61 protein-coding genes and 2 tRNA genes (1 of these 63 running past the window's edge) are annotated in these 54218 nt (G+C 67.5%); 23 read left to right on the top strand and 40 right to left on the bottom strand.

Features of this window, described 5'->3' with window-relative positions; translation table 11 throughout:
• On the bottom strand, nt 1-630 hold the 5' portion of the coding sequence (locus CHB69_RS18165; protein ID WP_245836944.1) for a ComEC/Rec2 family competence protein. The gene continues 1476 nt to the left of window position 1, outside the view; 630 of the gene's 2106 nt are visible here — the first part of the coding sequence; the start codon lies at nt 628-630; the stop codon falls past the left edge of the window.
• 112 nt (nt 631-742) lie between these two features.
• On the opposite strand from CHB69_RS18165, the gene gltX reads away from it, so the two are divergent.
• Nucleotides 743-2197, top strand: coding sequence for a glutamate--tRNA ligase (gene gltX / locus CHB69_RS18160; RefSeq protein ID WP_089217326.1), 1455 nt, complete (start codon nt 743-745; stop codon nt 2195-2197).
• 37 nt (nt 2198-2234) lie between these two features.
• Nucleotides 2235-3521: a citrate synthase gene (locus CHB69_RS18155; protein ID WP_089217325.1), complete on the top strand. Its 1287-nt coding sequence runs from the start codon at nt 2235-2237 to the stop codon at nt 3519-3521.
• A 58-nt stretch (nt 3522-3579) separates the two neighbouring features.
• On the opposite strand, the gene CHB69_RS18150 is transcribed toward CHB69_RS18155, so the two are convergent.
• Entirely contained in the window at nt 3580-4449 is an 870-nt protein-coding gene (locus tag CHB69_RS18150; protein ID WP_089217324.1) for a sigma-70 family RNA polymerase sigma factor, read from the bottom strand.
• Nucleotides 4449-4907 (bottom strand): carboxymuconolactone decarboxylase family protein, encoded by a 459-nt coding sequence (locus tag CHB69_RS18145; protein WP_089217341.1) that lies wholly within the window; start codon nt 4905-4907, stop codon nt 4449-4451. Before CHB69_RS18145 ends, CHB69_RS18150 begins: the two co-directional genes overlap by 1 nt.
• Before the next feature lie 136 nt (nt 4908-5043).
• On the opposite strand from CHB69_RS18145, the gene CHB69_RS18140 reads away from it, so the two are divergent.
• The gene (locus tag CHB69_RS18140) at nt 5044-5424 is read left to right on the top strand and encodes a DoxX family protein (protein WP_089217323.1); all 381 of its coding nucleotides are present in this window, start codon (nt 5044-5046) and stop codon (nt 5422-5424) included.
• A gap of 151 nt (nt 5425-5575) precedes the next feature.
• On the opposite strand, the gene CHB69_RS18135 is transcribed toward CHB69_RS18140, so the two are convergent.
• The 9 genes from CHB69_RS18135 to CHB69_RS18095 all read right to left on the bottom strand — a co-directional run bounded on the left by CHB69_RS18135 (nt 5576) and on the right by CHB69_RS18095 (nt 12244).
• Nucleotides 5576-6568, bottom strand: a complete 993-nt coding sequence (locus tag CHB69_RS18135; RefSeq protein WP_245836946.1) for a PhoH family protein — start codon at nt 6566-6568, stop codon at nt 5576-5578.
• 151 nt (nt 6569-6719) lie between these two features.
• Nucleotides 6720-8057, bottom strand: coding sequence for a tRNA (N6-isopentenyl adenosine(37)-C2)-methylthiotransferase MiaB (miaB, locus tag CHB69_RS18130; protein WP_089217321.1), 1338 nt, complete (start codon nt 8055-8057; stop codon nt 6720-6722).
• 7 nt (nt 8058-8064) lie between these two features.
• Entirely contained in the window at nt 8065-8862 is a 798-nt protein-coding gene (locus CHB69_RS18125; protein ID WP_245836942.1) for a lysophospholipid acyltransferase family protein, read from the bottom strand.
• On the bottom strand, nt 8831-9256 hold the full coding sequence (locus tag CHB69_RS18120) for a Fur family transcriptional regulator (protein ID WP_089217320.1): 426 nt from the start codon (nt 9254-9256) through the stop codon (nt 8831-8833). The genes CHB69_RS18125 and CHB69_RS18120 overlap by 32 nt, the downstream gene beginning before the upstream one ends.
• A 122-nt stretch (nt 9257-9378) precedes the next feature.
• Nucleotides 9379-9813, bottom strand: coding sequence for a Ros/MucR family transcriptional regulator (locus tag CHB69_RS18115; protein ID WP_089217319.1), 435 nt, complete (start codon nt 9811-9813; stop codon nt 9379-9381).
• 128 nt (nt 9814-9941) lie between these two features.
• On the bottom strand, nt 9942-10403 hold the full coding sequence (locus CHB69_RS18110) for a GNAT family N-acetyltransferase (protein ID WP_245836940.1): 462 nt from the start codon (nt 10401-10403) through the stop codon (nt 9942-9944).
• Nucleotides 10400-11017, bottom strand: coding sequence for a tRNA (adenosine(37)-N6)-threonylcarbamoyltransferase complex dimerization subunit type 1 TsaB (tsaB, locus tag CHB69_RS18105; protein WP_089217318.1), 618 nt, complete (start codon nt 11015-11017; stop codon nt 10400-10402). Before tsaB ends, CHB69_RS18110 begins: the two co-directional genes overlap by 4 nt.
• Nucleotides 11018-11035: 18 nt before the next feature.
• On the bottom strand, nt 11036-11629 hold the full coding sequence (locus tag CHB69_RS18100) for a malonic semialdehyde reductase (RefSeq protein WP_089217317.1): 594 nt from the start codon (nt 11627-11629) through the stop codon (nt 11036-11038).
• A gap of 39 nt (nt 11630-11668) precedes the next feature.
• Nucleotides 11669-12244: a NifU family protein gene (locus tag CHB69_RS18095; RefSeq protein ID WP_089217316.1), complete on the bottom strand. Its 576-nt coding sequence runs from the start codon at nt 12242-12244 to the stop codon at nt 11669-11671.
• Nucleotides 12245-12307: 63 nt separating this feature from the next.
• Between CHB69_RS18095 and CHB69_RS18090 the strand changes: the two genes are divergently transcribed.
• On the top strand, nt 12308-13180 hold the full coding sequence (locus CHB69_RS18090) for a hypothetical protein (RefSeq protein ID WP_089217315.1): 873 nt from the start codon (nt 12308-12310) through the stop codon (nt 13178-13180).
• A 22-nt stretch (nt 13181-13202) separates the two neighbouring features.
• Nucleotides 13203-13278: transfer RNA gene (locus tag CHB69_RS18085), tRNA-Thr, on the top strand.
• 27 nt (nt 13279-13305) lie between these two features.
• Here CHB69_RS18085 and hemN read toward each other — a convergent pair.
• From hemN to ccoN, 10 genes are all read right to left on the bottom strand, one after another.
• On the bottom strand, nt 13306-14610 hold the full coding sequence (gene hemN / locus CHB69_RS18080) for an oxygen-independent coproporphyrinogen III oxidase (protein ID WP_089217314.1): 1305 nt from the start codon (nt 14608-14610) through the stop codon (nt 13306-13308).
• Between the two features lie 61 nt (nt 14611-14671).
• Entirely contained in the window at nt 14672-14908 is a 237-nt protein-coding gene (locus tag CHB69_RS18075) for a hypothetical protein (protein WP_089217313.1), read from the bottom strand.
• Entirely contained in the window at nt 14905-15060 is a 156-nt protein-coding gene (gene ccoS / locus CHB69_RS18070) for a cbb3-type cytochrome oxidase assembly protein CcoS (protein ID WP_089217312.1), read from the bottom strand. The genes CHB69_RS18075 and ccoS overlap by 4 nt, the downstream gene beginning before the upstream one ends.
• Entirely contained in the window at nt 15057-17180 is a 2124-nt protein-coding gene (locus tag CHB69_RS18065) for a heavy metal translocating P-type ATPase (RefSeq protein WP_089217311.1), read from the bottom strand. Before CHB69_RS18065 ends, ccoS begins: the two co-directional genes overlap by 4 nt.
• Nucleotides 17177-17644, bottom strand: a complete 468-nt coding sequence (locus tag CHB69_RS18060) for a FixH family protein (protein ID WP_089217310.1) — start codon at nt 17642-17644, stop codon at nt 17177-17179. Before CHB69_RS18060 ends, CHB69_RS18065 begins: the two co-directional genes overlap by 4 nt.
• On the bottom strand, nt 17641-19098 hold the full coding sequence (gene ccoG, locus CHB69_RS18055; protein ID WP_089217309.1) for a cytochrome c oxidase accessory protein CcoG: 1458 nt from the start codon (nt 19096-19098) through the stop codon (nt 17641-17643). Before ccoG ends, CHB69_RS18060 begins: the two co-directional genes overlap by 4 nt.
• Nucleotides 19085-20014, bottom strand: a complete 930-nt coding sequence (ccoP, locus tag CHB69_RS18050) for a cytochrome-c oxidase, cbb3-type subunit III (RefSeq protein ID WP_089217308.1) — start codon at nt 20012-20014, stop codon at nt 19085-19087. Before ccoP ends, ccoG begins: the two co-directional genes overlap by 14 nt.
• The gene (locus tag CHB69_RS18045; RefSeq protein ID WP_089217307.1) at nt 20007-20165 is read right to left on the bottom strand and encodes a cbb3-type cytochrome oxidase subunit 3; all 159 of its coding nucleotides are present in this window, start codon (nt 20163-20165) and stop codon (nt 20007-20009) included. The genes ccoP and CHB69_RS18045 overlap by 8 nt, the downstream gene beginning before the upstream one ends.
• Nucleotides 20162-20938, bottom strand: coding sequence for a cytochrome-c oxidase, cbb3-type subunit II (gene ccoO / locus CHB69_RS18040; protein ID WP_089217306.1), 777 nt, complete (start codon nt 20936-20938; stop codon nt 20162-20164). Before ccoO ends, CHB69_RS18045 begins: the two co-directional genes overlap by 4 nt.
• 14 nt (nt 20939-20952) lie before the next feature.
• Complete coding sequence (gene ccoN / locus CHB69_RS18035; RefSeq protein ID WP_089217305.1) at nt 20953-22611, bottom strand: cytochrome-c oxidase, cbb3-type subunit I; 1659 nt, start codon at nt 22609-22611, stop codon at nt 20953-20955.
• 169 nt (nt 22612-22780) lie between these two features.
• On the opposite strand from ccoN, the gene CHB69_RS18030 reads away from it, so the two are divergent.
• Nucleotides 22781-23452, top strand: coding sequence for an OmpW/AlkL family protein (locus CHB69_RS18030; RefSeq protein ID WP_089217304.1), 672 nt, complete (start codon nt 22781-22783; stop codon nt 23450-23452).
• 271 nt (nt 23453-23723) lie between these two features.
• Here the strand turns inward: CHB69_RS18030 and CHB69_RS18025 are convergent, their stop codons facing one another.
• On the bottom strand, nt 23724-24185 hold the full coding sequence (locus tag CHB69_RS18025; RefSeq protein WP_089217303.1) for an MgtC/SapB family protein: 462 nt from the start codon (nt 24183-24185) through the stop codon (nt 23724-23726).
• 114 nt (nt 24186-24299) lie between these two features.
• On the opposite strand from CHB69_RS18025, the gene ruvA reads away from it, so the two are divergent.
• The 11 genes from ruvA (at nt 24300) to pal (ending at nt 31461) form a co-directional block, all read left to right on the top strand.
• The gene (gene ruvA, locus CHB69_RS18020; RefSeq protein WP_089217302.1) at nt 24300-24899 is read left to right on the top strand and encodes a Holliday junction branch migration protein RuvA; all 600 of its coding nucleotides are present in this window, start codon (nt 24300-24302) and stop codon (nt 24897-24899) included.
• Nucleotides 24896-25300, top strand: coding sequence for a GFA family protein (locus tag CHB69_RS18015; RefSeq protein ID WP_089217301.1), 405 nt, complete (start codon nt 24896-24898; stop codon nt 25298-25300). Before ruvA ends, CHB69_RS18015 begins: the two co-directional genes overlap by 4 nt.
• A 73-nt stretch (nt 25301-25373) precedes the next feature.
• The gene (locus CHB69_RS18010) at nt 25374-25583 is read left to right on the top strand and encodes a type II toxin-antitoxin system HicB family antitoxin (RefSeq protein ID WP_089217300.1); all 210 of its coding nucleotides are present in this window, start codon (nt 25374-25376) and stop codon (nt 25581-25583) included.
• Complete coding sequence (locus tag CHB69_RS18005; protein WP_089217299.1) at nt 25583-25801, top strand: type II toxin-antitoxin system HicA family toxin; 219 nt, start codon at nt 25583-25585, stop codon at nt 25799-25801. The genes CHB69_RS18010 and CHB69_RS18005 overlap by 1 nt, the downstream gene beginning before the upstream one ends.
• A 77-nt stretch (nt 25802-25878) precedes the next feature.
• Nucleotides 25879-26901: a Holliday junction branch migration DNA helicase RuvB gene (ruvB, locus tag CHB69_RS18000; protein WP_089217298.1), complete on the top strand. Its 1023-nt coding sequence runs from the start codon at nt 25879-25881 to the stop codon at nt 26899-26901.
• Between the two features lie 101 nt (nt 26902-27002).
• A complete protein-coding gene (locus CHB69_RS17995) occupies nt 27003-27482 on the top strand; it encodes a YbgC/FadM family acyl-CoA thioesterase (RefSeq protein WP_089217338.1) in 480 nt (159 codons plus the stop codon).
• Complete coding sequence (gene tolQ, locus CHB69_RS17990; RefSeq protein WP_089217297.1) at nt 27476-28174, top strand: protein TolQ; 699 nt, start codon at nt 27476-27478, stop codon at nt 28172-28174. Before CHB69_RS17995 ends, tolQ begins: the two co-directional genes overlap by 7 nt.
• Nucleotides 28174-28638, top strand: coding sequence for an ExbD/TolR family protein (locus tag CHB69_RS17985; protein WP_089217296.1), 465 nt, complete (start codon nt 28174-28176; stop codon nt 28636-28638). Before tolQ ends, CHB69_RS17985 begins: the two co-directional genes overlap by 1 nt.
• A gap of 36 nt (nt 28639-28674) precedes the next feature.
• On the top strand, nt 28675-29469 hold the full coding sequence (locus CHB69_RS17980; protein ID WP_245836938.1) for a hypothetical protein: 795 nt from the start codon (nt 28675-28677) through the stop codon (nt 29467-29469).
• Between the two features lie 5 nt (nt 29470-29474).
• Complete coding sequence (tolB, locus tag CHB69_RS17975; protein WP_089217295.1) at nt 29475-30845, top strand: Tol-Pal system beta propeller repeat protein TolB; 1371 nt, start codon at nt 29475-29477, stop codon at nt 30843-30845.
• A 103-nt stretch (nt 30846-30948) separates the two neighbouring features.
• Nucleotides 30949-31461: a peptidoglycan-associated lipoprotein Pal gene (gene pal / locus CHB69_RS17970; RefSeq protein ID WP_089217294.1), complete on the top strand. Its 513-nt coding sequence runs from the start codon at nt 30949-30951 to the stop codon at nt 31459-31461.
• Between the two features lie 115 nt (nt 31462-31576).
• Here the strand turns inward: pal and CHB69_RS17965 are convergent, their stop codons facing one another.
• From CHB69_RS17965 to CHB69_RS17890, 15 genes are all read right to left on the bottom strand, one after another.
• The gene (locus CHB69_RS17965; RefSeq protein WP_170935633.1) at nt 31577-32356 is read right to left on the bottom strand and encodes a prepilin peptidase; all 780 of its coding nucleotides are present in this window, start codon (nt 32354-32356) and stop codon (nt 31577-31579) included.
• Nucleotide 32357: 1 nt separating this feature from the next.
• Complete coding sequence (gspN, locus tag CHB69_RS17960) at nt 32358-33077, bottom strand: type II secretion system protein N (protein WP_089217293.1); 720 nt, start codon at nt 33075-33077, stop codon at nt 32358-32360.
• A complete protein-coding gene (gene gspM / locus CHB69_RS17955) occupies nt 33074-33553 on the bottom strand; it encodes a type II secretion system protein GspM (protein ID WP_089217292.1) in 480 nt (159 codons plus the stop codon). The genes gspN and gspM overlap by 4 nt, the downstream gene beginning before the upstream one ends.
• Nucleotides 33550-34683, bottom strand: a complete 1134-nt coding sequence (gspL, locus tag CHB69_RS17950; RefSeq protein ID WP_245836936.1) for a type II secretion system protein GspL — start codon at nt 34681-34683, stop codon at nt 33550-33552. The genes gspM and gspL overlap by 4 nt, the downstream gene beginning before the upstream one ends.
• Before the next feature lie 283 nt (nt 34684-34966).
• Entirely contained in the window at nt 34967-35974 is a 1008-nt protein-coding gene (gspK, locus tag CHB69_RS17940) for a type II secretion system minor pseudopilin GspK (protein ID WP_245836934.1), read from the bottom strand.
• The gene (locus tag CHB69_RS17935) at nt 35971-36612 is read right to left on the bottom strand and encodes a GspJ family type II secretion system protein (RefSeq protein WP_089217290.1); all 642 of its coding nucleotides are present in this window, start codon (nt 36610-36612) and stop codon (nt 35971-35973) included. The genes gspK and CHB69_RS17935 overlap by 4 nt, the downstream gene beginning before the upstream one ends.
• The gene (gene gspI / locus CHB69_RS17930) at nt 36609-36989 is read right to left on the bottom strand and encodes a type II secretion system minor pseudopilin GspI (protein WP_281252667.1); all 381 of its coding nucleotides are present in this window, start codon (nt 36987-36989) and stop codon (nt 36609-36611) included. The genes CHB69_RS17935 and gspI overlap by 4 nt, the downstream gene beginning before the upstream one ends.
• A gap of 142 nt (nt 36990-37131) precedes the next feature.
• The gene (locus tag CHB69_RS17925; RefSeq protein ID WP_245836933.1) at nt 37132-37611 is read right to left on the bottom strand and encodes a GspH/FimT family pseudopilin; all 480 of its coding nucleotides are present in this window, start codon (nt 37609-37611) and stop codon (nt 37132-37134) included.
• The gene (gene gspG / locus CHB69_RS17920; protein ID WP_089217333.1) at nt 37598-38089 is read right to left on the bottom strand and encodes a type II secretion system major pseudopilin GspG; all 492 of its coding nucleotides are present in this window, start codon (nt 38087-38089) and stop codon (nt 37598-37600) included. The genes CHB69_RS17925 and gspG overlap by 14 nt, the downstream gene beginning before the upstream one ends.
• Nucleotides 38090-38093: 4 nt before the next feature.
• A complete protein-coding gene (gspF, locus tag CHB69_RS17915; protein ID WP_089217288.1) occupies nt 38094-39311 on the bottom strand; it encodes a type II secretion system inner membrane protein GspF in 1218 nt (405 codons plus the stop codon).
• A complete protein-coding gene (gene gspE / locus CHB69_RS17910) occupies nt 39304-40806 on the bottom strand; it encodes a type II secretion system ATPase GspE (RefSeq protein ID WP_089217287.1) in 1503 nt (500 codons plus the stop codon). Before gspE ends, gspF begins: the two co-directional genes overlap by 8 nt.
• A complete protein-coding gene (gene gspD, locus CHB69_RS17905) occupies nt 40803-42965 on the bottom strand; it encodes a type II secretion system secretin GspD (protein WP_089217286.1) in 2163 nt (720 codons plus the stop codon). The genes gspE and gspD overlap by 4 nt, the downstream gene beginning before the upstream one ends.
• A gap of 6 nt (nt 42966-42971) precedes the next feature.
• On the bottom strand, nt 42972-43844 hold the full coding sequence (locus CHB69_RS17900; protein ID WP_089217285.1) for a type II secretion system protein N: 873 nt from the start codon (nt 43842-43844) through the stop codon (nt 42972-42974).
• 314 nt (nt 43845-44158) lie between these two features.
• Nucleotides 44159-46846 (bottom strand): TonB-dependent receptor domain-containing protein, encoded by a 2688-nt coding sequence (locus CHB69_RS17895; protein WP_089217284.1) that lies wholly within the window; start codon nt 46844-46846, stop codon nt 44159-44161.
• An 85-nt stretch (nt 46847-46931) separates the two neighbouring features.
• Nucleotides 46932-48512 (bottom strand): hypothetical protein, encoded by a 1581-nt coding sequence (locus CHB69_RS17890; RefSeq protein ID WP_089217283.1) that lies wholly within the window; start codon nt 48510-48512, stop codon nt 46932-46934.
• Nucleotides 48513-48820: 308 nt separating this feature from the next.
• On the opposite strand from CHB69_RS17890, the gene CHB69_RS17885 reads away from it, so the two are divergent.
• The 4 genes from CHB69_RS17885 to CHB69_RS17870 all read left to right on the top strand — a co-directional run bounded on the left by CHB69_RS17885 (nt 48821) and on the right by CHB69_RS17870 (nt 51791).
• Nucleotides 48821-48907, top strand: a tRNA-Leu gene (locus tag CHB69_RS17885).
• Between the two features lie 167 nt (nt 48908-49074).
• Nucleotides 49075-49635 (top strand): peroxiredoxin, encoded by a 561-nt coding sequence (locus tag CHB69_RS17880; protein ID WP_089217332.1) that lies wholly within the window; start codon nt 49075-49077, stop codon nt 49633-49635.
• A gap of 112 nt (nt 49636-49747) precedes the next feature.
• The gene (locus CHB69_RS17875) at nt 49748-50227 is read left to right on the top strand and encodes a peroxiredoxin (protein ID WP_089217331.1); all 480 of its coding nucleotides are present in this window, start codon (nt 49748-49750) and stop codon (nt 50225-50227) included.
• A gap of 82 nt (nt 50228-50309) precedes the next feature.
• Complete coding sequence (locus tag CHB69_RS17870) at nt 50310-51791, top strand: AMP nucleosidase (protein WP_089217282.1); 1482 nt, start codon at nt 50310-50312, stop codon at nt 51789-51791.
• Between the two features lie 25 nt (nt 51792-51816).
• Here CHB69_RS17870 and CHB69_RS17865 read toward each other — a convergent pair whose 3' ends face one another.
• On the bottom strand, nt 51817-52623 hold the full coding sequence (locus CHB69_RS17865; protein ID WP_089217281.1) for an SDR family NAD(P)-dependent oxidoreductase: 807 nt from the start codon (nt 52621-52623) through the stop codon (nt 51817-51819).
• 71 nt (nt 52624-52694) lie between these two features.
• Between CHB69_RS17865 and CHB69_RS17860 the strand changes: the two genes are divergently transcribed.
• Nucleotides 52695-53132, top strand: a complete 438-nt coding sequence (locus CHB69_RS17860) for a winged helix-turn-helix transcriptional regulator (protein ID WP_089217280.1) — start codon at nt 52695-52697, stop codon at nt 53130-53132.
• Nucleotides 53133-53156: 24 nt separating this feature from the next.
• Here CHB69_RS17860 and CHB69_RS17855 read toward each other — a convergent pair whose 3' ends face one another.
• Entirely contained in the window at nt 53157-53642 is a 486-nt protein-coding gene (locus CHB69_RS17855) for an SRPBCC family protein (protein WP_089217279.1), read from the bottom strand.
• 48 nt (nt 53643-53690) lie between these two features.
• Between CHB69_RS17855 and CHB69_RS17850 the strand changes: the two genes are divergently transcribed.
• The gene (locus tag CHB69_RS17850) at nt 53691-54044 is read left to right on the top strand and encodes an ArsR/SmtB family transcription factor (protein ID WP_089217278.1); all 354 of its coding nucleotides are present in this window, start codon (nt 53691-53693) and stop codon (nt 54042-54044) included.
• Nucleotides 54045-54218: the final 174 nt, after the last annotated feature.

Raw genomic sequence — 54218 nt, 5'->3', positions numbered from 1 at the left:
GCGCAGCGGCGGCCGCCCTTCCCCGGCGCCCGGCGCGCGGGCGATCTCGCCAAGCGCCGTGCCGACCGCGCCGATCCGGTCGAACCAGGCGCGCTGCGCGAAATCATAGCCGCCGGGCAGGCCTGCGGTCGGCGGCGGCATCAGCCGTGCGCGCAGCCCGATCGCCTCTCCGGGGACGATCCCCCGGCCCTGTTCGCCGCGCAAGGTCACGCGCAGTCGCGGCGGCAGGTCGCGGCGGCCCGCGGGGCGCAGCACCAGCCGCACCTGCCCGCGCGCGGGCAGCGGTTCGACGCTTTCGACGACCGCCGAAAATTGCGTCGTCACCGGCCAGGCGAGCACTGGCGCCGCGACCCACGCCGCGCGCGCCCAGATCAACAGCAATCCCGCCGCCATCGCCGCGCAACCGATCACGACGACGCGCCCGAAGCGCCGCTGCCAGCCGATCAGCCATCCGGTGAGCGTGCCGCCGCCGAGCAGCAAGAGCAGCCCGATCCAGTCGATCTCGCGCGGCAAGGCGAACCAGCTCGCAATCCCCGCACCGAGCGCGACGGGCAGCCACAGCGCGATCCGTTCGCGGTCGGCGTCGAGCCGCGCCTCGACCCAATCGGCGATCCGCCGCGGCGCCCGCATCGGCGCCCCGGCAATGGGCGTTTGAAGCGGCCATGTTGCCATGCTAGGGGCACCCCCGATCCCTGCGGCGCCGGCTCTCGCGGCGCGGGCAACCTGATTGAAAGAGTCGCCAGTGGCAACCCAAAACCCCACCGATCCGGTCGAAGCGACCGGCGCCGATGTCGTAACGCGCTTTGCGCCTTCGCCGACCGGTTTCCTTCATATCGGCGGCGCGCGCACCGCGCTGTTCAACTGGCTGTTCGCCCGCCATCACGGCGGCAAATTCCTGCTGCGCATCGAGGACACAGACCGCGCGCGCTCGACCGAGGCGGCGATCGAGGCGATCCTCGACGGGATGCGCTGGCTCGAACTCGATTGGGACGGTGATGCCGTCTATCAGTTCGCGCGCGCCGACCGCCACGCCGAGGTCGCGCAGGAACTGCTTGCAAAGGGCGAGGCCTATCGCTGCTATCTGACGCAGGACGAGCTCGCCGCGATGCGCGCCGAGGCGCAGGAAAAGCGCATGCCCTTCCGCGTCCGCAGCCCGTGGCGCGACCGCGACGACGGCGACCCCGCGCTCCCCCACGTCATCCGCCTGCGCGCGCCGCAGGACGGCGCGACGACGATCGACGACCGGGTGCAGGGCGAAGTCACGGTTCAGAACGCCGAGCTCGACGATTTCATCCTGCTGCGCTCGGACGGCACGCCGACCTATATGCTGAGTGTCGTCGTCGACGACAACGACATGGGCGTGACGCATGTGATCCGCGGCGACGACCATCTGAACAATGCCTTTCGCCAGCTCGCACTGCTCCGCGCGATGGGGTGGCGCGAACCCGTCTATGCGCATGTCCCGCTGATCCACGGCGCCGACGGGGCGAAGCTGTCGAAGCGTCACGGCGCGCTCGGCGTCGATGCCTATCGCGACGAAATGGGCTATCTGCCCGAGGCGGTGAACAATTATCTCCTGCGCCTTGGCTGGGGGCATGGCGATGCCGAGATCATCAGCCGCGAGCAGGCCGTCCAATGGTTCGACCTCGCGCACGTCGGCCGCTCACCGTCGCGTTTCGACTTCAAGAAGCTCGAGAATCTGAACGGCCATTATCTGCGCGAGGCCGACAACGACCGGCTCGCCGCGCTCGCCGCACCGCGCGTCGAAACGCTCATCGGCCGTGCGCTTACTGGCGACGAGCACGCGCTGCTGGCGCAGGCGATGGAATCGCTGAAGCCGCGCGCCAGGACGCTGATCGAAATCGCCGAGGGTGCGACCTTCCTCTTCGCGCCGCTCCCGCTGGCGATGGACGAGAAGGCGGCGAAACTGCTCGCCGATGCGCCCGAGGGGCTGCTGGCCGCTGCGGCCGACAGGCTGCGCGCGCTGGACGACTGGTCGGCCGAGGCAATCGAGGCCGCGGTGCGCGAAACCGCCGAATCGGCTGAACTCGGCCTCGGCAAGCTCGCGCAGCCGCTGCGCGCCGCGCTCACCGGTCGCGCGGTTTCGCCGGGGATTTTCGACGTGCTCCTGCTTCTCGGCCGCGACGCGAGCCTGGCGCGACTTGACGCAGCGCACAATTATCCGGCAGGGGCGTAGCCACATCGCCTTCGGCCTCTAGCACAGGGAACAAACCATGACCGACAAGACCGCCACCATCACCCTGGGGGACAAGAGCGTCGAGAGCCCGATTCTGTCGGGAACCGTAGGGCCCGACGTCGTCGACATCCGCAAATTCTATGGTCAGACCGGGGCCTTCACTTACGATCCCGGCTTCACCTCGACCGCGAGTTGCGAGTCGAAACTGACCTATATCGACGGCGACGAAGGCGTGCTGCTCCACCGCGGCTATGCGATCGGCGAGCTTGCCGAACATTCGAGCTTCATGGAAGTCGCCTATCTGCTGCTCAACGGCGAACTGCCGAGCGCCGACGAGCTCAAGACCTTCGACAATACGATCACCCGTCACACGATGCTGCACGAACAGCTCGCGACTTTCTATCGCGGATTCCGCCGCGACGCGCACCCGATGGCGATCATGTGCGGCGTCGTCGGCGCGCTGTCGGCCTTCTATCACGACTCGACCGACATTCAGGACCCGCACCAGCGGATGATCGCGAGCCACCGGCTGATCGCGAAAATGCCGACGATCGCGGCGATGGCGTATAAATATTCGATCGGCCAGCCCTTCATCTATCCGAACAACGAGCTGAGCTACACGGGCAATTTCCTGCGCATGACCTTTGGCGTGCCGGCCGAGGAATATGAAATCGTCCCCGCGGTCGAACGCGCGCTCGACCGCATCTTCATTCTCCACGCCGACCATGAGCAGAACGCCTCGACCTCGACCGTGCGCCTTGCCGGCTCGTCGGGCGCGAACCCCTTCGCGTGCATCGCGGCGGGCATCGCCTGTCTGTGGGGTCCGGCGCACGGCGGCGCGAACGAAGCGGCGCTCAACATGCTGCGCGAGATCGGCCGTCCCGAGCGCATCCCCGAATATATCGCGCGCGCGAAGGACAAGGACGACCCGTTCCGCCTGATGGGTTTCGGCCACCGCGTCTACAAGAATTACGACCCGCGCGCGACCGTGATGCAAAAGACGGTGCGCGAGGTGTTCGCGGCGCTGAAGGTCAGCGACCCGGTATTCGACGTCGCGCTCCAGCTCGAGGAAATGGCGCTCAGCGACGATTATTTCGCCGAAAAGAAGCTGTTCCCGAACGTCGATTTCTATTCGGGCGTGATCCTGTCGGCGATCGGTTTCCCGACGACGATGTTCACCGCGCTTTTCGCTCTCGCCCGCACCGTTGGCTGGGTCGCGCAGTGGAACGAGATGATTTCCGACCCCGCGCAGAAAATCGGCCGCCCGCGCCAGCTTTACACCGGCCCGGCGCAGCGCCCCTATGTGCCGGTCGACAAGCGCTGAACCGCAGCACCATAACCATGGTCGAAGGAAGGGGTCGCACGCGGCCCCTTTTTTTTGTTCAATGCAAATGGACGAGCTTGTCGGGATTGCGCACGACATAGATGCCAACGATGCGACCGTCCTCGATCTCGAGCGCGGTCGTCTGCACCTCGCCATCGGACTCGCGCGTAACGAAGCCCGGCAGGCCGTTGATCATGCCGGTGTGGAGCAAGGTCGAGCCATATTTGCCGAACAGCACCGCAAGGCTGCGGTGGACCTTCATCACCGTGTCGAAGCCGAGCACCGGAACGACCGCCGCGGGGCGCTTGCCGCCGCCGTCGGACCACATGCCGACGTCGGCGGCAAGGAGCGCGCCGAGTGCCGCCATGTCGCCGCTGCGCGAGGCGGCGAAGAAGGCCTCGGCGATTTCGAGTCCGCGCGCCTTTTCGAGCTTGTAGCGCGGGCGCGCCTCGCGGACGTGGGTGCGGGCGCGCGCGGCGAGCTGGCGCGCTGCGGCGGCGTCGCGGCCGATCGTCGCCGCGACCTCGTCGAAACCGACGCCGAAAACGTCGTGGAGCAGGAAAGCCGCGCGCTCCAAGGGGGAGAGCCGTTCGAGCGCGAGCATCAGCGGCAGCGTCACGTCATCCGCGGGCTCGTCCTCGACGAGCGGTTCGGGAAGCCACGGGCCGACATAGGTCTCGCGCCGCGCCCGCGCCGATTTCAGCTGGTCGAGGCAGAGCCGCGTCACGGTGCGGCGCAGCCACGCCTCGGGCACCGCGACCGCGTCGCGATCGGCGCCGAGCCAGCGGATGAAGGCGTCCTGCACGACATCTTCGGCATCGGCGACCGACCCCAGCATACGATAGGCGACGCGGACGAGCAGCGGACGCAGCGGGTCGAAACGCACCGCCGCGTCCGCCGCGTCACGGGTGCCTCGCGCCTCCTCCATCAGGCAGCCTTGGCCGGGGCGCCGCCTTCGTACCAGAGGCCGAAGCCGACCGCGATGCGGTTCCAGCCGTTGATGATGTTGATCATCAGCGTCAGTTTCATCTGCTCCTCCGGCGTGAATTCAGCCTCGATCGCCTCCTTGGCAGCCTTGTGTGTGTGCCCCTGCGACAGCCCCGTCAAGGCGTCGGTCCAGGCGAGCGCGGCACGTTCGCGCGGCGTGTAGCAGGGCGCCTCGTGCCACGCGGCGAGCAGGTAGATGCGCTGTTCGCTCTCACCGGCGGCGCGTGCTTCGGCGGTGTGCATATTGATGCAATTGGCGCAGCCGTTGACGATCGACGCGCGAATCTTGACGAGTTCGATCAGGCTCTTCTCGAGGCTGTCCTGCACCGCGAGCGAAGTCGCCATCCACTGCTTCATCAGCTGCGGCGCGGCGGCGAAGGGGTCGGTTACCTGGGTCATGTCCATGCTCCTTGGTTTGGGTTGCACCGATATGACGAGGCGGGATGCGCCGCTGTGACATGAGCCGCGAAAAAAATTCGCGCCGAGGGAGAAATCGGGTAGTTTGCGCCACCGACAGTAAAGGAAGGGGCGTGCCATGAAGTTTCTCGATGGTTTCACCGAACAGGCCTATGCGTTGCTGCGTATCGTTTCGGGCCTGTTGTTCCTCGCGCATGGCGTGCAGAAATTCCTGAACTTTCCGACCGATTTTCCGATGCCGCTCAATCCGATGCTCTATGCGGCGGGCACGATCGAGCTGGTCGCGGGCGCGCTTATCGTCCTCGGCCTGTTCACGCGCCCCGCTGCCTTTATCGCGAGCGGCATGGCGGCGGTCGGCTATTGGGTCGTCCACGGCAGCCAGAGCCCCTATCCGATCGTCAACGGCGGCGAGACGATCGTCCTCTACTGCTTCCTCTTCCTGTTCATCGCGACGCGCGGCGCGGGAATCTGGAGCGTCGACGGCGCGCGCAAGCCATAGAAGGCCGGCAAGTTTAGAAAGGCCGGTAGCGACCGATGGACGACGATCGGCATTTCATAACCTTGTCATTCCCGCGAAAGCGGGAGTGACAAAGAGAGAGGGACGGCCGCTTCCCACCCCAAAGCCGACATTCCCATAAATGCCGCCGCCTCTACGCCCCCGGCCCCTCATAGGCTTCGACGATCCGCCCGACGACCGGATGGCGAACGACGTCGGCGCTGGTGAAGCGGCTGACGCTGATCCCCTCCACCCCCTCGAGCCGCGCGACCGCGTCGGCAAGACCCGAGGTTGCGGGCGCGGGCAGATCGACCTGCTTGGGGTCGCCGCAGATGACCATGCGGCTGTTCATGCCGAAGCGGGTCAGAAACATCTTCATCTGCGGAATCGTCGTATTCTGCGCTTCGTCGAGGATGATGAAGGCATCGGCGAGCGTGCGGCCGCGCATGAAGGCCAAAGGCGCAATCTCGATCTCGCCGCTCGCGATGCGGCGCTCGACCTGCTCGGCGGGCAGGCAGTCGTGCAGCGCGTCGTAAAGCGGACGCAGATAGGGATCGACCTTTTCCTTCATGTCGCCGGGAAGGAAGCCCAGCTTCTCCCCCGCCTCGACCGCGGGGCGCGACAGGATCAGGCGCTGGACGCTGCCGGTGATCAGCTGCGCGACTGCCTGCGCGACCGCGAGATAGGTCTTGCCGGTGCCCGCGGGGCCGAGCGCGAAGATCACATCGTCGCGCGCGATCGCCTGCATATAGGGGATCTGTGACGGCGCGCGGGGGACGATCGTCTTCTTGCGCGTGCGGATCATCACCGGCGGCGCCTCGGTCGCCTCGTGGCGGATGATGCCGTCGAGCGTCGGCTGCGCCGACATCGCGATCACCGCATCGACGAGCCCCGCGTCGACCTCTTCGCCGCGCTCGATGCGGGCATAAAGGTCGGTGAGCACATCGCGGGCGCGCGCCGCCGCCTCGGCCTCGCCCTCGATCTGCACGCGGTTGCCGCGCGCCGAGATATAGACGCCGAGGCGGTTTTCGATCGCGACAAGATTGCGGTCGAATTCGCCGAAGAGGATGCCGAGAAGCTGTGTCCTTTCAAATTCGGCCGTCAGTCGAACGCGGTCGCCGGGTTCGGCGGGGGCAGCGGCGGTCATCGGGCGTTTGGACACGTGGGCAGGGCTCCTCAGCTGGCAATATATTCTGTGTACTCCCGCGAAGGCGGGAGTCCATCACTGATGCTCTCGAAATTCGGCGGACGGAGATGGGTCCCCGCCTTCGCGGGGACACACGAACCCCGAACCGGCATCAGGCGACCGTCTCCAGCACCGGCTCGGCGCCGAGGCTGTTCGGACCCGCCGAGATGATGCGCACATCGACCATATCGCCGATGGCGAATCCCGGCGCAGTGACGTGGACCGACTGGAGCCACGGCGACTTGCCGATCAGCTGGCCGTCGTGCTTGCCTGTGCGTTCGAGCAGCAGGCGCGTCGTGCGGCCGACGGTCGCCTCGTTGAACGCTTGCTGCTGTTCGTTGAGCAGCGCCTGGAGCCGCTGGAGGCGGTCGTTCATCACCGCTTCGCTGACCTGACCTTCCATCGCCGCGGCGGGGGTGCCGGGGCGGCGCGAATATTTGAAGCTGTAGGCCATCGCGTAGTTGGTCGCGCGGACGATATCGAGCGTCGCCTGAAAATCCTCCTCGGTTTCGCCCGGAAAGCCGACGATGAAATCGCCCGAGATCGCGATGTCGGGGCGCGCGGCGCGGACGCGCTCGATGACCTTCAGATAGGATTCGACGCTGTGGCTGCGGTTCATCGCCGCAAGGATGCGGTCGCTGCCCGCCTGCACCGGCAGGTGGAGGAAGGGCATCAGCTTCGCGACCTCGCCATGTGCGGCGATCAGCCCGTCGGTCATGTCATTGGGGTGGCTGGTCGTATAGCGGATGCGTTCGAGCCCATCCTCCTTCGCGAGTTCGCGGATCAGCCCGTCGAGCCCGATCGCCCGCCCCTTGTCGTCCTCGCCGTCCCACGCGTTGACATTCTGCCCGAGCAGCGTGATTTCGCGCACCCCGCCTTCGACGAGCGCGCGCGCTTCGGCGATCAGGTCGGCGAAGGGCCGGCTGATTTCGGCGCCCCGCGTATAGGGGACGACGCAATAGGTGCAGAATTTGTCGCAGCCTTCCTGCACGGTCAGAAAGGCGGTCGGGCGCTGGCCGCCGGCGCGCTTCGGCAGCGCGCCGAACTTGCTCTCCGCCGGCATGTCGAGATCGACCGCTTTCTCGCCGCGCCCGGCGCGCGCGATCAGCTCGGGCAGGCGGTGATAGGCCTGCGGCCCGACAACGACGTCGACGCTCGGCGCGCGGCGCGCAATCTCGGCGCCCTCGGCCTGCGCGACGCAGCCCGCGACGGCGATCGTCGGGCGGGTGCCGTCGTCGCGCTTCAGCCGGCCGATGTCCGAATAGACTTTCTCGGCCGCCTTTTCGCGGATGTGGCAGGTGTTGAGCACGACGAGATCGGCATCGGCGCCGTCGGCGGCGGGCACATAGCCCTCGGCGCCGAGCATCTCGGCCATACGCTCGCCGTCATAGACGTTCATCTGGCAGCCGAAAGATTTGACGCGATAGGTCTTGGGGGAGTCGGATTTCATCGCGCCGCTATAGGCGATGCGCGTGACGGGCGGAAGGGCGGTCCGCCACAGCCTGCGTTGCGGCGATCGCGCGGCGCGCCGCTTCGCTGATCGCCTTGCGGTCGTGCGTCGCTTCATAGGGCAGCGGATCGAGATAGTGGATGGTCAGCCAGATCGGACGTTTGCGCGCGATCAGCCGCTTGAAATTGTCGAGCCCCGATTCGGGGTCCTGCCAGGAAATGTCGGTCGCATCCTCGCCATAGTCGAGGAACACCGGCTGGACGCGCACCCCGGGCGGCGGCGGCGTCACCGCGGCGAAGAGCGAGGCGCGGAACGGCAGCAGCCCGTCGCCCGGCCCCGTCGTGCCTTCGGGAAACAGCGTCACCGGCTGACCGCGCTTCAGCGCGCCGCGCAGGCTGTTCGCCTGATTATGAATGTCGCGCCGCGCCTCGCGCTCGACATAGACGGTGTTGTTCTGGTCGGCGAGCCAGCCGACGAGCGGCACTGTCTCGATATCGGCGCGCGACACGAAGGCCGACCGCGCCGCGCCGCCGAGCGCCAATATATCGAGCCAGCTCAGATGATTGGCGGCGAACAGCACATTGCGCTTCAGCCTTTTGCCCGTCGTGCGGATGCGCAGGCCCGCGATCCAGCCGGCGGCGTTGAGGAACGCCATCACCATCGGCGAGGGGCGCCCGGCGGCGCGGTAGCAGAGGTGCGGAACGATCAGGAAGAGCAGCGCCAGCACCATCGCGGTGAGGCGCAGGACCGAACGCCAGGTGACCGGAGCGCGATCAGTCGCGCTTGCGATCGAGGGAGACACCATAAAGTTCCATGCGGTGGTCGACGAGCCGGTATCCGAGCCGCTCGGCGATCACCTTTTGCAGCGCTTCGAGTTCGGGATCGACGAATTCGACGACCTTGCCCGTCTCGACGTCGATCAGATGGTCGTGATGCGCCTCGGGTGCCGCCTCATAGCGCGAGCGGCCGTCGCCGAAATCGTGGCGGTCGAGAATCCCCGCCTCTTCGAACAGGCGTACGGTGCGGTAAACGGTGGCGATCGAAATGCCGCTGTCGATCGCCGAGGCGCGTTCATAGAGCGTCTCGACGTCGGGATGATCCTCGGAATCGGAGATCACGCGCGCGATGATCCGGCGCTGTTCGGTGATCCGCAGACCCTTTTCGTGGCACAGGGCTTCAAGGTCGATCGTTCCGGACATGCGGGCCTTTCCTGCTGATGCGCAGTCGTGTCGTTTATGACACCTGTATAAGGTCGCTCAGCGCATAGAACAAGGGCGGCACCCGCTGCGCCGTCCCCGTTCCAAATCGTTGAAAGCCGGTCCTATACGACCTTCTTGCGCTTGCGTCCGCCACCGCGACCCTTGGTACCGAGGCCGATTTCCTTGGCCAGCGCGCGGCGCTTTTCGGCATAGTTGGGCGCGACCATCGGATAGTCGGCGGGCAGCCCCCATTTGGCGCGATAATCGTCGGGGGTCATCCCGTAGTGCGTCATCAGGTGGCGGCGGAGCATCTTCAGCTTCTTGCCGTCTTCCAGACAGACGATGTGATCGGGCTTTACCGACGCGCGGATCGAGACCGCCGGCACCGGCTTTTCTTCCTCAACCGGCTGATTGCCCAGTCCCGACAAGGCGCTGTGGACATTATTGATCAGCATGGCGAGATCGGAAATCGCGACGCTGTTGTTGCTGACATGCGCGGCGACGATATCTGCCGTCAAAGTGACGAGCATTTCATTGGTATCAGATTGTTCCGACATTTCGGAGATTCCTTATTGGGCGACCCAGAGAACACAGACAGGAAATAGTGATGTCATTTCTTGCCCGTGATACATTCATGCCATTATGGCACCAGTTTCGCAATGGAGGATTGGCGCGGTTCGGGCGTTCACGCGCGCCGCATCGTAATCGCATCGCGAACGACACCGTCGCGGCCGCGATAATATTGCCGCCGGCGTCCGCACTCCGCGAAACCTGCGGTTTCATACAGATGAACTGCCTCGTTATCGGCACGCATTTCGAGAAAATATTCATTTACGCCCTTATTGGCGGCCCAACGCATCCAGTCGTCGAGCAGGCGGCGGCCGACCCCGCGACCGCGCCACGCGGGATCGACCGCGAGCAGCAGCAGTTCGCTCTCCGGCCCCGCGATCCGCGCCGCCGAAAAGCCGCACGGCACCTCGCCGTCCCACGCCAGACACACGCGCGCCGTAGACAGCGCGAACAGGGTCGCAAGCTGCGCGGTGCTCCACGCTTCGCCATAGGCGGGATCGAAGGCCGCCTCCATCACCCGCATCACCGCGCCGGTGTCGGCGATGCGCGCGTCGGAAAGGCGGATTTCGCCGCTCATCGCGCCGCCATCGGTCTGGCGTCGGGAGCGCGCCCGTAAATCGGGCTGGGATCGTCGAACAGCGTGCTATCGGGCAGCGCCGCAAAGCTGCGCGCATCGGGAAGCAGGGGCAGCGCCCGTCCCGCGCCGCGACGCGCGACAAAGGCCTCGGCGCGGTTGCCGATCACGAGCGGATCGGCCGCCGCAACCGCCGCGTCGGGAAGCAGCGAGCGCACCGCGCCGCGCGGGGCCAGGTCGGCAGCAAAAGGCTGGACGAACCATTGCCCGTGCCCGCCCTCCATCGCGACGAGCGCACCGCCCGCCTCGCGGATCGCATCGGCCGCCCCCGCCGCGACGAGCGCGAGGGTCGAAAAGCCGCGGACCGGCACGCCCCAGCCGAGCGCGAGCGCACGCGCCGCCGCGACCCCGATGCGCACCCCGGCAAAGCTGCCCGGGCCGCAGCCGACCGCGAGTCCGTCGGCGCGCCCGCCATCCGCCAGCTCGGCGATCAGCGGCACCAGCCGCTCGGCATGGCCGCGGCCGATGACTTCGTGGCGATGGTCGGCGAGCAGCCCGTCGTCGAACAGCGCCACCGAACAGGCCTCGCTTGCCGAATCGACGACCAGGGTTCGCATCGGTGCCCGCCCGCGGCCTCAGTCGATGCGATTGAAGCGCGCGAAATCGGGACGCGGGCTGCGCTCGAAGATGCTCGCGGGGTCGCCATGGCCGAGCGTCGAGATGAAATTGCTCTTCACATTCGGCGTGTCGGCAAAGAAGGCGGCGTCGACCGCGGCATTGTCGAAGCCCGACATCGGCCCGGTGTCGAGCCCGAGCGCACGCGCCGCCAGGATGAAATAGGCACCCTGCAGGCTCGAATTGCGAAAGGCGGTGACCTCGGCGAGCGGCGCATTGCCCGCGAACCAGCTGCGTGCATCGGTGTGCGGGAAAAATTCGGGCAGATGCTCGAAAAACTCATGATCCATCGCGATGATCGCGGTGACCGGGGCTTTCAGTATCTTCTCGCCGTTCGCGGGCATGGCGAGCGCGGCGAGCTTTGCCTTCGCTTCGTCCGAGACGCACCAGACGATCCGCGCCGGCAGGCTGTTCGCGCTCGTCGGGCCGAACTTCATCAGGTCCCAGATCGCGCACAGCTGCGCCTCGCTCACCGGCTTGTCGAGATAGCCATTATAGGTGCGCGCGGTGCGAAACAGCTGGTCGAGGGCGCCATCGGGCAGCGGCTCGCTCATCGGGCAATCTCCTGTTGCTGGGATGGAAATCCGCGGCGATCAGACGGCGTGAACCGCGGTCACCTCGGGAACATAATGTTTGAGCAGCGCCTCGATGCCATTCTTCAGCGTCGCCGTCGAGGACGGACAGCCGGCGCACGCACCCTGCATCTTCAGATAGACATTGCCCTTGTCGAAACCGCGATAGACGATGTCGCCGCCGTCGTTGGCGACCGCAGGGCGGACGCGCGTTTCGATCAGTTCCTTGATCTGGTCGACGATGTCGGCGTCGGCGGGATCGTCGGCGAAACCGCCCTCCTCCTCGGCCGGAACCGCGAAGCCGGCGCGCGCGGGGTGAAAGAGCGGCATATCGGCGAGAAAATGATCCATCACGATGCCGAGCACGTCGGGCTTCACATCGGCCCATTCGGCACCCGGCGCGATCGTCACCGAGACGAAGTCGCGGCCGAAGAAAACGCCGGTGACGTCGCCGAGCGAAAAGAGCGCGGTCGCAAGCGGCGAAGCCTCGGCCTCTTCGGGGCTCGCAAAGTCGCGCGTCCCCGCTTCCATCACCGGCCGGCCGGGCAGGAATTTGAGCGTCGCCGGGTTGGGCGTCGATTCGGTTTCGATCAGCATGGGCTGCATGTGGGGCGCCAGGCGACTTTGTGCAAGGCACCGCACATGCGCTAAGGCGATGCGATGCGCCGCTTCACCCATTTCGCCGCCCTCGACTGGTCGGGCGCTCGCGGCGAGCGGCAGCGCGGGATCGCGCTTGCGGTGGCGAGCGGGGCGGCCGCGCCGGCGCTCGTCCGGCCGGGACATGTCTGGTCGCGCGCCGAAATCGCCGCCTGGCTCGAGGAGATCGCAGCATCGCGCGCCGACATGCTGATCGGCTTCGACTTTTCCGCCGCCTTCGCCTTTGCCGACCGCGGCGCCTATTTCCCCTTATGGTCCGAAAGTCCCCCGGACATCCGTGCGCTTTGGGCGCTCGTCGAGCGGCTCGCGGGCGGCGATCCGCACCTCGAATCCGGCGCTTTCCTGGCCCACCGCGAGGCGCGCCGCCATTTCCGTCACGCGGCGGGCGATGTCGGCGACCTGTTCGAACCCGGCGCCGGGCGATTGCGGTGCGTCGAGTGGCATCAGCGCGCGACGCGGCAGGCCGCGAGCGTCAGCAATTTCAACCTCGTCGGCGCGGCGCAGGTCGGCAAGGCAAGCCTGTCGGGGATGCGCCTGCTCCATCGGCTCGGCGGCCGTATCCCGCTCTGGCCGCTCGATCCGGTGCCCGCGCGCGGCCCGCTGCTCGTCGAAATCTACACCAGTCTCGCCGCGCGCGCCGCCGGCGTGCCCCACGGACGCAGCAAGATTCACGACGGCGGCGCGCTCGACGCCGCGCTGGCGCAGCTCGGATCGCAGCCGGTCGGAATGAAGGGGCCGGTAAGCGACCATGCGAGCGATGCGCTGCTGGCCGCGGCGTGGCTGCGCGCGATCGCGGGCGAGGCGGCGATATGGACCCCTGCGCCCCTCACGCAGGCGATTGCCGACACCGAAGGCTGGACCTTCGGCATCATTTGACGCAAAGGGCCACAAGCGCCACGCCGGCTTAGCTCAGTTGGTAGAGCAACCGCCTTGTAAGCGGTAGGTCGTCGGTTCGAGTCCGACAGCCGGCACCAGCTTCCCGCACGGCCCCTGCCCGCCGCTCAAAGCGACGCGATGGGGCCCCGGACCGCGTCGAACTGCGCGGCGACATGCCGGCTATAGGGCAGGCCCGCCTCGCGGACCACCAGCTCGTCTCCCTCCCATTCGACGATGCCGCGCCGTTCGAAATCGCGAAAGGTGGCGCGAATGTCCGCGGGCTCGGCATCGTCGAACCGGGATCGGCCGCGGCACAGGATGTCGCGGATGTGCCGCCCGCGACGCTGCTGCGCCGGATCGACCCGAACGCCGCGCACGGCGGCCAATTGCCCTTCACCGACGAGGTCCCGATAAAGGCCCGAGCGCTTTTCGTTCTGGACGATCAGGTCGGGAAAGCCGCTGATCGCGCTGGCGCCGAAGCCGATGAGCACTGCGGCATCGTCTTCGGTAAAACCCTGAAAGTTGCGATTCACCCTGCCCTCGCGCGCGGCGATGGCGAGCGGATCGCCCGGCCGTGCGAAATGATCGAAGCCGACCGCGGTATAGCCCGCGGCGGTCAGGCGGCCGTGGCCGTGCGCGGCCTGGCGGAAGCGCTGCTCGTGGCCGGGCAGGCAGCGCGCGTCGATGCGGCGCTGGCGCGGGATCATCGCGGGCAGATGGGCATAGCCGAACAGCGCGACGCGGCTCGGCGCGAGACGGATCGTTTCGTCGAGCGTCGCGTCGAGATCGGCGAGCGTCTGTCCCGGAAGTCCGTACATCAGGTCGAAATTGATCGCCTCGATCCCGCGCAGCCGCAGCGCCGCCACCGCCGCCTCGATCTCGGCGAGCGGCTGGATGCGCCCGATCGCCGCCTGAATCTGAGGCGAAAAGGTCTGCACCCCCATGCTGACGCGCGTCACCTTTGCCGCGGCGAGCACGAGCGCCCATTCGGCGGTGAAGCCGCGCGGGTCGATCTCGATCGAAATATCGGCGTCGCCGACGTCGAAGATGGTGGTGAGGCGGTCGAGAAGGCGCACGAAATCGACCGGCGCGATCGCGTTGGGGCTGCCGCCGCCAAAGGCGATGCGCCGCACGCGCGCGCGGCCGCCGAGCCGCCTCGCGACGACCGGAATCTCGGCGCGAAGCGCGGTCAGATAGTCGGCGAGCCGTTGCCTGCGTCCCGCCGCGCCGGTGTTGCAGCCGCAATACCAGCAGATCTGTTCGCAATAGGGGATATGGACATAGAGCGACACCGGCGTCGCGGGCGCGACGCGGTCGAGCGCGGCGGCATAGTCGTCCGCACCGACATCCTCGGCGAATTCGAGGGCGGTCGGATAGCTCGTATAGCGCGGCACGGGCCGGGCGAGCAGGTCGGGATGATAGCTCCACATGGCATCGGACTAGGCGTGCCGCCCCGCCGCTGCATTGACCGGGATCAAGGTCCGGAGCGCGTCAGCAGCAACCGCCGCGCTTGCCGTCCTTTGCCTTGGTCCGCCGGTCAGTCACCGCATGGCACGCCTTGGCGCATTGATCGCCCTTGCCGCCCGGCGCCGCCGGATCGCCCGGAACGACGAGCAGATGCGCCCCGCCGCCGCAGGCGGGGAGCAACAGCAGCTGCGCGTCGGCGGTGAACGGCGCGATGGCGAGACCCGTCGCGGCGCCGAGCGAGGCGAAAGCGCGGCCGATCATGGCGCGGCGTCCCGTTCCTCGTCGACGAAAATGCGCAGCGCGGCGCCGTCGAGATCGTCGAACTGGCCGCTGCGCAGCGACCAGAAGAAGGCCGCGAGGCCGAGCAGTCCGAGACCGAGCGCGATCGGAATCAGGAACAGCAGGCCGTTCACGCCAAGCCTCGTTTCAATCGCATCGCATTGCCGACGACGATCAGCGACGATCCCGACATGGCGAGCGCGGCGATCAGCGGCGTGACGAGGCCGAACAGCGCGAGCGGCACCGCGACGATATTGTAACCGATGGCGAGCGCGAAATTCTGGCGCACGATCGCCTGCGTGCGCCGCGCCATCCGCAGCGTCTGCACCACCGGCATCAACCGGTCGCCGAGGAAGATGCAATCGGCGGCATTCTTGCCCGCGTCGCTCGCCGACCCCGGTGCCATCGAGGCATGTCCGGCCGCGAGAGCCGGTCCGTCGTTGAGCCCATCGCCGATCATCAACACCTTGTACCCCGCCGCGGTCTGGCGCGCAATTGCGGCGAGCTTGTCCTGCGGGCTCATTCCCGTCTGCGCGAGCACGCCGAGTTCGCGCGCGACGGGCGCCACCGCTTCGCCGCGGTCGCCCGACAGGATGGTCGGCTCGATCCCGTCGCTCCGCAGCGCCGCGATCGCCTGACGCGCGTCGGGGCGCAGTTCGTCGGCGAAGCGCAACAGCGCCAGCGGGTCGTCATCGACCGCGAGTTCGCTCGCAAGCGCATCACCCGCCAGCGGACGCTGCGGACGGCCGAGTGTGACGCTGTGGCCATGCCATCGGGCCTCGACGCCGAAACCCGGCGTTTCGCCGACGATCTCGACCGTTTCGGCATGGACCCCGCGCGCGACGAGGCGCCGCGTGAGTACCTCGCTGAGCGGATGGCGGCTCGCCTGCGCGAGCGCGAGCAGCAGCGGGCCGTAGACGGGGTCGATCGCATCGAGATTGACCGCCGCCGGCCGGCCGAGCGTCAGCGTGCCGGTCTTGTCGATCATCGCGCGGTCGACCTCGGCAAGCCGTTCGAGCGCCGAACCGTCCTTGACGAGCACGCCCAGGCGCATCAGCGCCCCCGCCGCGACGATCTGCGCCGCCGGCACCGCGAGGCCGAGCGCGCACGGGCAGGTGACTATCAGCACCGCGACCGCGATCAGCATGCTCTGGTGCCAGCCCGCTCCCGCCACCATCCAGCCCGCGAAGGCGGCGAGCGCGAGCCCGTGGACCGCCGGGGCATAGAGCCGCGCGGCGCGGTCGGCGATACGGACGTAACGCGACTTGCCCTGCGCCGCCTCGCCCATGAGCCGCGCGATATCGGCGATCGCGGTGCCGGCGCCGGCGGCGGTGACGCGCACACGGATCGGCGCCTCCATATTGAGCGTGCCTGCGTGGACGGGATCGCCGACATGCACCGCCTGCGGCGCGCTTTCGCCGGTGAGGAGCGACAGGTCGATCTGGCTGTCGCCGGCGGTGACGAGCCCGTCGGCGGCGAGGCGCTCGCCCGCGGCGACGAGCATTACCATGCCCGGGGCGAGCGCCGTCGCATCGACCCAGCGCGGCGCGGCATCGCGCTCGATCACCATCGCGCCGGTTCCCATGTTGCGCAGCAGCGCGGTGACGCCGCCGCGCGCGCGGTCGCGCATCACGCTGTCGAGCCAGCGCCCGCAGAGGAGGAAGAAGAGCAGCATGACCGCGCCGTCGAAATAGGCGTGGCGCCCGTGCGTCGCGGTCTCGTACAGGCTGAGGCCGGTTGCGAGCAGCACGCCGATGCTGATCGGCACGTCCATATTTGTATGCCGGTGCCGCAGCGCGCGCGCCGCCGAGCGGAAGAAGGGCCGCCCCGCATAGGCGATCGCCGGCAGCGCGATCGCCGCCGACAGCCAGTGGAACAGGTCGCGCGTCACCCCCGCCGCGCCCGACCAGACCGCCACCGACAGCAGCATGATGTTCATCATCGCGAAGCCCGCGACCGCGACGGCGCGCAGCAGGTCGCGGCTCGTCGCCGCCTCTGGGTCGACCTCACCCGCCGCGTCGCCGATCGGATACGCCTCGAAGCCGAGCAGCGAGAAGGCGCCGATCAGGTCGGGCATCGCTGCGTCGGGCGTGTGCGTCAGGTGGACACGCTTTTCGGTGAAGTTGACGCGCGCGGCGGCGATCCTCTTGTCGCGCACGAGCCCCTGTTCGAGCTTGGCGATGCAACTCGCGCAGCGGATGTCGGGAACCGCGAAATCGCGCTCGATCAGCGGCGTGGCGGCGGCGGCCGTCATTGCAGGTCGGCCCGGTAGCGCGCTTCGTCGCCGCCGCGACGGACCGAGAGGTCGAGCCGCCAGCGCCCCGCCGGAACGCGCTCGCGCGATATAAGGACCCCGCCCGCGGCCGGAACGAAATGCACCGCCGTCGGTGGCGTGCGGCCAAGCGGATGGCTGAGCGTCGCGGTCACCGCCACCCCCGCGAGCGGGCGCCCCTCCTCGCCGATCGTCAGCTGCACCCGCCGGTCGGCGCCGAGCACGATCGTCGGGCTCCAACCGAGCCCGTCCTGCGCCGCGGCGCGCTGGAGCCATTCGTTATAGTGCTGGCTCGCGACATAGCTGTTCTCGACCACCGCACCGCCGAAGGTCGACAGCGCGAAGCGCGCCATGACGAAATTCACCGTCACCACCACCGCAAAGAAGGCGACGAGAATCGTCGTCATATGCCAGCCGGTGAAGGCTTTGTGCGCGCGCTCGGTCATTGTCCTGTCTCCGGCCGGTCGAACTGGATGGTTTCGCTGTCGCCGCGCGGGTCGCCGTCGAGGCCCCACGCCATGAGGGTGAAGTCCTGCCGTGCCGGACCGGCACCCGGCGCCGCGACGAACAGCCGGGCGCGCGTGACGCTGTCGGCGGGCAGCGTCATTTGGATGCGCTGCCCGGCGTTTTCGCGCGCGCCGTCCTCGCTCCACAGCTTCGCGTCGCTGAGCCCCGTCATCGCGACTTCGACCCGGCGTGGGCGCGTTTCCATGTTGCGCAGCTTCAAAGTATAGCTGTTGCGGATATGCCCGTCGGAAAGCTGGACATAGAGCGGGCTGCGATCGTGCTGGACGGCGAGGTCGAGCCTTGTGCGCTGGCCGAGCGAAAACAGCATCGCGGCGCCGATCGCGCACCAGATCGAGAAGTAGACGATCGTGCGCGGGCGCAGCAGCGTCTGGCGCACCGGCCGCGCCGCACCGCCCGCCTTCTCCGTCGCCGCATCGTCGAGCGTGCAATAGTCGATCAGCCCGCGCGGGCGGCCGACCTGCGCCATCACCCCGTCGCACGCGTCGATGCACAAGGCACAAGTGATACAGCCGATCTGCGGCCCTTCGCGAATGTCGATGCCGGTCGGACACACCGCGACGCACTGGTTGCAGTCGATGCAGTCGCCGAACGCGCCGGGATGGGCCTGCGCCTTCTTGACGCTGCCGCGTGGTTCGCCGCGCCATTCCTTATAGGTCACCAGCAGCGATTTTTCGTCCATCATCGCGGTCTGGATACGCGGCCAGGGGCACATATAGATGCACACCTGTTCGCGCATGAAACCGCCAAGGACGAAGGTCGTCGCGGTGAGCGCCGCGACCGTGCCATAGGCGACGGGCGCCGCCTGCCCGGTCCAGAAATCCTGCGTCAGCGTCGGCGCATCGGCGAAATAGAGAATCCACGCGCCACCGGTCCAGAAGGCGATCGCCAGATAGACCGCATATTTGAGCCCGCGCTTCGCGATCTTTTCCGCCGTCCACGGACCGTTCGCGAGGCGGATCTGCGCGTTGCGATCGCCGTCGATCAGCCGGTCGACATGCTGGAACAGGTCGGTCCACACCGTCTGCGGACAGGCATAGCCGCACCAGGCGCGCCCGACGGCGCTGGTGACGAGGAACAGCCCGATCCCGGCCATGATCAGCAGGCCCGCCACATAGTAAAATTCGTGCGGCCAGATCTCGATCTGGAACATGTAGAAGCGCCGGTGCGCGAGATCGACGAGCACCGCCTGATCGGGCGCGTATGCGCCGCGGTCCCAGCGCAGCCACGGCGTGACGTAATAGATCGCGAGCGTGACCGCCATCACCAGCCATTTGAAGCGGCGAAAGCGGCCGTCGACCTTCTTGGGATAAACGCCCTTGCGCGCTTCATAGAGCGAAGCGGGGCCGCCGGTCAGGTCTTCAGGGCTGGCCATCGGCTCCCTGCCCTTGCGCGGCGGCAACCGTCGCCGGTGCCCTTTCGCCGCCGCCGAGCGAATAGACATAGGCGGCGAGCATCTTGATCGTGACGGGATCGAGCCGCTCGCCCCAGCGCGGCATCACGCCGTTGCGCGGGTTGGCGACGGTCGCGGCGATGCTCGCGCGGTCGCCGCCATAGAGCCAGATCGCATCGGTCAGCTTCGGCGCGCCGACCTGCCGCCCGCCCTCGCCGTTCGCGCCGTGGCAGACGGCGCAATTCGCCTCGAACAGCGTCGCCCCGCGCGCCGAGGAGGCGCTCGGCTTTTCCTGCCCGCTGATCACGCGCACATGGCTGACCACATCGGCGATCTGGCGCGCGTCGAGAATGGCGTCACGGCCGAAGGCGGGCATCAGGCTGGTGCGCGTCGCCGGATGCTCGGGGTTCCGGATGCCGTGGGTGATCGTATAGTCGATTCGATCGAGATCGCCGCCCCACAGCCAGTCGTCGTCGGTCAGGCTGGGGTAGAGTGTCTGCACTCCCGCGCCGCCCGACCCGTGACACTGGACGCAATGGACGCGAAACGCCGCCCCGCCGCCCTGCACCGCCGCCTGCATCAGCTCGGGCCGCGCGGGGAGTTCGGCGATCGGCGACGCGGCGATCGCGTTCACCACGGGCGCGCGGCGCGTCGCATCGGCGGCAAGCTCCTGTTCGAGCTGGCCGCGGCTCGACCAGCCGATTACGCCCCTGGTCGCGCTGTTCACCATCGGCCACGCCGGATAGAGGACGACATAAACCGCCGCCCACGCGATGGTCAGATAGAAGGTCCACAGCCACCAGCGCGGCATCGGCGTGTCGAGTTCCTCGATGCCGTCCCATTCGTGACCGACGGTGCGCGTGCCCGTCGCTTCGTCGATACGCTGCTGCTCAGCCATGCTCGTCGTCCTTGAAGATCATCGTTGCGGCTTCGCGGTTGCGATCGCGCGCGCCGCGGCGGAACGGCCAGGCGACCAGGCCGAGGAACAGCAGCGCCATGCACAGAAGGCCCCAGCTGTCGGCAAAATGGCGAAGCTCGTTGTAGGTCATTGCGCCGCTCCCGCAGGGGCGGGCTCGACATGCGCCTGTTCCTGCGGCGCCGCCTTGTCGACGTCGACGAGGGTGCCGAGCATCTGGAGATAGGCGATCAGCGCATCCATTTCGGTCACGCGATAGGGGTCACCGTCGAAATCGCGCACCTGCACCTTCGGATAGCGCGTCGCGAGGTCGCCGGCGCCGGCATCGGGATCGGCCTGCGCGCGGATGTCGTCGTTCGCCTTGGCGATGTCGTCCTGCGTATAGGGAACCCCGACGCGATAGAGCGCGGTCAGATCGTTCGCCATGTCGCCGGGCTCGAGCTCGCGCTCCGACAGGAACGCGTAAGGCGGCATGATCGATTCGGGCACGACGCTGCGCGGGTCGATCAGGTGCGCGCGGTGCCATTCGTCCGAATAGCGTCCGCCGACGCGCGCGAGGTCGGGCCCCGTGCGCTTCGACCCCCATTGGAAGGGGTGGTCGTACATGCTCTCGGCGGCGAGGCTGTAGTGGCCATAGCGCTCGACCTCGTCGCGGAACGGACGGATCATCTGGCTGTGGCAGGTATAGCAGCCTTCGCGCATATAGATGTTGCGCCCCGCCAGCTCGAGCGGGGTGTAGGGCCGCATTCCGTCGACCTTCTCGATCGTGTTGTCGATCCAGAACAGCGGCGCGATCTCGACGATGCCGCCGATCGCGACCGCCACGAGCGCGAACAGGCCGAGCAGCGAGACATTGCGTTCGAGCTTCCTGTGGCTGAAGCGCGGTTCGGCAGGTTGGGTGGCCATCGACTGGGCGCTCCTCATTCGGCGGGAACGGGCGCGAGCGGGCGATCCGCCGCGGCGTTGTAAGGGGTTTCGGTCATCGGCTTTTCGGCGCGGACCTTGCCCGCGAGCGTCGCCCAGACGTTGACCAGCATGATCACGAAGCCCGCAAGGTAGAGCGCGCCGCCGGCCGCGCGGATCAGATACATCGGGTGCATCGCCGCGACGCTTTCGGCAAAGCTGTAGACGAGGTAGCCGTCGGCGCCATATTCGCGCCACATCAGCCCCTGCATGATCCCCGCCACCCACATCGAGGCGGCGTAGAAAACGATGCCGACGGTCGCGAGCCAGAAGTGCCAGTTGACCATGCGCAGGCTGTAAAGACGCGGACGGCCCCACAGGCGCGGCACGAGATAATAGAGGCTGGCGAAGGTGATCATGCCGTTCCAGCCGAGCGCGCCCGAATGGACATGGCCGATCGTCCAGTCGGTGTAATGCGACATCGAATTGACCCATTTGATCGACATCATCGGGCCTTCGAAGGTGCTCATCCCGTAGAAGGCGAGCGCCATCACCATCATGCGGATGATCGGGTCGGTGCGGATCTTGTCCCACGCGCCGTTGAGCGTCATCAGGCCGTTGATCATGCCGCCCCAGCTCGGCATCCACAGCATTACCGAGAACACCATGCCGAGCGTCTGCGCCCAGTCGGGAAGCGCGGTGTAGTGAAGATGATGCGGCCCCGCCCAGATGTAGAGGAAGATCAGCGACCAGAAATGGATGATCGACAGGCGATAGCTGTAGACGGGGCGTTCGGCCTGCTTGGGCACGAAATAATACATCATCGCGAGGAAGCCCGCGGTCAGGAAGAAACCGACCGCATTATGGCCGTACCACCACTGCGTCAGCGCGTCCTGCACGCCCGCAAAGGCGGCATAGCTTTTCGATCCGAAGAGGCTCGCGGGCATCGACAGATTGTTGACGATGTGGAGCATCGCGATGGTGATGATGAAGCTCAAATAGAACCAGTTCGCGACATAGATATGCGGCTCGCGGCGCTTGACGATCGTGCCGACGAACACCGCGAGATAGGCGACCCAGACGATCGTCAGCCACAGGTCGACATACCATTCGGGCTCGGCATATTCGCGCGCCTCGGTGACGCCCATCAGATAGCCGGTCGCCGCGAGGACGATGAAGAGCTGGTATCCCCAGAATACGAAGCGCGCGAGCGCCGGAAAGGCGAGCCGCGCGCGGCAGGTGCGCTGGACGACGTAAAAGCTCGTCGCGATCAGCGCATTGCCGCCGAAGGCGAAGATCACCGCCGAGGTATGGAGCGGCCTCAGGCGCCCGAAGGTCGTATATTCGAGATTGAGGTTGAGCGCGGGAAAGGCAAGCTGGAGCGCGATATAGAGCCCCGCCGCCATCCCCGCGGTTCCCCAGAACAGCGTCGCAATCGCCCCCCAGCGGATCGGGTCGTCGTCATAGACGCCCTCGTCACCGGGCATCTTCAATATCCCGCGCGCGATCGCGTCGAAATCGGCGCGCGACACCGTCGCCCACAGCGCGATCAGGCAGGCGGCAGCGACAATCCCCATATGGACGGCAAAGGGCGCGTCGGCCGCGGCCGCGGCCATGACGAGCGCGAGCAGCGCCAGCGCCATCCATCCCCCCGCCTTCGAAACCAGACTGTCCATGTACGAATCCCCGCTCGGCGCGGCCGCGCGGGGCCGCCTGTCGGGCCCGCCATGGACGCACGGGCGCCGCGAAACATTGATACGGATCAACGAAAGTTTTGCGCCGCATCAATGTCGTGCAATTGCGGCGGGCGCAGAGGGGTTCCGGCAACAGAGGAGCCCGAGAAAAATGAAAACGCCTGTTCTTCCCTTATTCGCCCTCGCCGCTGCGGCGGCGGTTCCCGGTCAGGCCGCTGCAAAGCAGGGCGACGTCCAGCTCAAGCTGCTCGCGACGCTCGTCGTGCCCGACGGCAAGATCAGCGACGTCGAACTGGACGCGATCGGTCTGCCCGCGGGAACGCAGACCAGAGCGAACGACAATGTCACCCCGACGATCGCGATCGAATATTTCGTCGCCGGCCATGTCTCGATCGAGACGATCGCGGGGGTGACGCAGCACGACGTCGACGGGCGCGGGGCGCTTGATGGCGCCGAGCTGGTGTCCGACGCGAAGATCGTGCCCGCCACCTTGACGCTCAAATATCATTTCGGCGCCGACGGCGGCATCCGGCCCTATGTCGGCGCGGGTCCGAGCTATTTCATCTTCATCGACGAAAAATCCGGTGCGGCGGCCGTCGCCCTCGGCGCGACGCGGCAGAAGATGGACGACAGCTTCGGCGTCGCGCTGCAAGCGGGGGTCGATGTTCCCCTGAACGCCAAGGGGCTGGGGCTGACGCTGGATGCCAAGCGCTATTTCCTGCGCCCGACCGCGCACTGGTATGCTGGAACGACCGAGGTGCTGCGCACCGAGCACAAGCTCGATCCGTGGGTGATCAGCGCGGGCGTCGCGTATCGCTTCTGAGGTGGTCGCCAAGCCCAGCCCGGCCCATCGCCGCGCGGTCGCCAATCGCGATCGCGCGGTGCGCAGGGGGCGGCGAAAGTCCGGAAATCGCGCGGTGCCCGATGTCGTGGATGAGAACCCCGAGCAAACGTCCGTGATCGACGCGCGACCCTATGCGTGCGGCTTTTATTAGCGCGTGGGAGACGCGCAGCCCCCCGCATCGCGACGTTCGCATATAATTGCGGATTCGCGGGCCAGCAAGCGGAGTCGTGAGGACGTCATCGACCGCGATTCAATCCGATCTGTCGACCCAACGGCGTTCGACGATGCGCAGCAAGGTCAGCATGATCAGGCTGACGATTCCGCCGATCAGCACCAGCGGCCATTGCGCCGCGCCGCACGCAATCCCGAGCACCGCGGCGAGCCACAGATGCGCCGCGGTCGTCAGATTATGCACCTCGCCGCGGCTGAACACGATCAGCCCTGCGCCGATGATCCCGATGAAAGCCCCCGTTGCTTCGTAGAGGCGCAGCGGGTCCATCCGCGCGCCCTGGAGCTGGCCGTAGAGCGCGATGATCGAGACCGTCATCGCGGCCGCGGCGAAACAGATCAGACCATGCGTGCGCAGCCCCGCCGCATGGCCGCGCATTTCGCGATCGAGCCCGAGCATCAACCCGAGCACCGCCGCGCCCCCGAGCCGCGCCAGCAGGTCGAGGTCGATCGAGTGAACCAGAGTTGGCGCGTTGAGCTCCATCGCCGATAGAGCGCGGCAGCGGCGAAAGGGTTCCGCGGCCGCCGCGACGCCGAAAAGTTCTCCCCCTGTTCTCTTTCCTTGCCGCGGCGCCCCGTGCGCGCTAACCCTGCCGCCATGATCGCGAAACTGACGGGGCGGCTGGATTCGAGCGGAGCGGGCCATGCGGTGATCGACGTCGGCGGCGTCGGCTATCTGGTCGAAGCCTCGGCGCGCACCCTCGATGCGCTCGGCGCGGTCGGCGGCGAGGTGACCATCCACACCGAGATGCTCGTCGGCGAGGATTTCCTGCGCCTGCTGGGCTTTGCGCGCGCCGAGGAGCGCGACTGGTTCCGCCTGCTCACCAGCGTGCAGGGGGTCGGCGCAAAGGTCGCGCTGGCGATCCTCTCGGCGCTCGAGGTCGCCGACCTGCAACGCGCGCTCGCCAGCGGCGACAGCGCGATGATCGCGCGCGCCAACGGCGTCGGGCCGAAGCTGGCGCAGCGCATCGCGCACGAGCTGAAGGACAAGGCGGGCGCGCTCGGCGGTATCGCGGGCGGCGGGACGGTCGCGGTCCCGGCGGCGGGTCCCATGGGCGACGCCGTCGCCGCGCTCACCGGCCTCGGCTTCAAGCCCGGTGAAGCCAGCGCGGCGGTCGCGGCGGCGAGCGACGAACTGGGGGCCGGAGCAAGCCTCGACGCGCTGGTGCGGGCGGCGCTCAAGAAGGCGGCGAAATGACCGAAACCACCCGCTGCGCCTCCTGCCGCTGCGGCGCGGTCCGCATCGCCTGCACCGGCGAGCCGATCCGCGTGTCGGTGTGCCATTGCCGCGAGTGCAAGGCGCGCAGCGGCAGCGCCTTTGCCGCGCAGGTCCGCTTCCCGGCCGAGCAGGTCCGCACCGAAGGCGAGCCGAAGCTGTGGCAATATACCGGCGACAGCGGCCACACCGCCGACTTCTTCTTCTGCCCCACCTGCGGTTCGGGCGTCTGGTACCGCGCGCGGCCCTATCATGACGCCTTTGCGATTCCCCTCGGCAATTTCGAGCCCGGCCACGGCTTCGTGCCCGACTATTCGGTGTACGAGGAGCGCAAGGAGCCGTGGGTGTCGATCACGGGCGACGGGATCGAGCATTATGACTGAATGCACCACAGCGCGGGTTCGGATGGTGCCCAGACAGGCCGCACGATAAGATGGCAGGCGAAAGGAATGCGCGATGCAAGTGACCGCTGTATTGACGCCGGCGAAGGAAGGCGGCTTCGTCGCCTATAACCCCGAAACCGGCACCACGAGCCAGGGAGAAACGATCGAGAACGCGATCGCCAATCTGCGCGAAGCCGTGGAACTCTATCTCGAAATGTTTCCCCTGCCCGCGGGCGGCCCCCCGCTCGTCACCTCCTTCGACGTCGATGCACACGCCGCCTGATGCCGAAACTCCCGGTCCTCTCGGGTCGCGAGGTCGTAGCCGCGCTAGAACGCCTCGGTTTCGTCCAGATGCGCCAGCGCGGCAGCCACGTAATCCTTCAGCGCGAGGGGGTTGGCGTCGTGGTGCCGCTGCACCGCGAACTGAAGACGGGAACGCTGGCCGGAGTGATCCGGCAGGCCGGACTGTCGCAGGATGAGTTTCTGAAAGCGGTGCGGTAAGGCTCGCGGGGAATGGAGATGGGACCGGCCGGTCGAAACAAGTTCAGCATGACGAGATTTACAGGTATCGCGACACCGTGACCGACCTCACCACCCCGATCCGCACCCCCGAGGATGCCGATGCCGCGCTGCGGCCCAAGTCGCTTGCCGAATTCGTCGGGCAGGCGGCGGCGCGGGAGAATCTGCGGATCTTCATCGAGGCGGCGAAGGCGCGTTCGGATGCGCTCGACCATGTGCTCTTTTTCGGGCCGCCGGGGCTCGGCAAGACGACGCTCGCGCAGATCGTCGCGCGCGAACTGGGAGTCGGCTTTCGCTCGACCTCGGGGCCGGTGATCGCCAAGGCGGGCGACCTCGCGGCATTGCTCACCAATCTGGAAGACGGCGATGTGCTGTTCATCGACGAGATCCACCGCCTGTCGCCCGCGGTCGAGGAGATCCTCTATCCCGCGATGGAGGACCGCGCGCTCGACATCATGATCGGTGAGGGACCGTCGGCGCGCAGCGTGCGCATCGACCTGCCCAAATTCACCCTCGTCGGCGCGACGACGCGGCAGGGGCTGCTCACGACGCCGCTTCGCGACCGCTTCGGCATTCCGGTGCGGCTCAATTTCTATACGCACGCCGAACTCGAACAGGTGATCGGCCGCGCGGCGCGGCTGCTGGGCCTCGGCATCGCGCCCGACGGCGCGCTCGAGATCGCGAAGCGGTCACGCGGCACGCCGCGGATCGCCGGGCGGCTGCTGCGCCGCGTGCGCGATTTCGCGACCGTTGCCGGCGCCGCGACGGTCGATGCGAAGGTTGCCGACGCCGCGCTCAACCGGCTCGAGGTCGATGCGCTCGGGCTCGACGCGATGGACCGCCGTTACCTGACGATGATCGCCGACATCTATCGCGGCGGGCCGGTCGGGGTCGAAACGCTCGCGGCGGGGCTTTCCGAACCGCGCGACACGATCGAGGATGTGATCGAGCCCTATCTGCTCCAGATCGGCCTGATCGCGCGCACCGCACGCGGGCGGATGCTCAATGCGAGCGCGTGGAAGCACCTTGGTCTCAACCCGCCCGCGGGAGTGCAGGACGGGCTGTTCGACCAGGGCAAATGACGCTGAATAGCTAGTCAGGCGTCCATCAGCCGCCGCTTCGCCGCGACGAACCGATTTAACCCTCTTTGCGACGAGTCGTGCAGCCGCTATCGCTCGTCGCGATGGATGACGTCCCGCCCCCCTTCGTCCCCGGTGCCTTCGCCGGCGCCGCGCACCATTACCGGCTGCGCGTCTATTTCGAGGACACCGACCTCAGCGGCATCGTCTATCACGCCAATTATCTGCGCTATATGGAGCGCGCGCGGTCGGACATGCTGCGCCTCGCCGGAATCGACCAGCGCGCGGCGATGGAAGCGGGCGAAGGCGCATGGGCGGTCACCGACCTTGCGATCAAATATCTGAGGCCCGCGAAACTCGACGACGACCTGCACGTCGTCAGCCATGTCGAGGCGGTGCGCGGCGCGAGCGTCGTCATCGCACAGCGCATCCTTCGCAGTCATGGTGCGTTAAGCGACGACTTGCTGACGGAGGGGCGCGTCACGGCGGCCTTTCTGTCGCCCGAAGGCCGGCCGCGCCGCCAGCCCGCGGGCTGGGCCGACCGTTTCACCGCCGTCATGAATGGAGAGACCATCCCTTGCTAGACAATATCTCGCTGGCCGCCGACGCGGCGACCCTGTCCCCGATCGCGCTGTTCCTGCACGCCGACTGGATCGTGAAGGGGGTGATGATCGGCCTGCTCGCCGCGTCGATCTATGTCTGGGCGGTGATCTTTACCCAGGGGCGCGGCACCACCAAGCTGATGCGCGCATCGGAGCAGTTCGAGCGCGATTTCTGGCGCGCGGGCAATATCGACAAGTTCCACGACGAGAACGCCCGCGATCCGCTGCCGAGCGCCAAGATCCTCGCCGCCGGCGTCTCCGAATGGCGCCGCTCGACGGCGGGCAAGACGGTCGACCGCGACGGCACGCGCGAACGGCTGAGCGTCGCGATGAACAGCGCGATCGAGGGCGAGGTCGACCGGCTCGCCGAAAAGATCGGAACGCTCGCGACGATCGGCGCGGTCGCGCCCTTCGTCGGGCTGTTCGGGACCGTGTGGGGCATCATGCGCAGCTTCACCGCGATCGCGGCGGAGAATAACAGCAGCCTCGCCGTCGTCGCGCCGGGCATCGCCGAGGCGCTGTTCGCGACCGCGATCGGGCTGTTCGCAGCGATTCCCGCGGTGATCGCCTACAACACCTTCTCGCAGCGGCTGAACCGGCTCGAATCGCGGCTGGGCCGCTTCGCCGACGGGCTGCACGCGACGTTCAGCCGCGAGCTGGAGGTCGAGGCCTGATGGCGATGACCGGCCCTTCGGGCGGCACCCAGCGCCGGCGCGGGCGCGGCGGGCGCCGCTCGCCGATGGCGGAAATCAACGTCACACCGCTCGTCGACGTGATGCTGGTGCTGCTGATCATCTTCATGGTCACCGCACCGCTGTTGACCGCGGCGGTGCCGGTGAACCTGCCCGAAACGCGCGCCAAGCCGATGGACAATCCCGAGCGCGAGCCGGTGCAGTTGAGCGTGACCGCCAACGAGACCATCTATATCGGCGAGGAACCGGTCAGCGCCGCCGAGCTGCCCGCGCGGCTCGAGGCGATCAAGCGCGCCGACGAGGGCGCCGACCAGCCGCGCCAGATCATGCTGCGCGCCGACAAGAGCCTGGTCTTCGGGCGCGTCGCATGGGTGATGGGCGAACTCAATCGCGCCGGACTGACGCGCATCTCGATGGTCACCACCGGTTCAGACAGCGCACCCTAGGTTGAGATGATGGCGGCAACGCAGGCGAAACAGGGAGTGGAACGACGCAACATCGCCATCGCGGTGGCGCTGCATATCGTCGTGATCGGCCTGCTGTCGATCCAATGGACCGCGGGCGACCGCCGCTTCGACAGCGCGCCGATGGAGGTCGATCTGATCGCCGAAAGCGCCGCCGAATCGACCGCACCGGTGCTCAGCCCGCTGCCCCCCGCCGCGCGGCTCGGCGACGAATATGCCGACGACATCGCCGTGTCCGAACAAACCCCGACGCCGCCGGCGCCCGAACCGGTGACGCGCACCGAGCCCGCCCCGGCACCGAAGCAGGTCGCCGAGCCGAAAACCTCTCCGCCGAAGAAGCGCACGCCGCCCGCCCGGAAGGAACAGCCCAAGCCGACGCCGAAAGCCACGCCCAAGGATCGCCCGACGCGCCCGACCGGGCGGCTCGACGGCATCGCCGAGGGGCTGTCGCGATCGCAGCCCAAAAATGCGTCGAGCGAAGGCGCGCCCGCGCAGGCGACCGCCGCCGAGGTGAGGCAGGCGATCGACGTCAGCATCAAGGCCGCGGTGCGCCCCCGCTGGAACAGCTGCCGCGTCAGCGGGGTCGACGTCGACCAGCTCAAGACGGTGGTGCGGTTCCGCCTGTCGCGATCGGGCGCGCTCGCGGGCTTCACCAGCGTCACCACCACCGGCGAGAATGACAGCAACAAGTTCCAGGTGCAGCGCCACCAGGAATGTGCGAAACGCGCGGTCGAACTCGCCTCGCCCTTCGACCTGCCGGCCGACGAATATGACGTCTGGCAGAATTACACCCTCGATTTCATCAAGAGGTAAGAGAGATGCCCTTTCGCACCGCCCTGTCGCTCGCCCTGCTGCTGACCGCAGCGCCCGTATTCGCGCAGGAAAGCCCGACCGGCCCGACGCCGCCCGCAACGGTCGAAACGACCCCGCGCGAAACGATCGAAGGCCAGCTGTCGCAGGACCGCACCGTGATCGCGGTCCCCGCCTTCGCGACCCCGTCGGTAACGACCGTGGCCGGCCTGCGCACCGACAGCCTCGGCCGCCAGATCGGCGAGGTCGTCGCCGCCGACCTCGAGCGCAGCGGGCTCTACGCGCCGCTCGGCCCCGGCAGCGTCCGCGCGATCACGATGGACGAGGTCACCGCGCCGCGCTTCGCCGACTGGAAGGCGCGCAATGCGGAGAATGTCGTCCACGGCTTCGTGCGCGCGACGGCCACCGGCGGCTTCATCGTCGGCTGCTATCTCTACGACACCGAGCTCGGGACCGAACTGGTACGGCAGGGCTATGAAATCGTGCCCGGCGACTGGCGCCGCGCCGCGCACAAATGCGCCGACGCCATCTATTCGCGCCTGTCGGGCGAGGCGCCCTTCTTCGACAGCCGCATCGCCTATATCGCGGAGAGCGGGCCGAAGGGCAACCGCGTCAAGCAGCTCGCGATCATGGATTCGGACGGCGGCAACCACAAGTTCATCACCAACGGCCAGGCGCTCGCGATCAGCCCGCGCTTCTCGCCCGATTACAAGAAGATCGTCTACGTCAGCTATTTGAACAACCGCGTCCGCGTCTTCATCTATGACGTCGCAAGCGGCACGCAGAAGCTGGTGACCGAAAGCAGCAACGCGACCTTTGCGCCGCGCTGGTCGCCCGACGGCAGGCAGATCCTCTATTCGATGGCGGTCGGCGGCAACACCGACATCTATCGCATCTCGGTCGACGGCGGCACGCCGGTGCGGCTGACCAACACGCCGGGGATCGACGTCGGCGGCAGCTTTTCGCCCGACGGCAGCAAGATCGTGTTCGAAAGCGACCGGTCGGGCGGCCAGCAAATCTATACGATGAACGCCGACGGGTCGAACCAGCGCCGCATCAGCTTTGGCGGCGGGCGCTATGCGACCCCCGAATGGTCGCCGCGCGGCGACCTGATCGCCTTCACCAAGATGGGCGGCGGCGAATTCCGCATCGGCGTGATGACCCCGTCGGGCGGCGGCGAGCGCATGCTGACCAACAGCTGGCAGGACGAGGCACCGACCTGGTCGCCGAACGGGCGCGTGATCCAGTTCTTCCGCACCACGCCGGGCAAGAGCGGCAAATCGACGATCTGGCAGGTCGACCTGACCGGCGTCAACCTGCGCCGCCTGCCCACGCCGCGCGACGGATCGGACCCGAGCTGGGGGCCGATCCTGCCCTGATTTCCGCGCGGAACCAAAATCTGCAACCGGGGTATAATCAACTTAGGTTAGCCTCGATTCGGACTGAACCAAAGGCCACAACAGAAGAAGAGGACCTAATATCATGACGATACGCACAACGACCGCAACGATCGCGGCCATCGCCATGCTGGCGGTCGGCGCGTGCGCGAAAAAGGCGCCCGAGGAACTGCCGCCGCCGCCCGCGGGCACCGACACCCCGACGGACTCCGGCATCAGCAACGCGCCGATCCCCGGGTCGCAGCAGGATTTCATCGCTAACGTCAGTTCGGACCGCATTTTCTTCGACTTCGACCAATATAATGTCGATGCGCAGGATCAGGCGACCTTGCAGAGCCAGGCGCAGTGGCTGCAGCGCAACCCCGCGGTGCGCGTGACGCTCGAAGGCCATGCCGACGAACGCGGCACCCGCGACTATAATATCGCGCTCGGCGAGCGCCGCGCCAACGCCGCGAAAAACTATCTCGCCTCGCTCGGCATCGACCCGTCGCGGATCAACGTGATCAGCTATGGCAAGGAACGCCCGGCGGCGCTCGGCTCGAACGAGGAAGCCTGGGCGCAGAACCGCCGCGCGGTGACCGTCGTCATCGAGCGCTGAGGTCGCTTTTCCCGCTGACGCGGGAACGGCACCGGCCCGCTCCCCCTCCCGGCCTCCCTCACGATAGTAGCCTATGGGAGGCCGGGAGGGGGAGCGGGCCGGTGCCGCTTTGGCTTCAGCCCAGCTGAAGCCGCGCAAATACGCTCCACAGGGGCACCGCTGCGAAAGCGGCGGTGCATGCAAAGGCGCCGAAGGGGACCGGCCGCAACGCCAGCGGCCGGTCCCCTTTGCGTTGGGCGGCGAGCACCCATAGAATCCCGCCGAGGCTGGCGAGCAGCAGCACGAGCGGCAGCGGTTGCCAGCCGAGCCAGCAGCCGATCGCCGCGACCAGCTTGGGATCGCCGCCGCCCATCCCCTCGCCGCCGCGCAGGCGACGATAGGACCAGGCGACGAGCGCGAGCAGCGAACCGCCGGCGAGCGCGCCGATCCAGCGGTCGAGCAGGCTCGTTTCGAGCAGCGGCCCGGCAAGGAAGATACCGGCGACCGCGAGCACGGCGTTGAGCCGGTCGGGAAGCCACATATGGCGCGCGTCGAGCAGCCCGAGCGGCAGCAGCAACCAGCCGAAGAGCGCCCAGAGCCACCCCGCCGTCCCCGGCATCAGCGCAAGCGCGAGGGCGCCGATCAGGCCCGCGGCGAGTTCGACGCGGCCGTGAAAGGGGTCGATGCGCGCGCCGCAGGTGCGGCAACGGCCGCGCACGACGATGGCCGAGAGCAGTGGCACGAGATCGCGCACGCCAAGCGCGCGGCCGCAGCCGTCGCACCGCGACCGGCCACCGAGCGCGCGCCCCGCCGGCCAGCGCAGCACCAGCGTCGCGATGAAGCTGCCAAGGATGAGGCCGATCAGCGCGGCCAAAGCGACGCCCGCGCCAATGGGCAAGGCGTCGAGCAGGGGCATGTCAGAATCGGCCGTTCGTCGTCAGCGCGAACCCGCCCGGACCCGACTGGAAACCGAACGCGGCGAGCGCCGCCGCCATCGCCGGGTCATCGTCGACATTGATCGCGAACTGCGCGCGATACGCGCCTTGGCCGTCGAACGACAGCGTCAGCCGCTCCATCCCCGACTGGCTGGCGAGCGCCGCCTGCGCGCGGCCGCCTGCGCAGCGCAGCGGACCCGACAGGCCGCGCGAAAGATCGAGTCCCGCGATGGGCGCGGCGACCATCAGTTGCAACCGCCCGCTCGCCTCGACGCATCGGCCGTCGGCGCCGAAGCGGATCGTCGCGCCCTCGAAGCGCACCGTATCGACGGGAATCGGCCCGAGCCCGCCCGCAAGCGTTGTGACGCCATCGACGTTCGATATACCGCGCGGGCTGCTGCCGTGCAGGCGTCCGGTGAGCGCCCCCAGCCGTTCGTCGCTGCGCGAGAAAGCAAGCTCGGTCTGGCCGAGCAGCAGCGCAAGCGGGGAAAGGCTGGCCTCGACGGTGCCGAGCGGGATCGCGCCGAGCCGCGCATCGACGAGTTCGCCCGACCAGATCGATCCGCGCACCGCGCGCGCGGCAACGCCCGCATCGCCGGCGCCCGACCAGCCGAGCGCGAGCCGCATCGGAAAGGTCGCGACGATCAGCAGCAGCGCGACCGCCACCGCCGCTATCAGCGTGTTTCGCCGGGCGCGCATCATAACCCCGTCCTGCGAAGCTCGGCGGTCATCCCGACGGTGCCGTCGGCGGCGGGGGTGATCGTCAGCTGGTCGACGACGAAGCCCTGCGCTTCGAGACCGGCGAGCCAGTCGATGAGCACCGGCGCCTTCGCCGTCGCGATCGCGATCGTCGCCTGACCCGATCCGCGTGCGTCGTTGCGGTCGAGCGTCAGCCCGATCTCGCCCGCCGACTGGGCGAGAAACTGATCGACCGCGACGGCGCCGGATGTCGCCGCCGCCTTGGCGGGACGCTTCGCGAGGAGCTTGACCTTCGCCGCGACCCGGCCCTCGCGGTCGATCGCGGCCCGATGCGCGTTATCGAGGTCGACGAAGGCGGCATAGGCGGGCCGACCGAGCGCCCATAGCAGCACGCCGAGCGCGAGCGCACCGGCAATGCCGACGAGCCAGCGCTCGCGGATCGACAGTCCGGCCCACCAGTTTCGTATCCGTTCGATCATGGCACCGCCCGAACCGTGATATTCGCCATCTGCTGCCCGTCGGCCCCCGCCATCGGCTGCGCGGTGACGCGGTAACCGCGCGCCTGCAGCGCGAGCAGCACCTTGTTGATGTCCTCGGCGCGCGGCGCGGCGAGCGTCGTCGTCAGCGTCCCGTCGGTGCGGTGCGACAGCGTTTTCGTCGTCACCCCGGCGGCATCGCGCATCGCTTCGAAGAGCGCCGATGCGGGCACCGAGAAAGCAAGCGGCCCGCCGCCCGCCGCGGCGAGGCGGCGGTCGATCTCGGCCTCGGCGGCCTCGGCGTCGGACGCGGTGACGCCGGCGTCCTTCGCCATCGCGACGACCGCGGCATCGGCACGGCGGGTGTCGGCGGCGAGGCGGATCAGGTGAACGACCGGGATGGCAAGGCTGACGAGCAGGAGCGCGATCAGCAGCTTTCTGCCGAGCGCGACGAGCGCGGGATCGACCGCCCAGCGCCGCTTCGGCTTCCACGCGCCGCTGAGCAGGTCGAGCGGCGGCGCGCCGAGCGAAAGGAGCAGCGCCTCGCGCATCCGCTCGGGATCGAGCGGCGCGATGTCGCGCCCCGCGGCGATCAGCGGGTCGAGTTCGGGGTCCGAAACGAAGGCGCGATCATCGGTGCGGACGATCGCCTCGCCGCCGGCCTCGGCGAGCCACAGCGCGCCCTCCTCGGGGGGCGGCACCGTCGCTGCGGCGGGCAGGATCGCCGACGCGTCGAGGCCGCGCGCGGCGAGCCAGCCGGTCCACGCCGTCATCGCCGCGTGCGTCGTCACCGCGACCGGAACCGCCTGCCCCGCCGTCGCGGGCTGCCCGGCAACGATGTGCAGGCCCGCGGGATCGCCCAGACTATGCTTCAGCGCCTCGATCCGCGCCGCCGCGGCAGCCTGCGCGGGGGCGGCGTCGGGGAAATGATACCAGCGCAGCGGCACGTCGGCGGCGGGCGCGAGCGCGACCAGCCGCGCGTCCGCCTCCTCGTCCTCCCCCGGCCGCTCCCACATGTCGACCCAGCCGTCGTCCTGCCCCGCATCGACGACCACGCCGTCGTCGACGCGCAGCCATGCAACGCCCGTGTCGTCCGCAGCGCCGAGCGCCTCCAGCCGGGGCAGCCATATCAACAAGGTCCGCGTCACTTAGAGTCTGTCTGAAGGATATTTACGCACTGTGATTGCCGCAGGAAGCGTCCCGGCAAGAAGCGTTGCGCAGGCCGGGCTGGTAGCCCGGACCAGCGACGCGACGCCGTCCGGGGCGCTTCCTGCGGCAACCCCAAAGGGCGGGCCGATTTTGGCCGAGCGCCGCGTCCTTCGTCGGTCCCTATGCTTCGGCATGGCTCCCTCCTCACTCCTCGCGCTCGGCCAAAATCGGCTCCGTCACAGCGCGCAAATATCCGTCAGACAGACTCTAGTCGCTCTCGCCCCAGTCGCGGCGCACGATCGCCGGCGGCGCGCTTCCCGCCGCGGGGGCGCCGCCCCAGGCGTCGATGAGCGAATTGGCCGTCAAATTCCCGTCCCCCAGCGTCACTTGCGTCCTCAATGCGAGCCAGCGGCTCGTCACACCGACCTGCCGGTCGACCCCGCTCGGCGGGTCGATCCGCGCGAGCGGTCCCGACTGCCAGAATCGCACGCTGCTGCCATAGCCGTCGGCGGGCCGCGCCGCCAGCACCGCGCGCGCATCGGCAAGGCTGAGCTTGCCGGGCAGCAGCATCGCGATCAGCGGCGCCTGCGCGGGGAGCAGCGTATTGGCGTTGAGCATCACCGGCTCGGCGACCGGCAGCACGCACAGCCACGGCTTCAATCGCGCATAGATTTTGGGGGTCATGCCGCGCACCGCCCTCAACTCGCTGACGTCGGCCATCTTGCGATTGCCGGGCAGGTAATTGCCGTCGTTGGTGCGATAGGCGCCATCCTCCGCGCCCGAGGGGCCGTCGCGGCTGTCGCTGTCGATCCAGTCGGCCGCGGCGCCTGCGATGCCCTGCGCCTCGCCCTGCCCTACACCGAGCAGCAGCATCAGCTCGGCGAACTGCCCGACCGCGGCGGGACGCTGGCTGAGTTTTCCCGGTGCGGCTTCGGTGACGAGGCTGTTGAGGTTGAAGCAATTATTCGCGTCGGTCAGCTTCGCGCTCCCCTGTCCGCCGGGCAATGGCAGGACGAAGTCGCGCCCGAGCCAGTCGCCCGCGAGCGTCAGCTTGGCCGGGTCGCGCGACACCAGATCGTCCACGCGGCGCAGCGCGATCTGTTCGGCGGCGAAGCTGTAGGCGCGCCCCTGATCGACCGTCGCGGCGCTGCCCGCGATGCGCGTCGCGACCGTCAGCCTGTCGAGCGCGGTCGCGGCAATCACCGCCATCACCGACACGAGCAGCAGCACGCTGAGCAGCGCCGCGCCGCGTTCTTCGGATATGGCGCGCGTCACGGCGTCTCGCCTTCGCTGCCGGGCGGCAGCGGCGGGGTCGGCGCGGTGAGGAAGAGCATCGTCAGCGGCGCGCGCCCGCGGCGCGTCAGCCGCACCTCGACCGCGCGCGGCAATTGGTCATTGACCCCCGACGACCATGTATCGCTCCAGCTCCCGTCGAGGCTGCGATAGCGCACAGCGGCGCTGTTCACGTCGCCGATCAGCCGGTCGCCCGCGCCGAGCGCGGTGCCGTCGAGCATCGGCTGCGACGCGCGCCGCCATTCGCCGCCCATCAGCGCATAGCCGACGCGCTCGATGTCGGGGCGCGGCCCGGCGCCCGCCCCGCCCGCGCCGGCGTGGACGAAGGCGAAGCTCGTCGACGTGCCGATAAAGGCGGGCACCTCCTCGCCCGAAGGCCCGCGCGTCGCACGCGGCAGCGCCTGCGCGAGGTCGTTCGCCATCACCGCGCGCAGCCGGTTGACCCCGCCCATCGCCTGCAACCGCCCCTGCACCGCATCCTGCGTGTCGATGCTGCTGCGCAAGAGGCCGACCCCCATCGCCGCGATCGCCGCAAAGATCGACAACGCGACGAGCATTTCGACGAGGGTGAAGCCGCGTTGCCGCGTATCTGCGATCACGGTCGACGAATGGCACTTCACCGGCTTGGCCTGATGATCGTCAGCACCGCCTGCCCGCGCCCGCTTTCGGGACGGACGGTCAGGTCGATGCGCAGCAGGCTGTCGTCGGCGGTCCGGGCGACGCGCTGTTCCACACGCCAGTTGCGTCCGCCGTTGGTCACGGCGGTTACGGCATTGCCGATCGTTGGCGGCGCGGGGTCGGTCCACAGTTCGACCGCGCGGTTCTGTGCGACGATTCCCGCCATCGTGCTTTCGTCGAGATCGCCCGCGGTGCGCACCGCATAGGCGTCGAGCCGCACGAGCGTCAGCGCCGCGATGCTGATGATGCTCAAGGCAACGAGCATTTCGAGCAGGGTGAAGCCGGCGTCGCGCGAGAAATCGGAACCACGGGCCGCCAATATAAACCGCCTCCCCGAGCGAAGACGAGGGGTTTTGCCGAGCGAAGTCGAGGCAGCGGTGGCGCGGCTTCTCGCTTCGCTCGAACATGCCCCTCGTCTTCGCTCGGGGAGGCGGATCGATTCGGATTTCGCCCGACTGTCGTTAGCGGTCACGGCTGACCTCCCCCGTCGCCGAGACGCGCACGACCTCGCGCGCCTCGCCGCCCGACAGCATGACCGCCAGCGGCGTCGGGCTGGTGCCCACGCGATCGAAGAGGATGCGCGCGACGCCTTCGCCGCCCGCCGCGAAGCGGACGTCGCGCGGCCAGTTGCGCCGCTCGAACGCGCGTCCGGGCAGGGGCTGCCATTCGCCATCGACGCGCCGTTCGAAGCCATAGCCCGAGGGCGCGAAATTCACCGCGACGCTACGCCCCTCGATCACCGCGACGTCGCGCGCCGCCGCGAGGCGCGCGGCGAGGCGGTCGGCCTCGCTGCGCACGCTGCGTTCCTCGCCGGGAAGCGTCAGCACGACCGCCGCCGCGGCGAGCCCGAGGATCGCGAGCACGACCATCAGCTCGACCAGCGTAAAGCCGTTCGCCTTCGTCCCGCGGGGATCGGGCGCTGGCGCCCTAGCGGTCTCCACCGTGAATATCCGCATTTTCGTTGCTGCCGCCGGGCGCGCCGTCGGCACCGAGCGACCAGATATCGAACGCCTGCCCGTTCGGCCCCGGCGCCTGATAATTATAGGGGCGCCCCCACGGATCGGCGGGCAGCTTCTTGATATAACCGCCGCGGCGGTATCGTTCGGGCTGCGCGAGCGACGGCGGCGCGGTGACGAGCGCACCCAGCCCGTCGGTCGAGGCGGGATAGGTCAGATTGTCGAGCCGATATTGTTCGAGCGCGCTTTCGAGCGTCGCGATATCGGCCTTTGCCTTGGTGACCATCGCGCGGTCCTGGCTGGGCAGCACGTTGATCATCACCACCGTCGCGAGCAGCCCGATGATGAAGATGACGACCATCAATTCGGTCAGGGTGAAGCCGCGTTCGCCCTTCTTGCGCCGCGGTGCGGCGGAGCGGGACGGATCGAGCATCAGGCGAAGGAAAAGCTGCATCAGCGACATGATATTATAGCCCTGCAAGACTCTGCAACTGGAGGATCGGCAAGAGGATGGAAAGGATGATAAGAGCCACGCATGACCCCATGACGACAATGATGACCGGTTCGAGAAGCGCCATCGAAGCCGCGGTGAAGCGGTCGAACTCGCGCTCGAGATAATCGGCGGCGCGTTCGAGCATCGCTTCGAGCCGCCCCGCGCTCTCGCCGCTCGCGGTCATGTAGACGAGCAGCGGGGGAAAGACGCCGGCATCGCGCAGCCCCGACGACAGGCTGCCGCCCGCGCGCACCTGGTCGATCAGATTGGCGGTCGCCGTCGCAAGCGCGGCGTTGCGGATCGTCGGCACCGTCAGCCGCAATCCTTCGACCAGCGGCAGGCGGCTCGACACCATCGTCGACAGCGTGCGCGCAAAGCGCGCGGCATAAAGATCGCGGAGCAGGCGTCCGAGCAGCGGCAGCCTGAGCAGCCGCGCATCGACACGCGCCTTGAAGGCGGGGCGGCGGATCGCGCTGACCCAGCCGAAGGCCGCGGCGGCGATCAGGATCGCGATCAGCCACCACCAGTTCGCGGCGAAGCTCGAAATCGCGATCACCGCGCGGGTCAGGAAAGGCAGTTGCTGGCCGACGTCGGTGAACTGCTCGACGACGCGCGGGACGACGAAGATCATCAGCGCCGCGACGACACCGATAGCGACGAAGGTCAGCACGATCGGATAGGCGAGCGCGGCGATCAGCTTGCCGCGCACTTCGGCCTGGCGTTCGAGCAGGTCGGCGAGGCGCGCGAGGATGACCGTCAGGCTGCCCGTCGTCTCGCCTGCCGACACCATCGCGCGATAGAGCGGCGGGAAGCTGGGCGATTGCCGCGCCATCGCGTCGGACAGCCGGCGCCCTTCGAGCAGCCCGGCGTGGACGTCGCCGATCACCACGCGCGCGGTCTCGGCCTCGCTCTGGCGCGTCAGCGTGCGCAGCGCCTCTTCGAGCGGCGCGACTTCGGCGAGCGTCGCGAGCTGGCGCGTGAAGAGCGCGAGATCCTTGCTGCTGAGCCGCGTGCGCCGCCAGCCGAACAGCGCACGCCCGCGCGCTTCGCGCGAGCCTGCGGGCTCGACCGCGACGATATGGAATTTGCGGCGGACGAGGTCGGCGCGCGCGGCATCGTCGTTCGCGGCGGTCAGCCGCCCCGTCCGCTCGCGGCCCCTGGGGTCGATCGCCACATAGCGAAAATCAGGCATCGACGTCCTCGCGCCGCGCGACGCGGATCGCTTCCTCGGCGGTGGTCAGCCCCTTCGCGACCATCGCACGCGCCGAGCTGGCAAGCGTTGGGGCTTTCAGGAAGGCATGTTTGGCGATCATCGCCTCGTCGCCGCCGGCGTAGATATAGCGGCGGACGGTCTCGTCGATCCGGATCGCCTCGAACACGCCGATGCGGCCCTTGTAGCCGCTGTGGTTGCACTGGTCGCAGCCCCTGGGCTTCCAGATCACCGTGCCGATGTCGAGGCCGAGCATCGCGGCGATGCTGTTGTCGGCCTGGACGGGTTCGCGGCAATTTTCACAAAGTTTGCGCACAAGCCGCTGAGCAATCACCGCGCGGAGGGTCGAGGCGAGGAGAAAAGGCTCTACTTTCAAGTCCTTGAGGCGCGTTATCGCACCCACGGCATCATTGGTGTGGACGGTCGATAGCACGAGGTGGCCGGTGAGCGACGCCTGCACCGCGATGTCGGCGGTCTCGCGGTCGCGGATTTCGCCGACCATCACGACGTCGGGGTCCTGGCGCAGGATCGCGCGCAGCCCGGCGGCGAAGTCGAGCCCGACCTTCGCATTGACCTGCGTCTGCCCGACCCCGTCGACCGCATATTCGACGGGGTCCTCGACGGTCAGGATGTTGCGCTGGCCGTCGTTGAGCTGTTTCAGCGCAGCGTAGAGCGTGGTGGTCTTGCCCGAGCCGGTCGGGCCGGTGACGAGGATGATGCCGTTGGGCTCGGCGAGCGCTTCGCGCAATATGCGATCGGTTTCGCCGGTCAGGCCGAGGACGTCGAAGTCGATCCCCGCCGTATCCTTGTCGAGAATACGCATCACGACGCGCTCGCCCGCGCGGCTCGGCAGGGTCGAGACGCGGACGTCGACCGCCTTGCCCGCGAGCGTCAGCGCGATGCGGCCGTCCTGCGGCACGCGGCGCTCGGCGATGTCGAGCCGCGCCATCACCTTGATGCGGCTGACGACGACCGGCGCGACGTGCGGCGGCATCCTCAGATGCTCGCGCAGCACGCCATCGGTGCGCATCCGCACGACGAGCCCGCTTTCATAGGGTTCGATATGGATGTCGCTGACCCCCTGCCGCACCGCTTCGGCGATGATCGCGTTGATCAGGCGGATCGCGGGGGCATCGTCGGCGCTGTCGAGCAGATCCTCGGCGCTCGGCATCCCGCTCGCGATCAGGTCGATGTCGCCACCCTCGAGCGAGCCCGCCATCGCGCTCGTCGCGTCGACGGCATAATGGTCGGAGAGCAGGCGGTCGAAATCGGCGGCGTTCGCGGTCGCGACGCGCAAGGGTGCGGAAAGATAGCGCTTGACCTCGATCAGCACCGCCGGATCGGCGCCGTCGCGCAGGGTCGCGAGCCAGCGTCCTTCTCCGTCGGGGGCGATCACGACGCCGTGCGCGCGCGCGAAGCCATAGGGAATGTCGACCGGCGCCGCGGGCGGCGTGCCGGCCGGGTCGCCGTCGGTCACGGCTGCTCTCCTTGCGGGGTCGAAGGCGGAATATCGACGGGCGCCGGCGGCGCGGGGCTCACGGTGACATCGGCCGCGGTCGGCGCGCTCGGCGCGGGCGGCACGGTGCCCAGATAGTCGCGCACCAGCGCGTCGATCGCGGGTTCCTGATCGGGATTCCGCTGGAGCTGGAAGTTGCGGATATAGCCATAGCGGCGCGCGGTGAGCGCGGCATTGTCCTCGCGGCTGCGCAGGATGGTCGGGCGAATGAAGACCATCAAATTGGTCTTGGCGCGGCTGCGGGTGCGCGATTTGAACAATTCGCCGATCAGCGGAATGTCGCTCAAAAGCGGAATGCGCTCGATCGTCCGCCGCTCGTCGTCGTTGAGCAGCCCGCCGATCGCGAACATCTCGCCATCGTCGACGGTCAGCACCGTTTCGAACGAGCGCTTGTTGAGGATGAGGTCGCTGTTGCGCGACGACACCGGGCCGGCGACGCTCGACACTTCCTGCCGGATGAACATCTTGACCTCGCCCGCGGCATTGACCTGCGGCGTCACCTCGAGCTTGATGCCGACTTCCTCGCGCTGGACGGTGCGGAAAGCATTGTCGAAATTGTCGGACAGCGCCTCGCCGGTCGTGATCGGCACTTCCTGCCCGACGAGGAATTTCGCCTCCTGATTGTCGAGCGTGACGATGTGCGGCGTCGCGAGCAGGTTCGAGGTGGTGTCCGACTTCACCGCGTTGATGATCGCGCCGAAGATCGTATTCTTGCCGATGTCGCCCGCGAAGCCCGCAAAGCCGCCCGTCGCCGACAACAGCGACGCCGCCGCCGCGTCCTGAAACGCATCGCCCAGCGCGCTCGACGTCGTCGTGACGACGGTGGTGCCGTCGGTCGTCGTCGTTTCTTCGGAGATTTGCGTCGAGGCATAGGCCCCCGCGAGCGTCAGGATATTGGGTTCGGCATTGCTGTAGCTCGTCGCGACGAAGGGGATATTCTTGCCGCCGAGCAGGAACTGCACGCCCAGCTTTTTCGCGGCATCGTCGCCGATCTCAACGACGATCGCCTCGACCAGCACCTGCGGCCGCCGCGAGTCGAGCTGGCGGATCAGTTCGCCGATCTTGCGCTGCACGTCGGTGTTGGCGGCGACGATGATCGCATTGGCGCCTTCGTAGCGCGTGATGATCGCGGGGCCGCGCGTCGCGATGCTGCCGCCGGTGCCGCTGACCGTGCTCGGCGTCGATGCCGGGGTCGGCGCCGGAGCGGGCGTCGCCTGGCCGCCGCCCATCGACGAGGAGGTGGAGGATGTCGAGGGCGACAGGCCCGCCTTCGGCGCCGGGTCGCTGCCGCCGCCGACGAGCTGCTGCAAGGTCGGCAGCAGCGTTTCGGCATTGGCATGTTCGAGCCAGTAGACGCGCAGCTCGGTGCCGCCCGCCGCGCGCTGGTCGAGGTCGTTCGCCATGGCGACGAAGCGCGCGACCATCGCCTGGTCGCCCCTGAGCGCAATCGCGTTGCTGCTGTCGATCGGGACGATCGCGACCGGCGACTGCGCGCCTTCGCCCGCCGCGGGGACGAGCGCCTGCAGCGCGGCGGCGATTTCGCGCGCACCGGCATTTTTGAGCGTGACGATCTGGCTGGTCGAGGTGTCGCGGTCGATGTTCGACGCAAGCGCGCGGATGCGGCGGATATTGTCGGCGAAATCGGCGACGACGAGGCTGTTGGCGTTGCGGTTCGCGGTGAGCGAGCCCTGCGGGCTGACGAGCGGGCGCAGCGTTTCGACCGCAGCGACCGCGTCGATATGCTTCAAACGGATGATCTCGGTCACGAACTGGTTCTGCGCCGCGCTGGCACTGCCGATCCGGCCGGGCTGCGACGCGGCGCCGTCGATCGGCTGGATGCGGTAGCTGCCGTTGGGGCCGGGCACCGCGACAAGCCCGTTCGAGCGCAGGGTCGCGAGGAAAATCTCGAAATATTCGCTGCGCGACAGCGGCCGGTCGGTGACCACCGACACCTTGCCGTTCACCCGCCCGTCGATGACGAAGGTGCGCCCGGTGATCCGCGCCGCGTCCTGAATGAAGGCGCGGATGTCGGCGTCGCGGACGTTGAGCGTATATTGGGCGTGCGCGGGGCTGGCGGAGATCAACGCAGCGGCGAGCATCAGGGACAGTCTAAGGCGCATGAAAACCTATTGTTTCGAGAGAAAGATGGCGACGGGCACGATATTGGCTCCCCGCTCGACCTCGAGCGCGATGCGCGCGCCCGGGGTGAGCTGGCCCGCGAGCGACGCCGCATCGCCCGCCGAGGCGATCGGGCGGCCGTTCACCGCACGGACGACGTCGCCGGGACGCAGCCCCGCGGCGCGGAACACCGCGCCGTCGCCCTTGGGCTGAACGAACAGTCCGGTGACGCGGCCCTCTTCGGTGCGCGGCGCAAAACCAATTCCCGCCTGCAGCGCCGCGGGCGACATTTCGCCATTGGCGCTGCGGCCGTCGGCCGGCGCTTCACCCCCTTCGGGCGCGCCGCCGGGGACGCTGGCGATCGGCGCGGCGCCGCTCTGATCGAGGAACAGCGTCTCCTTCGCCCCGCCGCGATCGAGCGTCACATGATCGAAAGCGACGGCAGCAAGCGTCACGCCGGGGACGATCTCATCGCCAATCGCATAGCTGTTCTGCACTTCGTCCTCGCCGGCGATGATCGCCGAGCCGCCGCCCGTCGCTTCGTCAATATTGACGCCATAGAGCGTAAGTCCGAGCGCGGTGACCGTCGCGGCCGCGGGGCCCTGCGAGCTGGTGCGGAAGAAAGGATCGAAGCTCGAGAAGAGCGCGCGGCGCTCGGCGGGCGAGGCGATCACGGCGGTCTGCGGCTGCCACGCGCCGAGCGGCGAGAGCGGGACGATCAAGGCCCAGAGGAGCCGCACCGCCTGCCAGACGAGCAGGCCTGCGAGCAGGGCGACGACGATCCGCGGGGCGAGGTCGCGCGCCGAACGCGGGCGCACGCGCAGCCAGACGGGCAGCGCGCGCGGCAGCCTGAAGGCCGATCCGGGCATCAGCGTCGCCATGGATTATCCGCTACCCCCGACTGAAATTGCGTCCTCGCGAATCGCCTAGGGGCGATTGATGACAATCAGTTGACGGGGAGATTACAGTTTTTTGTCAGCGGGGCGAGTCCGGGGAGGGTGGCTGTTCGAAGAAGCGTCCGTTCCCGCTCTCTCCCCTTCGGGGGAGAGATACGAAGGCTTTGCCGGTTTGCCGGCTGGCCGCAGTCGAGAGGGGAAAGTCCGCATACCGGCCCTGCCCCTCTCCAAGCTTTGCTAGCTCCTGACGGAGCACGCCGCGCTATCCTCTCCCCTGAAGGGGAGAGGGCATTTTACGATCAGAATTTCACCGACGCGCTGAGCGAGAAGAGGCGCCCGAGCTTGTAGCGGTTGAAATAGATCACATTGTCGCCCGACTTCTGCAATTCCTTGTAGGTCCGGCCGGTGAGGTTGCGCGCCTCGAACTTGAGTTCGATTTCCTTGCCCGACAGCATCACGCCCTGGCGCGCGACGAAGTCGAGCGAGATGCCCGGTTCTTCCTTGATGTCGGGCTGCCCCGACGGACCGCGGCTGGTAACGCGCGGGCTGGCATAGGTGAAGAGCAAGGTCTGCTGCGACAGGCTGTCGGTATCCTCGAGCCCGATCTGGAAATTGACCAGATGGTCCGACTGACCGGTGAGCGGCGCGCCGTCGAAGAAGAACACATTCGCCGGACGCGTGACGCCGTTGATGATCGTCGTGTCGCCGTCCTGCACCTTCAACTCGGATTGGGTATAGGTGTAGTTGCCGATCAGCACGAGACGCCGCGACTGCCAGAACGGGGCATCCGATATGGTATCGAGGGAGAAATATTTCTGCACCTCGACCTCGGCGCCATAGAGCGTCGCCTTCGGCGCGTTGGCATAGCTCGTCGTCACCAGATTGTCCGACGCCGACGTATAGGCTTCGATCGGATTGTCGATCGACTTGTAGAAGGCCGCCGCCGTAAAGCGTTGGTCGCGATCGAAATACCATTCGTAGCGAAGCTCGGCGTTCCACAATTCGCTGTCGTTCAGGGACGGGTTGCCGCGATAGAGGCGGTTCGATTCGGGGTCCTGATAGACTTGCGCGACGAGTTCGCGGAACTGCGGCCGCGCGATCGTCTTCGACCCGTTGGCGCGGATCTGCATGTCGGGCGCGACTTCCCAGGTCAGCGTGACCGCGGGCAGCCAGTAATCATTGTTGAGATTGGTCGGGACGAACACCGACGAACCGGTTCCGAACAGATCGACCGGAGCGACGGTCTGCTTCGCATCTTCGTAGCGCACGCCGGCGTTGATGTTCAGGCCCGGGATGATTTCAGCTTGCAGCTGTCCATAGCCCGCGTTGGTGCGCAGCTTGGCGTCGAACGCCGCGGTGCCGTCCTGCGCCGAGGTTTCGAGCAGCACAATATCATAGAGCTGGATCGACGCGTCCGAAAGCAGATAGTCGGGACGCAGCTGCTGCACCGCAATCGGCAGATTCTGGGCACGGAACTGGAACGCGCGGCGAACCGACGTGCGATGCGTGTCGCTATAGGCATAGCCAACCGTGGCGGTGATGCGCGGCGCCAGCTCATAGGAAAGATCCACACCCCCCGACCACAGATCTTCGTTCAGGTCCGAAAAGGCGATGGTCGCATCGCCCTTGTTGCCGCCAAGGTCGTTGACGAACTTGTCGCCGACCGGGTCGAGGTCGGTCGACAGGTTCGACCGGACATAGGTGAAGCTGCGCTCGTAGGGTGCCTCGCGCTGCGAATTGGCGTACCCGCCACGCAGGTCGATTTTGAGCGGATCGAAGTCGAGCTCGGCGACGAGCTGGCTGTTGATCAGCTGGCGCTCGTACCAGGCCGTGTCCTGCTGCATCACGTCGCGATTCGGCTGGTTCTGGTTGCGGCCAAGACCGAGCCGCGCCTGCTTCAACGTGTCGCGGATATAGAGGTTGGTCCAACGGAACTTGTGATCGCCGAGTTCGAGGCCGAAGCCGAGGAGACCGTTCACGACGATGCGGTTGTCGGTGATGACGCGCTGAAAATCCGACTGCGGCGTGCCCGAAAGGTCATCGTTGAGCGAACTTTGCTGCAAGGTGTCGCGCGTGCGCCACTTGTTGCTGATTCCGGCGGTCGCGATGATGCCGAGTTCGCCGTCGGACAGCTGGATCGTCGTGCCGCCGGTGAGGCCCGCCGACCAGTTGATCGGCATATGGTTGTTCTGCTGGAGCAATGTGGTCGGCGCGTTGACCAGCTGCATCTCCATCGCCTCGAGGTCCTCGGCGGTGAAATCGGCGCCTTCGAGGATCGGCTTGCCGCTGTCCATCGCCGTCTTGAGCAGCGGCGGAATGTCGCGCGTGCCGTCGTCGAAGCCGGTCCAGTCGGTGTCGCTGCCATAATAGGTATAGCCGAGCTGGTTGGTGGTCTCGCTGTCCCAACCGATCCCGCCCGAGAACGTCAGGAAGGATTCGCGGGGACTCGCCTTGGTCGTGAGGTTGATGACGCCGCCGCCGAATTCGCCGGGGAAGTTCACCGAATAGCTTTTCTGAACCAGCGTCGAATCGATGACGTTGGTCGGGAAGATGTCGAGCGGAACGACGCGCTTGAGCGGCTCGGGGCTCGGCAGCGGCGAGCCGTTCAGAAGCGCGAGCGAATAGCGATCGCCGAGGCCGCGGACATAGACGAAACCGCCGCCGACGACGCTGAGGCCGGTAACGCGCTGGAGCGAGCCCGAAATGTCGCCCTCGCCCGTGCGCGCAATGTCGGCCGACGAGAGCACCGAAACGACTTCCGGAGTGGCGCGCACGGCATTGGGGACATAACGACCCGTGACGACGATCTCCTGATCGGCACCGCCAGGGATCGAGACGTCGACATCGTCTTGCTGCGCGGTGGCCGCATCGTCCGCAGGCGGCGTTTCGGTCGCGGGTCGGGGCTCGTCGGTCTGGGCGAGCGCCGCGGGCGACACCATCGCCGACGAAAGGAGCAGGAGGCTGGCGAAAAGCGACCGCTTGGTCATGATGGAAAACCCCTATTGGAGGTGGAAATGAGGGCGGGGCGCTCCATCGCTGGTGCGCCCCGCCCCTTCATTGGACGCCGGCGCGTCAGGTGACCGGAATGTCGGTGCAGTTGCCGCTGGTATCGCCGAACGAAGCCGTGGCCGAATTACAGGTCCAGCCCTGATACCAGCTGTCGTTGGCATCGGCGACGGCGCCGACATAGGCCGTGTCGTCGAAGAAGGCGTTGATCGCGCTCGCCGCGAACGGCGTCAGCGCCGTTTCATTCGCTCCGTTGACGAAGATGCCGGTCAGGCTCGACGTATAGGCCGCGTCGTTGTTCGTGCCCATGTTGAAGATCGCCTCGACCTCGGCATTGGTAACACCGCTCGTGCCGAGGAACGGCGTCGCACCGCACTGCAACGCGACCGATTCGAACACCGGCGGACCCTGTTCGTCGGTTCCGGTTTCCTGCACCGTCGTCGCGCTGTTCAGTCGGACGCACGAGGCCGGCGTGACGATCAGGCCATTCGCGAAGGTGTAGTCGGCACCGCCGCGCACCAGGATCGCCGCCTCGTTGCCGGCCGCCGCGTTGCGGTGGATGAAGGTGAAATTCGAGATGGCGACGCGCTGACGCGGCGATGCGTCCTCATTGCCGTTCGAGTCGATTTCCATGATCGAGTCGCCAACGGCGCCACCGTCGCGCTGCACGGCGATCAGATACTGCATATAGCCCTGATAGCCGACGTCCGTATCGAAGCTGTCGTCTTCGGCGCCGGTCATCACCATATATTTGAAGTTCGGGCGGCCGCCGAACACTTCCATGCCGTCGTCCGAGCTGTTGTGGATCTGGATATGGTCGAGCTGCGTCGCCGAGCCGACGCCCGACGGAGTCAGACCCTGAAGCTCGCTGTTTTCAGACAGGACAAAGCCCGAATAGCGGATCTGGACATAGCTCATGCTGCCCGAATTATCGTCGGCGGTCGCGCCGCCATAGAGCGCGTTCGACGTGCCTTCGGTATCGCGTTCGCAATCGACCGTGCCCGGGGTGGCGCCGGCCGCATCGCAATCGGTGATCGGTGCGCGGCCGAGCAGGACGACCCCGCCCCACAGCTGCGAGGTCTGGTCGGTCGCGTCACCGACGACATTGCCGTAGCCCGTGAACACGATCGGCTGGGTCGGCGTGCCGACGGCGTTGATCTTGTTGCCGCGGTTGACCACCAGGAAGGACGTGCCGCTCGCTCCGAAGATGGTGACGCCCGGTTCGATCGTCAGCGTGACATCGGCGGCATCCGACGCCTCTTCGGTCGGCCCCTGGTCGCTGCCGACATCGACGCGGCCGAGCAGCGAATAGATGACGCCCTCCGCTTTCGGAATTTCGGTCGACGAGTTGAAGCGCGTCGGAAAACCGCAATTGCGCCATGTGCCCTGCGGGCCTTCGATCGTGCCGAGATCAATGAGTTCGTCGCTCCCCGCGATGTTCGGACAGCTCGCGGCCGGCGTCACCCCCGTCGGCGTGGGCGTCGGCGTCGGCGTCGGCGTGGGGGTCGGAGTCGGCGTGGGGGTCGGCGTCGGGATGACGATGACGCCCTCACCCGGCGACGCGACGCCGTCGGCACCGCAGGCCGCAAGGATGGAACAGGCCACGCCGCTGAGCATGACCAAACGAACGCGTGCGAAAGCCGCCATGAAAATCTCCGTTCCCGGTGTGCGCCCGCTGGCGCCCCTGATGAAAAATACACCGCGGGCGAGAACGGGATTCGCCCCTCACCCCCGGTGACGCCGCCACTAGGGTGATTCGATGACGCTCTGACGGTAGAGCGATGACAGTTCGGAGACTCCTTTGCGTCATAACGATGACAAGCGGCGGGAACGCTCGCTCGCCCCGCAAGTGTGGCGAAAATAAAATGTGACGAAGCTCGCTTGCATCGCCGCAGGCGCTTTGCTAAGCGCCCGCTCCTACCTGGTGCCGGACCCGTTTCGGCCCTTCATGATGTGCGGTCGTGGCGGAACTGGTAGACGCGCAACGTTGAGGTCGTTGTGGCCGAAAGGCCGTGGAAGTTCGAGTCTTCTCGACCGCACCATCCGCCCGCTCGCGGGCTCCGATAATCGGCAGAACAGGCAGGCGGCTCCGTTGGGAGATCGCCCCTCCTCCCGTCGCGATTCGTCGGCTGCAACCTTTGTCGCGGGCCGGCGAATAGGATAAGGGAAGGCGTCGGGATGCCCCGCCGGCCGAGCAGGAGCTATGCAGATGACAATGCGAAAGACGATGGCGACGATCCTGGGCCTCGGCCTGTTGCTTGCGGCGCTGCCCGCGCCGGGCATCGCGGCGCTTCAGCAGGGTGCGAAGGCGCCCGATTTCACGCTGAGTGCGGCGCGCGCCGGCAAGCCTTTCAATCTGTCGCTGAGACAGGCGCTGAAAAAGGGGCCGGTCGTGCTCTATTTCTTTCCCGCCGCCTTCACCCCCGGCTGCACGGTCGAAGCGCATCTGTTCGCCGAAGCGGCCGACGACTTCACCGCGCTGGGCGCAAGCGTCATTGGCGTGACCGCCGGCAACATCGACCGCGTCGCCGAATTTTCGCGGTCGGAATGCCGCGACAAATTCGCCGTCGCCGCCGACCCGGGCGCCAGGGTCGCGGTGAAATACGACACCACCATGCGCAGCGGCGATCAGACCTTGCTGTCCGACCGCACATCCTTCGTCATCGCGCCCGACGGCACGATCCTCTTGAGCTACACCGACCGCAATCCGCAGGCGCATGTCGAAAGGACGATGGCGGCGGTGCGCGCGTGGAAGGCCCGGCGCCGCTGATCCCGACGCAGAAGCGGGCGGCGCGGCAAGGAGCGTCGTCCTGCTTGACTCCGCATCATCGCGCCCCAATGTCTGCCGCTCCAAAAATCCCCTCATGCGAAAGGATGCCGCGATGACGATCAAGACCGGAGACAAGCTCCCGGAAGCCACGCTGGTCAAGGTGACCGAAAATGGTCCCGAACAGGTGAATAGCGCCGATTATTTCAAGGGCCGCAAGGTCGCGCTCTTCTCGGTCCCCGGCGCCTTCACCCCGACCTGTTCGGCCAAGCATCTGCCGGGCTTCGTCGACAAGGCCGACGAACTGAAGGCGAAGGGCATCGACGAGATCGCCTGCACCGCGGTCAACGACGCCTTCGTCATGGGCGCGTGGGGCAAGGGCGCACACGCCGACGGCATCACCATGCTCGCCGACGGCAATGGCGATTTCGCCGAAGCGGTGGGGCTGACAATGGACGGCAAGGCATTCGGCATGGGCACGCGCGGCCAGCGCTATTCGATGGTCGTCAACGACGGCGTCGTCGAACAGCTGAATGTCGAGGCGCCCGGCGAGTTCAAGGTGTCGAGCGCCGACCATATGCTCGAGCAGCTCTAAACTCGCACCAAGCCCCTCCCCTTCAGGGGAGGGGCTTGTCGCCCCCTTCCCTTTTGTCACAATTTCGTGCAAGAGCGCCGCGATGACGACCTCATCGACCGCCAACGACATCGCCGATCCCACCGCCCGCGTCGAGGCGATCCTCGACGAGCTCAAGGCGCGCTTCAAGGCTTCGGTCTCGGCGCTCAAGGCGGCGATCGCCGCCTATGTCCACGACGGCACCCTGCCGCCTGCCGACGCCGCCTCGACCGGCCTCTTCGACTATCCGGCGCTGCGCCTCACCACCTCGGGCGAGCTGCTCGCCGGCCAGGGCCATAATCTCGCCTTCGGCCATTTCGAGCGCGCGGGCGAATATGTCACGACCGTCACCCGCCCCGACCTCTTCGAAAATTATCTGCGCGACCAGCTGAGCCTGCTCGTCCGTCACTACGACGTCGAGATCGAGGTGACGCGCACCGGGCAGCAGATCCCCTTTCCCTATGTGCTCGACGCGAGCGACGGGTCGGACATGGGGCGCGTCACCCCGCTCGACCTCGCGCGCCATTTCCCAACGACCGAGCTTGCCGACATCGGCGACGAACTCGCCGACGGATTGTTCGGGCTCGACCCGACCGCGCCGCTGCCGCTCGCGCTGTTCGACGCGCTGCGCACCGATTTCAGCCTCGCGCGGCTGCGCCACTATACCGGCACCGCGCCCGAGCATTTCCAGCGCTATATATTGTTCACCAACTATCACCGCTATGTCGACGAATTCGTCGCCTGGGCGGGGGCGCAGGTCGGCCAGGGCCGCTATACCGCGCTCGCCGGCGCGGGCGGCCTCTATGTCGACCGGTCGGGGGTCAATGCGAGCGCGCTCGTCGCCGACAGCGCGTGGCGGCGGCACCAGATGCCCGCCTATCATTTGATCGCGCCGAACGGCAGCGGCATCACTTTGGTCAACATCGGCGTCGGGCCGTCGAACGCCAAGACGATCTGCGACCATCTCGCGGTGCTGCGCCCCGAGGCGTGGATGATGATCGGCCACTGCGGCGGGCTGCGCCCCAGCCAGCGGATCGGCGACTATGTGCTGGCGCACGCATACCTCCGCGACGACCATATTCTCGATCAGGTGCTGCCGCCCGAAATCCCGATCCCGCCGATCGCCGAGGTGCAGCAGGCGCTGGCGCGCGCCGCCGAGGCGGTGTCGGGGACGAGCGGCGCCGACCTCAAGAAACGGATGCGCACCGGCACCGTCGTCACCACCGACGACCGCAATTGGGAGCTGCGCTTCACCGACTCGGCGCTGCGCTTTTCGCAGTCGCGCGGCATCGGCATCGACATGGAATCGGCGACGATCGCCGCGCAGGGCTATCGCTTCCGCGTGCCCTATGGCACCCTGCTCTGCGTGTCGGACAAGCCGCTGCACGGCGAACTCAAGCTGCCCGGGCAGGCGAACCGCTTCTATGAAGAAGCGATCGCCGCGCACCTCCAGATCGGCATCCGCACCTGCGAAATCCTGCACGACGAGGGCGCGAAGCTGCACAGCCGCAAACTCCGCGCGTTCAACGAGCCGCCGTTCCGCTGAGGGAACGCGCGGCCCGGCGAATGGCCTACGCCGCCTCGGCCACGCGATAGCGCCCAGCAACCTCACGACGCGACAGGCCGGGACCCATGGCGAGGCGCGCCTGCTGCATCGCGGTCCATTGCGCCTCATCGGCGAGCGGGGGAATCGTCACCTCTTCGCGCCGGTCGAGCCCTACGAGCGCCGCATCGACCAGATCGCCGGCGTCCATCACCATGTCGGCGGGAAAGGCGTTGACGTCCTTGCCCGATCGTTCCCATATCTCGGTCCGGGTCGCGCCGGGCAGGACAGCCTGCACATGGACGCCCTGTTCGCGAAGGCTGTTCGCGAGCGCGAGGCTAAGGTTCAGCAGGAAGGCCTTCGAGCCGCTGTAGACGCCCTCGAACATTTCGGGCGCAAGCGCGAGGACCGACGCGATATTGACGATGCCGCCCTTACCGCGCGCGCCGAAAGCCCTGCCCGCCGCAATGGCAAGGCGCGCGGCCGCGGTAATATTGAGCGCGATGATGCGCTCGATCTCCGCCGCGCCGTTTTCGAGCGTCCCGCCGGTCAGGGACATGCCGGCGTTGTTCACGAACAAGGCGATGGCCGCATCGTCGGCCAGACGCTGTTCGATGCGGGCAACATCGGCGGCGAGCGTCAGGTCGGCCGGAAGCACGTCGATGGTTCGCCCGGTTTCGGCGCGCAGTCGCGCAGCCAGTTCCTCCATCTGCGCGCCGTTACGCGCAACAAGGACAAGGTCATATCCGCGCCGGGCGAGGCGGTCGGCATAGACGGCGCCGAGGCCCGTCGAGGCGCCCGTGATCAGCGCCGTTTCATTGAGGGGAGAAGTCATGTCTTTGCTCCTGCAGGCGGCCCGGAAGCGAGTCGCTTGCAAAATGATAGTGACTGTCCCATATCCATTCAATGACCGGACAAGAAGAAATTTTGGGCAGCTGTCCCGTCGACCGCGGCCTGATGCGCGTCGGCGATCGGTGGAGCATCCTGATTCTGCGCGATATCGACCGCGGACTCACCCGCTACGAGCAGCTTCGCACAAGTCTTGGCATCGCCCCGAACATCTTGTCGCGCCGGCTGGCGGCGCTGACCGGGGCGGGGCTGATCGCGAAGCGACGATACAGCGAGCGACCGCCGCGCGACGAATATCTGCTGACCGAAGCCGGGTCCGATTTCCTTCCCATTCTGGCCGCGATCGGCGAATGGGGTCGCAAATATAATGGCGCAGGCGCGCTCACGCGTCAGATCGATGTCGAAACCGGCAAGCCGATCCGTCCGATGGTGATCGACGCAAACAGCGGCGCGCCGATCGGATCGCGCGCGCTACGCTTCGAATATCCCGACTGATCGACGTCGCCCAGCGCGCAGGCCTCACGCATACATGTCGGCGCGCAGGTGGATGCCGTGCTCGATCCAGACCTTGAGCGCGCAGAGCATCTGCGACCAGCCCTGGCAATTGCCATAGGAGGCGCCGAGCGCGCCCTGATTTTCGCGCCAGCCCTCTTCGGCGATCTCGACGAGGGTGCGGCGGCCGTCGTCGAGCGGCTTGAACGACATGGTGACGCGCGTGCGATAGTCGGCGTCCTTGGGCTCGCTGCCTTCGACATTGTGCGCCTCGCCCTCGCTGGCCTGCCATTCGAGGATGATCCGCTCGTCGGGCACGACCTCGATCACATGAACCGGAAAGGCGCCGGGGAAATCGTGGAAGTCCCACGTCACCGTCGCGCCGGTTTCGAGCCGGCCCTTGGCGCCGCCGGTCGTGAAATATTCGCTGAGCTGCGCGGGGTCGGCGACCGCCTCGAACACCTCATGCACCGGCTTCGCAATCCGCGCCGCGACCCTGAATTTCAGTTCCATGATCCGTCTCCGCTTGAGTCGCACCCAATTATGTTGTAAATTCATAACATGTCAATCCACGACGATTTCGACCGCATTTTCAAGGCGCTCGCGCACGCGGTGCGGCGGCAGATCCTCGACGACCTCAGGGATCAGCCGCTGACGACGGGCACGCTGTGCGCGCATTTTCCCGAACTCGACCGCTGCACGGTGATGCAGCATCTGAAGGTGCTGGAGGATGCCGATCTGGTGATCGCCGAACGCCGCGGGCGCGAGCGGTGGAATCATCTGAATGCCATGCCGATTCAGGACATCCACGACCGCTGGATCGGCCCCCACGCCGCCGCCGCGAGCGCACGGCTGGCGCGGTTCAAGCAGACGGTGGAGGCGGCGTCCCGAGAGGATGCGAAGGGCGATGACTGAAAGCGGCCGGTTGCTGCCCTGTTGATCATCGTCACCCCGGACTTGATCCGGGGTCCATGACTTCGGCGCTGCTGTGGATCCCCCTGAGTTCACAAACGAAGTGCAACACCTCAAGCAGGTGGTGCCATGTCGAGATACCGTCATTTATCGCTTGAGGAGCGCTGTTCGATTGCC

Origin of the sequence: Sphingopyxis indica, assembly GCF_900188185.1 — a bacterium.
In the GTDB taxonomy this organism is placed as follows: Bacteria; Pseudomonadota; Alphaproteobacteria; order Sphingomonadales; family Sphingomonadaceae; genus Sphingopyxis; species Sphingopyxis indica.
This window is presented reverse-complemented; position numbering and strand designations above follow the sequence as displayed.

Bases quoted from the DNA above. Each gene is read 5' to 3' on its own strand.
- CHB69_RS18155 (WP_089217325.1), top strand. From the start codon at position 2,235: ATGACCGACAAGACCGCCACCATCACCCTGGGGGACAAGAGCGTCGAG.
- CHB69_RS18150 (WP_089217324.1), bottom strand. From the start codon at position 4,449: ATGGAGGAGGCGCGAGGCACCCGTGACGCGGCGGACGCGGCGGTGCGT.
- CHB69_RS18145 (WP_089217341.1), bottom strand. From the start codon at position 4,907: ATGACCCAGGTAACCGACCCCTTCGCCGCCGCGCCGCAGCTGATGAAG.
- CHB69_RS18140 (WP_089217323.1), top strand. From the start codon at position 5,044: ATGAAGTTTCTCGATGGTTTCACCGAACAGGCCTATGCGTTGCTGCGT.
- CHB69_RS18135 (WP_245836946.1), bottom strand. From the start codon at position 6,568: ATGACCGCCGCTGCCCCCGCCGAACCCGGCGACCGCGTTCGACTGACG.
- miaB (WP_089217321.1), bottom strand. From the start codon at position 8,057: ATGAAATCCGACTCCCCCAAGACCTATCGCGTCAAATCTTTCGGCTGC.
- CHB69_RS18125 (WP_245836942.1), bottom strand. From the start codon at position 8,862: ATGGTGTCTCCCTCGATCGCAAGCGCGACTGATCGCGCTCCGGTCACC.
- CHB69_RS18120 (WP_089217320.1), bottom strand. From the start codon at position 9,256: ATGTCCGGAACGATCGACCTTGAAGCCCTGTGCCACGAAAAGGGTCTG.
- CHB69_RS18115 (WP_089217319.1), bottom strand. From the start codon at position 9,813: ATGTCGGAACAATCTGATACCAATGAAATGCTCGTCACTTTGACGGCA.
- CHB69_RS18110 (WP_245836940.1), bottom strand. From the start codon at position 10,403: ATGAGCGGCGAAATCCGCCTTTCCGACGCGCGCATCGCCGACACCGGC.
- tsaB (WP_089217318.1), bottom strand. From the start codon at position 11,017: ATGCGAACCCTGGTCGTCGATTCGGCAAGCGAGGCCTGTTCGGTGGCG.
- CHB69_RS18100 (WP_089217317.1), bottom strand. From the start codon at position 11,629: ATGAGCGAGCCGCTGCCCGATGGCGCCCTCGACCAGCTGTTTCGCACC.
- CHB69_RS18095 (WP_089217316.1), bottom strand. From the start codon at position 12,244: ATGCTGATCGAAACCGAATCGACGCCCAACCCGGCGACGCTCAAATTC.
- CHB69_RS18090 (WP_089217315.1), top strand. From the start codon at position 12,308: ATGCGCCGCTTCACCCATTTCGCCGCCCTCGACTGGTCGGGCGCTCGC.
- hemN (WP_089217314.1), bottom strand. From the start codon at position 14,610: ATGTGGAGCTATCATCCCGACCTGCTCGCCCGGCCCGTGCCGCGCTAT.
- CHB69_RS18075 (WP_089217313.1), bottom strand. From the start codon at position 14,908: ATGATCGGCCGCGCTTTCGCCTCGCTCGGCGCCGCGACGGGTCTCGCC.
- CHB69_RS18065 (WP_089217311.1), bottom strand. From the start codon at position 17,180: ATGACGGCCGCCGCCGCCACGCCGCTGATCGAGCGCGATTTCGCGGTT.
- CHB69_RS18060 (WP_089217310.1), bottom strand. From the start codon at position 17,644: ATGACCGAGCGCGCGCACAAAGCCTTCACCGGCTGGCATATGACGACG.
- ccoG (WP_089217309.1), bottom strand. From the start codon at position 19,098: ATGGCCAGCCCTGAAGACCTGACCGGCGGCCCCGCTTCGCTCTATGAA.
- ccoP (WP_089217308.1), bottom strand. From the start codon at position 20,014: ATGGCTGAGCAGCAGCGTATCGACGAAGCGACGGGCACGCGCACCGTC.
- CHB69_RS18045 (WP_089217307.1), bottom strand. From the start codon at position 20,165: ATGACCTACAACGAGCTTCGCCATTTTGCCGACAGCTGGGGCCTTCTG.
- ccoO (WP_089217306.1), bottom strand. From the start codon at position 20,938: ATGGCCACCCAACCTGCCGAACCGCGCTTCAGCCACAGGAAGCTCGAA.
- ccoN (WP_089217305.1), bottom strand. From the start codon at position 22,611: ATGGACAGTCTGGTTTCGAAGGCGGGGGGATGGATGGCGCTGGCGCTG.
- CHB69_RS18030 (WP_089217304.1), top strand. From the start codon at position 22,781: ATGAAAACGCCTGTTCTTCCCTTATTCGCCCTCGCCGCTGCGGCGGCG.
- CHB69_RS18025 (WP_089217303.1), bottom strand. From the start codon at position 24,185: ATGGAGCTCAACGCGCCAACTCTGGTTCACTCGATCGACCTCGACCTG.
- ruvA (WP_089217302.1), top strand. From the start codon at position 24,300: ATGATCGCGAAACTGACGGGGCGGCTGGATTCGAGCGGAGCGGGCCAT.
- CHB69_RS18015 (WP_089217301.1), top strand. From the start codon at position 24,896: ATGACCGAAACCACCCGCTGCGCCTCCTGCCGCTGCGGCGCGGTCCGC.
- CHB69_RS18010 (WP_089217300.1), top strand. From the start codon at position 25,374: ATGCAAGTGACCGCTGTATTGACGCCGGCGAAGGAAGGCGGCTTCGTC.
- CHB69_RS18005 (WP_089217299.1), top strand. From the start codon at position 25,583: ATGCCGAAACTCCCGGTCCTCTCGGGTCGCGAGGTCGTAGCCGCGCTA.
- CHB69_RS17995 (WP_089217338.1), top strand. From the start codon at position 27,003: ATGGATGACGTCCCGCCCCCCTTCGTCCCCGGTGCCTTCGCCGGCGCC.
- CHB69_RS17985 (WP_089217296.1), top strand. From the start codon at position 28,174: ATGGCGATGACCGGCCCTTCGGGCGGCACCCAGCGCCGGCGCGGGCGC.
- tolB (WP_089217295.1), top strand. From the start codon at position 29,475: ATGCCCTTTCGCACCGCCCTGTCGCTCGCCCTGCTGCTGACCGCAGCG.
- pal (WP_089217294.1), top strand. From the start codon at position 30,949: ATGACGATACGCACAACGACCGCAACGATCGCGGCCATCGCCATGCTG.
- CHB69_RS17965 (WP_170935633.1), bottom strand. From the start codon at position 32,356: ATGCCCCTGCTCGACGCCTTGCCCATTGGCGCGGGCGTCGCTTTGGCC.
- gspN (WP_089217293.1), bottom strand. From the start codon at position 33,077: ATGATGCGCGCCCGGCGAAACACGCTGATAGCGGCGGTGGCGGTCGCG.
- gspM (WP_089217292.1), bottom strand. From the start codon at position 33,553: ATGATCGAACGGATACGAAACTGGTGGGCCGGACTGTCGATCCGCGAG.
- gspG (WP_089217333.1), bottom strand. From the start codon at position 38,089: ATGTCGCTGATGCAGCTTTTCCTTCGCCTGATGCTCGATCCGTCCCGC.
- gspF (WP_089217288.1), bottom strand. From the start codon at position 39,311: ATGCCTGATTTTCGCTATGTGGCGATCGACCCCAGGGGCCGCGAGCGG.
- gspD (WP_089217286.1), bottom strand. From the start codon at position 42,965: ATGCGCCTTAGACTGTCCCTGATGCTCGCCGCTGCGTTGATCTCCGCC.
- CHB69_RS17900 (WP_089217285.1), bottom strand. From the start codon at position 43,844: ATGGCGACGCTGATGCCCGGATCGGCCTTCAGGCTGCCGCGCGCGCTG.
- CHB69_RS17895 (WP_089217284.1), bottom strand. From the start codon at position 46,846: ATGACCAAGCGGTCGCTTTTCGCCAGCCTCCTGCTCCTTTCGTCGGCG.
- CHB69_RS17890 (WP_089217283.1), bottom strand. From the start codon at position 48,512: ATGGCGGCTTTCGCACGCGTTCGTTTGGTCATGCTCAGCGGCGTGGCC.
- CHB69_RS17880 (WP_089217332.1), top strand. From the start codon at position 49,075: ATGACAATGCGAAAGACGATGGCGACGATCCTGGGCCTCGGCCTGTTG.
- CHB69_RS17875 (WP_089217331.1), top strand. From the start codon at position 49,748: ATGACGATCAAGACCGGAGACAAGCTCCCGGAAGCCACGCTGGTCAAG.
- CHB69_RS17870 (WP_089217282.1), top strand. From the start codon at position 50,310: ATGACGACCTCATCGACCGCCAACGACATCGCCGATCCCACCGCCCGC.
- CHB69_RS17865 (WP_089217281.1), bottom strand. From the start codon at position 52,623: ATGACTTCTCCCCTCAATGAAACGGCGCTGATCACGGGCGCCTCGACG.
- CHB69_RS17860 (WP_089217280.1), top strand. From the start codon at position 52,695: ATGACCGGACAAGAAGAAATTTTGGGCAGCTGTCCCGTCGACCGCGGC.
- CHB69_RS17855 (WP_089217279.1), bottom strand. From the start codon at position 53,642: ATGGAACTGAAATTCAGGGTCGCGGCGCGGATTGCGAAGCCGGTGCAT.
- CHB69_RS17850 (WP_089217278.1), top strand. From the start codon at position 53,691: ATGTCAATCCACGACGATTTCGACCGCATTTTCAAGGCGCTCGCGCAC.